Source organism: Metabacillus niabensis, assembly GCF_902829255.1.
Taxonomy (GTDB): domain Bacteria; phylum Bacillota; class Bacilli; order Bacillales; family Bacillaceae; genus Metabacillus; species Metabacillus niabensis.
The window spans coordinates 1-57,671 of sequence record NZ_CADEPK010000009.1 but is presented as its reverse complement, the minus strand read 5'-3'; the positions used below and the strand labels follow the sequence as shown (position 1 = coordinate 57,671).

General features: G+C 34.7%; 58 protein-coding genes, 2 pseudogenes and 1 other annotated feature (1 of these 61 running past the window's edge). Of the genes and pseudogenes, 51 read left to right on the top strand and 9 right to left on the bottom strand.

The window, feature by feature from the left end:
- Positions 1-245: the beginning of an alkyl hydroperoxide reductase subunit F gene (ahpF, locus tag HU235_RS01845; protein WP_174879209.1), read on the bottom strand. It extends 1,267 nt beyond the left edge of the window; 245 of the gene's 1,512 nt are visible here — the first part of the coding sequence; its start codon is at positions 243-245; its stop codon lies off the left edge, out of view.
- 12 nt (positions 246-257) lie between these two features.
- Complete coding sequence (ahpC, locus tag HU235_RS01840; protein ID WP_095298465.1) at positions 258-821, bottom strand: alkyl hydroperoxide reductase subunit C; 564 nt, start codon at positions 819-821, stop codon at positions 258-260.
- Between the two features lie 514 nt (positions 822-1,335).
- Here ahpC and HU235_RS01835 point away from each other — a divergent pair.
- Entirely contained in the window at positions 1,336-2,097 is a 762-nt protein-coding gene (locus HU235_RS01835) for a MurR/RpiR family transcriptional regulator (RefSeq protein ID WP_174879208.1), read from the top strand.
- Positions 2,098-2,447: 350 nt separating this feature from the next.
- Positions 2,448-3,902: a glycoside hydrolase family 1 protein gene (locus tag HU235_RS01830; RefSeq protein ID WP_174879206.1), complete on the top strand. Its 1,455-nt coding sequence runs from the start codon at positions 2,448-2,450 to the stop codon at positions 3,900-3,902.
- 108 nt (positions 3,903-4,010) lie between these two features.
- Here HU235_RS01830 and HU235_RS01825 read toward each other — a convergent pair whose 3' ends face one another.
- Positions 4,011-4,775, bottom strand: coding sequence for an MBL fold metallo-hydrolase (locus HU235_RS01825; RefSeq protein ID WP_174879205.1), 765 nt, complete (start codon positions 4,773-4,775; stop codon positions 4,011-4,013).
- 116 nt (positions 4,776-4,891) lie between these two features.
- Between HU235_RS01825 and HU235_RS01820 the strand changes: the two genes are divergently transcribed.
- On the top strand, positions 4,892-5,302 hold the full coding sequence (locus HU235_RS01820; protein ID WP_095298473.1) for an Lrp/AsnC family transcriptional regulator: 411 nt from the start codon (positions 4,892-4,894) through the stop codon (positions 5,300-5,302).
- A 43-nt stretch (positions 5,303-5,345) separates the two neighbouring features.
- Here HU235_RS01820 and HU235_RS01815 read toward each other — a convergent pair whose 3' ends face one another.
- Positions 5,346-5,486 (bottom strand): sporulation histidine kinase inhibitor Sda, encoded by a 141-nt coding sequence (locus tag HU235_RS01815; protein WP_095302576.1) that lies wholly within the window; start codon positions 5,484-5,486, stop codon positions 5,346-5,348.
- Between the two features lie 353 nt (positions 5,487-5,839).
- On the opposite strand from HU235_RS01815, the gene HU235_RS01810 reads away from it, so the two are divergent.
- The 8 genes from HU235_RS01810 to HU235_RS01775 are packed head-to-tail and all read left to right on the top strand — an operon-like array spanning position 5,840 to position 10,872.
- Positions 5,840-6,367, top strand: coding sequence for a YqeG family HAD IIIA-type phosphatase (locus HU235_RS01810; RefSeq protein ID WP_255452017.1), 528 nt, complete (start codon positions 5,840-5,842; stop codon positions 6,365-6,367).
- Between the two features lie 4 nt (positions 6,368-6,371).
- The gene (gene yqeH / locus HU235_RS01805) at positions 6,372-7,478 is read left to right on the top strand and encodes a ribosome biogenesis GTPase YqeH (protein WP_174879204.1); all 1,107 of its coding nucleotides are present in this window, start codon (positions 6,372-6,374) and stop codon (positions 7,476-7,478) included.
- A 14-nt stretch (positions 7,479-7,492) separates the two neighbouring features.
- Positions 7,493-8,335: a shikimate dehydrogenase gene (aroE, locus tag HU235_RS01800; protein WP_095302571.1), complete on the top strand. Its 843-nt coding sequence runs from the start codon at positions 7,493-7,495 to the stop codon at positions 8,333-8,335.
- Positions 8,329-8,619, top strand: a complete 291-nt coding sequence (gene yhbY, locus HU235_RS01795; protein WP_174879202.1) for a ribosome assembly RNA-binding protein YhbY — start codon at positions 8,329-8,331, stop codon at positions 8,617-8,619. The genes aroE and yhbY overlap by 7 nt, the downstream gene beginning before the upstream one ends.
- A 19-nt stretch (positions 8,620-8,638) precedes the next feature.
- Positions 8,639-9,211, top strand: a complete 573-nt coding sequence (locus HU235_RS01790) for a nicotinate-nucleotide adenylyltransferase (RefSeq protein ID WP_095302566.1) — start codon at positions 8,639-8,641, stop codon at positions 9,209-9,211.
- Positions 9,201-9,773 carry a bis(5'-nucleosyl)-tetraphosphatase (symmetrical) YqeK gene (gene yqeK / locus HU235_RS01785; protein ID WP_095302564.1) on the top strand — a complete coding sequence of 191 codons (573 nt, stop codon included), beginning with the start codon at positions 9,201-9,203 and terminating at the stop codon, positions 9,771-9,773. Before HU235_RS01790 ends, yqeK begins: the two co-directional genes overlap by 11 nt.
- Positions 9,773-10,129, top strand: a complete 357-nt coding sequence (gene rsfS / locus HU235_RS01780) for a ribosome silencing factor (RefSeq protein WP_095302562.1) — start codon at positions 9,773-9,775, stop codon at positions 10,127-10,129. The genes yqeK and rsfS overlap by 1 nt, the downstream gene beginning before the upstream one ends.
- Complete coding sequence (locus HU235_RS01775) at positions 10,126-10,872, top strand: class I SAM-dependent DNA methyltransferase (RefSeq protein ID WP_174879201.1); 747 nt, start codon at positions 10,126-10,128, stop codon at positions 10,870-10,872. The genes rsfS and HU235_RS01775 overlap by 4 nt, the downstream gene beginning before the upstream one ends.
- Before the next feature lie 227 nt (positions 10,873-11,099).
- Here the strand turns inward: HU235_RS01775 and comER are convergent, their stop codons facing one another.
- Positions 11,100-11,933: a late competence protein ComER gene (gene comER, locus HU235_RS01770; RefSeq protein ID WP_145584849.1), complete on the bottom strand. Its 834-nt coding sequence runs from the start codon at positions 11,931-11,933 to the stop codon at positions 11,100-11,102.
- 91 nt (positions 11,934-12,024) lie between these two features.
- On the opposite strand from comER, the gene HU235_RS01765 reads away from it, so the two are divergent.
- From HU235_RS01765 to HU235_RS01755, 3 genes are all read left to right on the top strand, one after another.
- Entirely contained in the window at positions 12,025-12,657 is a 633-nt protein-coding gene (locus HU235_RS01765; RefSeq protein WP_233452111.1) for a helix-hairpin-helix domain-containing protein, read from the top strand.
- Between the two features lie 135 nt (positions 12,658-12,792).
- Positions 12,793-13,350 carry a ComE operon protein 2 gene (locus tag HU235_RS01760; RefSeq protein ID WP_174879200.1) on the top strand — a complete coding sequence of 186 codons (558 nt, stop codon included), beginning with the start codon at positions 12,793-12,795 and terminating at the stop codon, positions 13,348-13,350.
- A 68-nt stretch (positions 13,351-13,418) separates the two neighbouring features.
- A complete protein-coding gene (locus HU235_RS01755; protein ID WP_174879198.1) occupies positions 13,419-15,758 on the top strand; it encodes a DNA internalization-related competence protein ComEC/Rec2 in 2,340 nt (779 codons plus the stop codon).
- Between the two features lie 26 nt (positions 15,759-15,784).
- Here HU235_RS01755 and HU235_RS01750 read toward each other — a convergent pair whose 3' ends face one another.
- On the bottom strand, positions 15,785-15,919 hold the full coding sequence (locus HU235_RS01750) for a YqzM family protein (RefSeq protein WP_095302552.1): 135 nt from the start codon (positions 15,917-15,919) through the stop codon (positions 15,785-15,787).
- A gap of 343 nt (positions 15,920-16,262) precedes the next feature.
- Here HU235_RS01750 and holA point away from each other — a divergent pair, with 343 nt between their 5' ends.
- Complete coding sequence (gene holA, locus HU235_RS01745) at positions 16,263-17,282, top strand: DNA polymerase III subunit delta (RefSeq protein WP_095302550.1); 1,020 nt, start codon at positions 16,263-16,265, stop codon at positions 17,280-17,282.
- Between the two features lie 112 nt (positions 17,283-17,394).
- On the opposite strand, the gene rpsT is transcribed toward holA, so the two are convergent.
- The gene (rpsT, locus tag HU235_RS01740; protein ID WP_095302548.1) at positions 17,395-17,652 is read right to left on the bottom strand and encodes a 30S ribosomal protein S20; all 258 of its coding nucleotides are present in this window, start codon (positions 17,650-17,652) and stop codon (positions 17,395-17,397) included.
- 246 nt (positions 17,653-17,898) lie between these two features.
- Here rpsT and gpr point away from each other — a divergent pair, with 246 nt between their 5' ends.
- From gpr to HU235_RS01585, 31 genes are all read left to right on the top strand, one after another.
- Positions 17,899-19,020: a GPR endopeptidase gene (gene gpr / locus HU235_RS01735; RefSeq protein ID WP_174879193.1), complete on the top strand. Its 1,122-nt coding sequence runs from the start codon at positions 17,899-17,901 to the stop codon at positions 19,018-19,020.
- Positions 19,021-19,356: 336 nt separating this feature from the next.
- The gene (gene spoIIP / locus HU235_RS01730; protein WP_095302545.1) at positions 19,357-20,553 is read left to right on the top strand and encodes a stage II sporulation protein P; all 1,197 of its coding nucleotides are present in this window, start codon (positions 19,357-19,359) and stop codon (positions 20,551-20,553) included.
- Between the two features lie 26 nt (positions 20,554-20,579).
- Positions 20,580-20,921 carry a YqxA family protein gene (locus tag HU235_RS01725; protein WP_174879191.1) on the top strand — a complete coding sequence of 114 codons (342 nt, stop codon included), beginning with the start codon at positions 20,580-20,582 and terminating at the stop codon, positions 20,919-20,921.
- A gap of 387 nt (positions 20,922-21,308) precedes the next feature.
- Positions 21,309-23,132, top strand: coding sequence for a translation elongation factor 4 (gene lepA / locus HU235_RS01720; RefSeq protein WP_145581467.1), 1,824 nt, complete (start codon positions 21,309-21,311; stop codon positions 23,130-23,132).
- Between the two features lie 98 nt (positions 23,133-23,230).
- Positions 23,231-24,367 carry a radical SAM family heme chaperone HemW gene (gene hemW, locus HU235_RS01715; protein WP_233452112.1) on the top strand — a complete coding sequence of 379 codons (1,137 nt, stop codon included), beginning with the start codon at positions 23,231-23,233 and terminating at the stop codon, positions 24,365-24,367.
- A gap of 209 nt (positions 24,368-24,576) precedes the next feature.
- On the top strand, positions 24,577-25,605 hold the full coding sequence (hrcA, locus tag HU235_RS01710) for a heat-inducible transcriptional repressor HrcA (protein WP_095302541.1): 1,029 nt from the start codon (positions 24,577-24,579) through the stop codon (positions 25,603-25,605).
- Between the two features lie 156 nt (positions 25,606-25,761).
- The gene (gene grpE, locus HU235_RS01705) at positions 25,762-26,352 is read left to right on the top strand and encodes a nucleotide exchange factor GrpE (protein ID WP_174879190.1); all 591 of its coding nucleotides are present in this window, start codon (positions 25,762-25,764) and stop codon (positions 26,350-26,352) included.
- A gap of 40 nt (positions 26,353-26,392) precedes the next feature.
- Positions 26,393-28,228 carry a molecular chaperone DnaK gene (dnaK, locus tag HU235_RS01700; RefSeq protein WP_095302539.1) on the top strand — a complete coding sequence of 612 codons (1,836 nt, stop codon included), beginning with the start codon at positions 26,393-26,395 and terminating at the stop codon, positions 28,226-28,228.
- 170 nt (positions 28,229-28,398) lie between these two features.
- On the top strand, positions 28,399-29,520 hold the full coding sequence (gene dnaJ, locus HU235_RS01695; RefSeq protein WP_095302538.1) for a molecular chaperone DnaJ: 1,122 nt from the start codon (positions 28,399-28,401) through the stop codon (positions 29,518-29,520).
- Between the two features lie 36 nt (positions 29,521-29,556).
- A complete protein-coding gene (prmA, locus tag HU235_RS01690) occupies positions 29,557-30,495 on the top strand; it encodes a 50S ribosomal protein L11 methyltransferase (RefSeq protein WP_095302537.1) in 939 nt (312 codons plus the stop codon).
- Between the two features lie 24 nt (positions 30,496-30,519).
- Entirely contained in the window at positions 30,520-31,275 is a 756-nt protein-coding gene (locus HU235_RS01685; protein WP_095302536.1) for a 16S rRNA (uracil(1498)-N(3))-methyltransferase, read from the top strand.
- A gap of 4 nt (positions 31,276-31,279) precedes the next feature.
- Positions 31,280-32,641, top strand: a complete 1,362-nt coding sequence (mtaB, locus tag HU235_RS01680; protein WP_095302535.1) for a tRNA (N(6)-L-threonylcarbamoyladenosine(37)-C(2))-methylthiotransferase MtaB — start codon at positions 31,280-31,282, stop codon at positions 32,639-32,641.
- A gap of 127 nt (positions 32,642-32,768) precedes the next feature.
- Positions 32,769-33,437, top strand: coding sequence for a deoxyribose-phosphate aldolase (gene deoC / locus HU235_RS01675; protein ID WP_145581470.1), 669 nt, complete (start codon positions 32,769-32,771; stop codon positions 33,435-33,437).
- Between the two features lie 214 nt (positions 33,438-33,651).
- The gene (rpsU, locus tag HU235_RS01670; RefSeq protein WP_015595024.1) at positions 33,652-33,825 is read left to right on the top strand and encodes a 30S ribosomal protein S21; all 174 of its coding nucleotides are present in this window, start codon (positions 33,652-33,654) and stop codon (positions 33,823-33,825) included.
- Positions 33,826-33,839: 14 nt separating this feature from the next.
- The gene (locus HU235_RS01665; RefSeq protein WP_095302533.1) at positions 33,840-34,286 is read left to right on the top strand and encodes a GatB/YqeY domain-containing protein; all 447 of its coding nucleotides are present in this window, start codon (positions 33,840-33,842) and stop codon (positions 34,284-34,286) included.
- Between the two features lie 153 nt (positions 34,287-34,439).
- A complete protein-coding gene (locus HU235_RS01660) occupies positions 34,440-35,756 on the top strand; it encodes an NfeD family protein (RefSeq protein ID WP_174879189.1) in 1,317 nt (438 codons plus the stop codon).
- Positions 35,757-35,793: 37 nt separating this feature from the next.
- Positions 35,794-36,786 (top strand): flotillin-like protein FloA, encoded by a 993-nt coding sequence (floA, locus tag HU235_RS01655; protein ID WP_095302494.1) that lies wholly within the window; start codon positions 35,794-35,796, stop codon positions 36,784-36,786.
- Positions 36,787-36,968: 182 nt separating this feature from the next.
- Positions 36,969-37,418 (top strand): hypothetical protein, encoded by a 450-nt coding sequence (locus tag HU235_RS01650; RefSeq protein ID WP_174879188.1) that lies wholly within the window; start codon positions 36,969-36,971, stop codon positions 37,416-37,418.
- Positions 37,419-37,489: 71 nt separating this feature from the next.
- A complete protein-coding gene (gene yqfC, locus HU235_RS01645) occupies positions 37,490-37,774 on the top strand; it encodes a sporulation protein YqfC (protein ID WP_095302492.1) in 285 nt (94 codons plus the stop codon).
- Positions 37,775-37,880: 106 nt separating this feature from the next.
- Positions 37,881-39,068, top strand: a complete 1,188-nt coding sequence (gene yqfD / locus HU235_RS01640; protein WP_174879187.1) for a sporulation protein YqfD — start codon at positions 37,881-37,883, stop codon at positions 39,066-39,068.
- 3 nt (positions 39,069-39,071) lie between these two features.
- Positions 39,072-40,040, top strand: a complete 969-nt coding sequence (locus tag HU235_RS01635) for a PhoH family protein (RefSeq protein WP_174879186.1) — start codon at positions 39,072-39,074, stop codon at positions 40,038-40,040.
- A gap of 291 nt (positions 40,041-40,331) precedes the next feature.
- Positions 40,332-42,416 carry an HD family phosphohydrolase gene (locus tag HU235_RS01630; protein WP_095302498.1) on the top strand — a complete coding sequence of 695 codons (2,085 nt, stop codon included), beginning with the start codon at positions 40,332-40,334 and terminating at the stop codon, positions 42,414-42,416.
- On the top strand, positions 42,413-42,895 hold the full coding sequence (gene ybeY / locus HU235_RS01625; protein ID WP_095302489.1) for an rRNA maturation RNase YbeY: 483 nt from the start codon (positions 42,413-42,415) through the stop codon (positions 42,893-42,895). Before HU235_RS01630 ends, ybeY begins: the two co-directional genes overlap by 4 nt.
- Positions 42,867-43,247 carry a diacylglycerol kinase family protein gene (locus HU235_RS01620; protein WP_095302488.1) on the top strand — a complete coding sequence of 127 codons (381 nt, stop codon included), beginning with the start codon at positions 42,867-42,869 and terminating at the stop codon, positions 43,245-43,247. The genes ybeY and HU235_RS01620 overlap by 29 nt, the downstream gene beginning before the upstream one ends.
- Before the next feature lie 140 nt (positions 43,248-43,387).
- Complete coding sequence (locus HU235_RS01615) at positions 43,388-43,786, top strand: cytidine deaminase (protein WP_095302487.1); 399 nt, start codon at positions 43,388-43,390, stop codon at positions 43,784-43,786.
- Positions 43,779-44,690 (top strand): GTPase Era, encoded by a 912-nt coding sequence (gene era / locus HU235_RS01610; RefSeq protein WP_145581474.1) that lies wholly within the window; start codon positions 43,779-43,781, stop codon positions 44,688-44,690. The genes HU235_RS01615 and era overlap by 8 nt, the downstream gene beginning before the upstream one ends.
- A 133-nt stretch (positions 44,691-44,823) precedes the next feature.
- Positions 44,824-44,967: a YqzL family protein gene (locus HU235_RS01605; protein WP_095302485.1), complete on the top strand. Its 144-nt coding sequence runs from the start codon at positions 44,824-44,826 to the stop codon at positions 44,965-44,967.
- A 31-nt stretch (positions 44,968-44,998) separates the two neighbouring features.
- Positions 44,999-45,751, top strand: coding sequence for a DNA repair protein RecO (gene recO / locus HU235_RS01600; RefSeq protein WP_095302484.1), 753 nt, complete (start codon positions 44,999-45,001; stop codon positions 45,749-45,751).
- 71 nt (positions 45,752-45,822) lie between these two features.
- Positions 45,823-46,000: a binding site (T-box leader), on the top strand.
- A gap of 85 nt (positions 46,001-46,085) precedes the next feature.
- Positions 46,086-46,976, top strand: a complete 891-nt coding sequence (gene glyQ / locus HU235_RS01595) for a glycine--tRNA ligase subunit alpha (protein ID WP_095302483.1) — start codon at positions 46,086-46,088, stop codon at positions 46,974-46,976.
- On the top strand, positions 46,969-49,032 hold the full coding sequence (gene glyS, locus HU235_RS01590; protein WP_174879185.1) for a glycine--tRNA ligase subunit beta: 2,064 nt from the start codon (positions 46,969-46,971) through the stop codon (positions 49,030-49,032). Before glyQ ends, glyS begins: the two co-directional genes overlap by 8 nt.
- A gap of 335 nt (positions 49,033-49,367) precedes the next feature.
- Positions 49,368-50,045 carry a MerR family transcriptional regulator gene (locus HU235_RS01585; RefSeq protein WP_174879184.1) on the top strand — a complete coding sequence of 226 codons (678 nt, stop codon included), beginning with the start codon at positions 49,368-49,370 and terminating at the stop codon, positions 50,043-50,045.
- A gap of 79 nt (positions 50,046-50,124) precedes the next feature.
- Here the strand turns inward: HU235_RS01585 and HU235_RS01580 are convergent, their stop codons facing one another.
- Positions 50,125-50,505 carry a rhodanese-like domain-containing protein gene (locus HU235_RS01580; RefSeq protein WP_141231505.1) on the bottom strand — a complete coding sequence of 127 codons (381 nt, stop codon included), beginning with the start codon at positions 50,503-50,505 and terminating at the stop codon, positions 50,125-50,127.
- Between the two features lie 198 nt (positions 50,506-50,703).
- On the opposite strand from HU235_RS01580, the gene HU235_RS01575 reads away from it, so the two are divergent.
- The 5 genes and pseudogenes from HU235_RS01575 to HU235_RS01555 all read left to right on the top strand — a co-directional run bounded on the left by HU235_RS01575 (position 50,704) and on the right by HU235_RS01555 (position 56,873).
- A complete protein-coding gene (locus tag HU235_RS01575; protein WP_095299861.1) occupies positions 50,704-51,540 on the top strand; it encodes a lipoate--protein ligase family protein in 837 nt (278 codons plus the stop codon).
- A 489-nt stretch (positions 51,541-52,029) separates the two neighbouring features.
- Positions 52,030-52,815, top strand: a pseudogene (locus tag HU235_RS01570) (ribonucleotide reductase N-terminal alpha domain-containing protein); the annotation flags it as partial.
- Positions 52,816-53,171: 356 nt separating this feature from the next.
- A pseudogene (locus HU235_RS01565) lies at positions 53,172-54,941 on the top strand (vitamin B12-dependent ribonucleotide reductase); the annotation flags it as partial.
- 253 nt (positions 54,942-55,194) lie between these two features.
- Positions 55,195-55,611, top strand: a complete 417-nt coding sequence (gene mntR, locus HU235_RS01560) for a transcriptional regulator MntR (RefSeq protein WP_095299864.1) — start codon at positions 55,195-55,197, stop codon at positions 55,609-55,611.
- Positions 55,612-55,979: 368 nt separating this feature from the next.
- A complete protein-coding gene (locus HU235_RS01555) occupies positions 55,980-56,873 on the top strand; it encodes a patatin-like phospholipase family protein (protein ID WP_174879183.1) in 894 nt (297 codons plus the stop codon).
- Here the strand turns inward: HU235_RS01555 and HU235_RS01550 are convergent.
- Positions 56,870-57,238, bottom strand: coding sequence for an SA1362 family protein (locus tag HU235_RS01550; RefSeq protein ID WP_174879182.1), 369 nt, complete (start codon positions 57,236-57,238; stop codon positions 56,870-56,872). The two genes, HU235_RS01555 and HU235_RS01550, sit on opposite strands and share 4 nt — an antisense overlap.
- Positions 57,239-57,671 lie beyond the last annotated feature (433 nt).

The window sequence follows — 57,671 nt, the reverse complement described above, 5'->3', positions numbered from 1 at the left end:
AGTGGAATACCTGCAAAAGTTACACCTGTATCTTCTCCGATACGGTTTACACTAAAGCTAGGTGTTTTCTGTAATTGTGCGTGTTCAACTTTAATTCTTTGTGACATAGTAGCTAATTCATCAACTAAAGCAAGCATGTCACGTGATACATTATCGTCTCCCGCGCTAACTTTAAGTAGCACATCGCCTTCCATCATTTGTAGATATTGGGCTAATTGTGCTTTTATATCTGCTTCTAAAATCATTGATTGCACTCCTTAAATTTTACCTACTAAATCAAGGCTTGGCTTAAGTGTTTCAGAACCTTCTTGCCATTTAGCTGGACAAACTTCACCTGGGTTGTTACGAACATATTGTGCTGCTTTAATTTTGTTTACAAGTGTACTTGCGTCACGGCCGATTCCACCTGCATTAATTTCAACAGTTTGAATGATACCATCTGGGTCGATGATGAAAGTACCGCGGTCTGCTAATCCTTCTTCTTCGTTAAGAACATCAAAGTTACGAGAAATTCTTTGAGAAGGGTCACCGATCATTATGTACTCGATTTTGCTAATTGCTTCTGAATGGTCATGCCATGCTTTATGCGTAAAGTGTGTATCAGTTGAAACTGAATATACTTCAACACCAAGTTCTTTCAAAGTTGCATATTCGTTTTGTAAATCTTCAAGTTCAGTAGGGCAAACGAATGTAAAGTCAGCTGGGTAGAAGCAAACAACGCTCCATTTACCTTTGAAGTTTTTCTCAGTTACCTCGATGAACTCACCGTTGTGAAATGCTTGTGCTGTGAATGGTAATACTTCTTTTCCAATTAAAGACATAATATCTTCCTCCTAATATGATAAATTTTAGTATTTGATAATAATAATTCTAATTCAATATTTATTATTATATGAACATTAATATTTTGTCAAGGATAATGCTCATATTTATTATGAGTTATTATCTTTAAATTAAACCTAGTAGTCACTTTCTAATTATGATAATTTTTATAGGTAGATAGTCAATGTAATCTAGAATTATCTTTTTTAGAGGAATTACCTTTTAATAAAGGCAATCTCAAAGAGTAGTGTGGGGGGAACCATGAGACTTCTGCTTAGAGAAGCTTGTGAAAGGGTACCTAAAAGGCATTCAGCTACAAGTGTCTTTCGGATCACCTGTGGATGACGATTTCCTTGTACTGAAATCAACAACAAAGTATAACAGGTTTTAAAAAAAGTTTTTTTCTACAATTTTTTATAAGATTTTATATATTTAATACAGTAATGGTAGTAAATAATAGTATAAATTTTGCTATTTAAGTGAATGATTAATTGTTCTTTAGAGGTGGGGAAATTGGATCAACTGATATATACACTTTTAGCATATTTAAATAATTCCCTAAATAAGGATATTAATTATGATTTAGCTAAGAGCTTTTTAAAACATATCGATAAGTTAGAGAGTTTTTCATTAGATAGCGTTGCTGAGGCATGTCATGTATCTCCATCTACGATTAACCGTTTTTGCAAGAGAATCGGGTTTAAAAATTTCTCCTCCTTGCGAAACAGCATTGCCTTCTCAAATGAAATGGCCAACCAAGAAAGTCACGACTCAGAGTTACATACACATACTTTTTTGAAACAATTAAATGAGAATATTGAGCTAATTGAGAAAATACCTTTGGAACAAATTGATCGGATTGTCAATCAACTAAAGCAATCGAGAAGAATCGTTATATTAGGCTTTGAAAAACATCAGGTTCAGGCGGTGGAGCTGCAAAAGAAGTTATTTCTTTTAGGAAAGCTTTGTGAATGTGGAACAAATTTATTTAAACAAATTGATACATTAGATAGTATTTCTGATGAAGATATGATTATTACTATTTCGATTCAAGGAAACCTCGTTTCGGAAAATTCCCCGATCGTGGAAAAAATCAAAAAAGCTAAAGGACATAAATTGCTAATTACTTTTTCACATAAAACTCAAGAATTGGGAATATTTGATGAAATATTACAATGTGGGAAAATTGAAAATAGCAGTGTTAGTAGCTATACGCTTTTACGGATATTTGATGTATTGACATATCGTTTTCAGCATGTACATAGTCCTAACTAGCCTTCAAACTGGTCTTAAAGAGACCAGTTTATTTTGTTTCCTAGTAGTATGATGAATTTATGTTAAAGCTTTTCCCTTAATTTAAGCAGATGTTGATTGGAGTTGGAGCAAAGAGACTCTTGTAAGGGAAACATTGTCAAAGATATCCCGAATGCTAAGAACGTCAGCGGAAAGCGAGTATCTGTTGAATATTCCTTTTTTGGGTGTGTCTTTATAGTGAGCGCAGTGAAGAATAAGAGGCTTAAAAACTCTTCCGCTTTCGCTCAGTAATTGAATGTATTCAACACTGTTTATGAGTGGGAAATTGAAAAAGTTAAAACAGCCAAACTTATTGACTAGGAGGTAATAAAATGAAAAATAGTCGTTTTCCTGAAGGGTTTTTATGGGGTGGAGCAACAGCTGCCAATCAATTAGAAGGTGCCTACAATGAAGGTGGTAAAGGATTATCGATTTTTGATATGGTCACATTTGTTCCTAAAGATAAGAGAGGAAATAACATCGAAATGGATGTTAAAAGTGAACAAGAATTAGAAGAGCTTTTAGCGGGCAAAGGTGGAGATAATTTCCCGAAACGCCGTGGGATTGACTTTTATCATCGCTATAAAGAAGATATTGCGTTATTTGCGGAAATGGGTTTTAAAACATTTCGGTTGTCTATTTCTTGGCCACGAATTTTTCCAAACGGTGATGACCATGAACCAAACGAAGAAGGCTTGGCGTTTTACGACAAAGTGTTCGATGAGTTATTAAAATATGATATTGAACCGTTAGTAACCTTATCTCATTATGAAATGCCACTTCATTTAGTGCAAAAGTATAATGGCTGGACTGATCGTCGTTTAGTTGATTTCTTTGTTCATTATGCGGAAACTGTTTTTAATCGTTATAAGAACAAGGTTAAATACTGGTTAACATTTAATGAAATTAACGTCTCAACATTTTCTCCGTATATCGGTAGCGGAATTCTTGTAGACCGTGTTGAGCATAAGGAACAGGCTATTTATCAAGCTCTTCATCATCAATTTGTGGCAAGTGCAAGAGCGGTAAAAGCATGTCATGAAATCATTCCAGATTCAAAAATCGGTTGTATGCTTGCTCGCATGGAAGTTTACCCGGAAACGTGCAGTCCTGATGATGTTTTAGCTGCATTAGAAGAAGATCAAAAGAATCTATTCTTTACAGATGTACAAGTTCGTGGCTACTATCCAAGCTATATGTTAAGTTATTTCGAGAAAAATAATATTCATATTCATATGCTACCAGGTGATGAAGAAATATTGTTGCAACATCCTGTAGACTTTTTATCATTCAGCTATTATATGTCAATGGTTGCAAGTGGATCACCTGATAAAGAGAAGGAAAAAGGGAATTTCTTCAGTGGAATTAAAAACCCTTATTTAGAAACATCTGATTGGGGATGGCAAATCGACCCTAAGGGCTTACGTATTACCTTAAAGAAAATGTATGATCGTTATCAAGTGCCATTATTCATTGTTGAAAATGGATTAGGTGCCTATGATAAAGTAGAAGAAGATGGCTCTATCAATGATGATTATCGCATTGAATACTTACGTGCCCATATTGATCAAATGGGAGAAGCTATCGTAGATGGAGTAGAAATTATGGGCTATACAAGCTGGGGATGTATTGATTTAATCAGTGCTGGAACTTCAGAAATGTCAAAGCGTTACGGCTTCATCTATGTCGACCAAGATGATTACGGTAATGGAACATTAGAAAGAAGAAAGAAAAAGTCGTTTGATTGGTATAAACAAGTAATTGCTACTAATGGTGCACAATTGTAAGTGAAAAGGGTAAAAAAATAGAAGTGCCACACTTATTTTGTGAGGCGCTTCTATTCAATAAAATATGAAGGCTAGGTAAGATAGGAAGCTAACTTTCTCTCGAATTCTTCATTCAAAAAGATAAGAGTCTCCGTCATCAGGTACTAACACATTTGACGAGATTCCTTTTTCTATTATAAAGCCTTTTAATTCATTTCTTGATAATGTCCAATGGTTAACAGCTTCCATATGAACAGAAATGATTTTTGCATGAGGTGCAGCTTTACACACTTCATAAATATCATCTTTGCCCATTACGAGTGAACCTCCTTCGAGGAATTGATTATCTCCACCATTAACAACAATTATATCTGGATGATATGTTTCGATTACATCTTGAACACCATCATACCAAACAGTATCTCCAGCAACGTATAGCGTTTTTTCGCTTTGATGACGAAAGACAATGCCACACACAAGACCAGCTAATTTTAAGATATCTCCTCTACCATGCTCACCCTTTGTTTTCGTTAAATGAATTCCTTCGAAAACAGTATTTTCTTCTAGAACCTCTACATTGTGAAAACCAGCATTTTGTATTTCTTTAGCATCATCATCATTTTGGACGAACATTTTGATTTCCTTTGGCAGCACCTCTTTGGCAACTTCATCCCAGTGATCTAAATGCAAATGAGTAACAATGACAGCATCTACCTGATCAATAATTTTGTTAGTGGGCATTGGTAACTGTACTAAAGGATTTCTCTGATCCTGTCTTAAAGAATTAGGAAACGCTGGATAGGCTCCCTTCTCAGCTAAAAATGGATCAATTAAAAATTTTTTATTTGCATATTGGACAACAAGTGTTGCATTTCGAATGAGTTGTATTTTCATTTTCATGTACTCCTTTTCTTTGAACTACGTATAGTTTATACTAGGACCAATTACGAGATACATAGATCAAATCAAGTCTTTTTTGCATTTAACTTGATTAATGAAAGGAGTTTATCATGTTAGATCACACTGATTTACGAATTATCGAAGAACTATCAAAGAACAGTCGTATTAAAATGAAAGAATTGGGTGAAAAAGTCCATTTAACAGGACAAGCGACTTCAGCTCGAGTAGCAAAATTAGAGGATAACGGAATCATTGAGGGGTATACAATTAAGGTCAATCACATAAAACTTGGACTGATTATTCATGCATTTATTCATATTTATACAAAAAGTGCAGTCCATGATCCATATCATACATATTTAAAAGAACATGAGAAGTATGTAATTAATAATTATAAAATTGGCGGAGATAGCTGTTACCTTCTCGAATGTAAATTTCCTTCAAATGAACAATTGGATGAATTTTTAAAAGGGCTAAATAAATATGTAAACTATAAACTGTCAATTGTCATTAGTAAATAGCTGCTTTGAAAACAAATTCTGTTGTACAGAAGCTCCTTACATGTTATGATGAAGCTTTTAAAAGATGCCCTAGTGAACGGCGTTTAATCTCATTCTTAATTAGTTCTATAAAATCATCATTAAGCTTCATTTCCGTTGCTTTATAATAAGACTCGATTAATAATTCGTCAGAAAGTTTACGCATGGTTGTTGGCCAACTATTTTGGCTCTCCACCTCCTAACTTTTTTCCGGTTAAATAATTCATCTGTTTTTCTCTTGTTGCTATTAATCTAACATGAATAACCATACAGAACAACCGTTCTCTTATCCACAGTGAATAGTGGATAAGTTGTGGGTAGGTTGTTTGTAAAGTCAAAAAAAACAGTTGTGACAAGGGGAATAATGTGTATAATATTATCCACAACTGTTGAAGAGGATCAGAATTTGTCGAAAAGTTTTTTTAATTATTCGTAGACAGTTTGCATACTATATAAGTTTCTTTTGAAAGTATGCGATAATTTAGTTATGATGTAAGTTGGCAAAATAAGAATGTTGAGGTGTTAAAACTCATGCTACGTTTATTTTTACCAGGTGAGTATGTTAAAAGTATTTTTCATATATCACCTAAGAAATTAAAAGAACAAGGAATTAAAGGAATTATTACAGATTTAGACAACACTTTAGTTGAGTGGGACCGACCGAATGCAACGCCACAATTAATTGAGTGGTTCAAAGAAGTAAAAGAAAACGGGATGGATATAACGATCGTATCTAATAATAACGAAAAACGAGTAAAAGATTTCTCTGATCCGTTAGATATTAAGTTTATATACAAGGCGAGAAAACCTATGGGAAAGGCCTTTTTAAAAGCAATTAAAGGGATGAACTTAAAAAAGGAAGAGGTTGTCGTCATTGGTGATCAACTTTTAACTGATGTACTAGGTGGGAATCGTAACGGCTTTCAAACAATCTTAGTTGTCCCAGTAGCATCAACCGATGGATTTTTCACGAGAATAAACCGAAAAATTGAACGTAGAATCATGCAAAGTCTAAAACGAAAAGGAATGATTCAGTGGGAGGAATAAAATCGTGTCAGAAGAAAAAATTTCATGCATTGGATGTGGAGTAACGATCCAAACCGAGGATCCGGAAAAGTTAGGATATGCTCCTGAAAGTGCTATAGAAAAAGAAGATATAATTTGTCAAAGATGTTTTCGTTTGAAAAATTATAACGAAATTCAAGATGTATCACTTACAGATGATGATTTTCTTAAAATATTACATGGAATTGGTGAATCTAAGGGTCTAATTGTTAAGATTGTTGATATTTTCGACTTTAGCGGTAGCTGGTTACAAGGAATTCAACGATTTGTCGGAGGAAATCCAATTCTTTTAGTCGGCAATAAAAGTGATATACTACCTAAATCAGTTAAGCATCAAAAGCTAATAAATTGGATGAAACGAGAGGCTAAGGAATTAGGTTTAATGCCTATTGATGTCTGTTTAGTTAGTTCAGCAAGAGGCCATGGGATTAGAGAGGCTGCTGAACTAATTGAAAAATATAGAAATGGACAAGATGTTTATGTAGTAGGCTGCACAAATGTTGGTAAATCAACCTTTATTAATCGGATGATAAAAGAAGTTGCAGATGTTCAGGACGTGATTACAACATCATATTATCCTGGAACTACTTTAGATCTGATTGAGATTCCTCTTGATAATGGTGCATCGCTTTATGATACACCAGGAATCATTAACCATCATCAGATGGCTCATTTTGTTGATAAGCGTGATTTAAAGCTCCTAAGTCCAAAAAAAGAGCTGAAGCCGAAAGTATTTCAATTAAATGAAAAACAAACGCTCTATTTAGGTGGGTTGGCAAGATTTGATTATGTAAAGGGTGGGAGAGAATCTTTTGTGTGCTACATTCCAAATGAGATTACGATCCACCGAACAAAAATGGAAAATGCCCAAGCTCTATATGAAAAACATATTGGAGAATTATTAACACCACCTAGGAAAGAGAATGTTGATACATTTCCAAAATTAATCCCACACGAATTTACAATTAGTGAGGGGAAAACAGATATTGTCTTTTCAGGGTTAGGATGGGTAACGGTCAATAATCCGGGGAAAACGATTATTGCCTATGCACCCCAAGGTGTAAATGTTACGTTGAGAAAATCGTTAATTTAAGTGGGGGGAACAGAATGGGGAATTTATATGGTGTAATTGGATGTCCAATTAGTCATTCTATGTCACCAGATATCCATAATCATGCTTTTCATGTTTTGAAAATAGATAGCCATTATCATGCTTTTCATATAGAAAAAGAGCAACTTAGTGATGCTGTTAATTCATTGAAATTGTTAGGGGTTAAGGGCTATAATGTTACAATTCCTCATAAAGTAGCAATTATTCCTTACTTAGACGAGTTGGATGAAACAGCGAGAATTGCCGGTGCAGTTAATACAGTTGTAAATGATGATGGTAAATTAATTGGATATAATACAGATGGAAATGGCTATATGCAATCGTTATTAGGGCTATTAGAAAGGCCAATTAATGAATATAACATGTTAATTATCGGTGCAGGTGGAGCGGCGAAGGGCATATATTATACGCTTGCATATAATGGGTGTATCAATTTAGATATAGCAAATCGGACGATAACGAAAGCAGAAGATTTAATTAACAACTGTCCTTTCGATAACAACAGCATGGCAATTACTTTAGAAGAAGCAGAGCTTAAGCTAGAAAAGTATGATATTATCATTCAGACAACCGCAGTCGGACTTCATCCGAATATTGATGAAAAACCACTTTCTTTGAAAAATGCAAAGAAATCTGCAATCGTAAGTGATATTGTTTATAACCCAATTAAAACGGCTTTATTAAAGGAAGCAGAACAATCTCAATTAACAATACATAATGGTGTCGGCATGTTTGTTCATCAAGCTGCAATTGCTTTTTCCTTATGGACAGGGCAAACTCCACCAATAAATGAAATGACTGATATCGTGTACAAAAAATTAGGAGGGAAATCATGTTAACTGGCAAGCAAAAACGATTTTTACGAGCAGAGGCTCATCATTTAAACCCAATCTTTCAAGTTGGAAAGGGTGGAGTAAATGAAAATATGATTAAGCAAATTTCTGATGCATTAGAAGCTCGTGAGTTATTTAAAATATCTATACTCCAAAATTGTGAGGAAGATAAGGATACTGTAGCTGAGCAACTAGTAAAGGGAACAGGTGCTGAAGTTGTTCAAATAATTGGAAATACGATTGTGTTATATAAAGAATCAAAAGAAAATAAGCAAATTCAACTACCATAATGATATATGGGAGGGCAATATGACAAAGAAAATAGGGATACTTGGCGGTACATTTGATCCGCCACATTTTGGTCATCTGCTAATTGCAAGTGAAGTATTAACTGAGCTTCAATTAGATGAAATTTGGTTCATGCCAAATCAAATCCCCCCTCATAAACAAGATAAAAAATTTACGACAAGTGAACATCGTTTTAATATGCTTAAGCTAGCAGTAAATTCGCATGAGCAATTTCATATTGAAACAATTGAATTACTACGCGAGGGACCATCCTATACATATGAAACATTAAAAATTTTGTGTGAAAAATTTCCAACGTATTCTTTTTATTTTATCATTGGAGCGGATATGATTGAATATTTACCTAAATGGTATCGAGTCGAAGAGGTTGTTAAGCTTGTAACATTTGTAGGAGTAAAACGTCCTGGCTATCTTATGGAAACGAAATACCCGATCATAGAAGTGGAAGTTCCACAGTTTGATATTTCATCTTCTTTATTAAGGGAAAAGCTGAGATTAAATAAAAATACAGCTTATCTTCTACCAGAAGAAGTAAAAAGATATATAGAGGAGAATCATTTATATGGAACGTGAAGTGGCGCTAAAAATTGTATCTGAACAACTGACAGAGCGTAGATACATTCACACATTAGGTGTAATGGAAACAGCTATAGAACTAGCTGATTTATATGGAGAAGATGTTAAGAAGGCAGAAATAGCTGCAATCTTTCATGATTATGCTAAATTTCGTCCAAAGGATGAAATGAAGAATATAATCAAAGAACAAAAAATGCCGAATATCCTTCTTGAGCATAACAGTGAACTTTGGCATGCACCAGTTGGAGCCTATTTAGTGGAAAAAGAAGTTGGAATTCATGATGAAGACATACTTTCGGCAATTAAATATCATACATCTGGGCGACCAAATATGGCGTTGTTAGAAAAAATAATTTATGTGGCAGACTATATAGAACCAGGTAGACAATTTCCTGGAGTTGAAGAAGTACGTGATATCGCAAAACATAATTTGGATCAGGCATTAGTTAAAGCTATTCAAAATACAATTGTTTTTTTATTGAAAAAGAATCAAACCATTTATCCAGATACAATTGAAACATATAATTTCTTAGTATTAAAAGGAGGAAGTGCAAGTTAATGAATGGAAGAGAAATATTAACAATCGTAGCTAAAGCAGCAGATAGTAAGCGAGCTGAAGACTTAATCGCACTAAATATGAAAGGAATATCACTAATCGCCGATTATTTTCTCATTTGTCATGGGAATTCTGATAAACAAGTGCAAGCGATAGCAAGAGAAGTGAAGGAACAAGCAGCTGAAAGAAATATACATGTAAATCGACTAGAAGGTTTTGATGAAGCTAGATGGGTATTAATTGACCTTGGTGATGTTGTAGCTCATATTTTTCATAAGGATGAGAGAAGTTACTATAACCTTGAACGTTTATGGGGAGATGCTCCAACTGAAGATTTAACAAGTGAGCTAAATCAATGATTTATCAAGGATTTGCTTATCTTTATGATCAGCTCATGAGTGATGCTCCTTATGATGAATGGGTTGATCTTATTAGTGCATCAATCAGTAACTATCTCCCTCATGCAAAGGAAATTTTAGATGTTGGTTGTGGGACTGGTGCGGTGACTATTCGTTTAGCAGCAAAACAATTTGATGTAACAGGTGTCGATTTAAGTGAGGATATGCTGACTGTCGCACAGGCAAAATGTAATGAAGCGAATGTACAGGTGCGTTTATTGCAGCAGGACATGAGAGAGCTTGCAGGCTTTACACAACCATTCGATGTTGTGACAATATGTTGTGACTCATTAAATTATTTGGAGAATGAAAAGGATGTTAAATCAACATTCCATGCGGTGAATCAACAATTAAAACCTGGTGGTCTCTTTATATTTGATGTTCATTCAATTTTTAAAATAAATGAAATTTTTGCTGGTGCGACATTTGCTGAGCAGGATGAAGATATCAGTTATATTTGGAAGTCATATAATGGTGATAAACCAAATACTGTTGAACATGATTTAACATTTTTTGTTTTACAAAATGGGTATTATGAACGCTACGATGAACTTCATAGACAACGTACCTTTTCCATAACAGATTATTCTAACTGGCTTAAAGAAGCCTCTTTTGATATTTTGACTATTTGTGCGGATTTTAATATAGATAATACTCCATCTGAAACATCTGAACGAATCTTTTTTGTTGCGCGAAAAAAGTGAATTTATTAAGTAAAAGGGTGACTCAAAACCAAAGGTTCAGACCCCTCAAGCACAATATATAGACTAATGATCAGGTTAGTTTGCTATATACCTGTGTTTGTTGGAGGGGTCTGAACCTTTTGAGTCACCCTCTATTTGTTTCAAAGGTAACAAGAGCTAATTTTTCGCATCAATTATTTTTAAAAAAATTTCAATTTAATTGCAGGAATAAAGACATTAACATTGAATTATTTGTTTGGGATACTTTCGAATTGAAGGTTGACCTCTTCGATATCTTCGTTGTATTTTTCATGTGTTACTTGGAAAATCCTTTTAAACATATCTCCAACCTCTTCTTCTAATACCTCTATACCTTTTCCGGTAACTCCACCCTTTACGCATACTTTATTTTGAAGAGTTGGAAGTGTGTACATATCTGATTCCAATAATTTTCCCATTCCAATAATCATTTCACTAGCTAGTAATACTGCTTGCTCCTTAGTAATCGCTGTTTCTTCCACAGCTCCATCAACAAATCTTTGCAGCAAATAACTAAAAAAGGCTGGCCCACAGCTAACAATATCCGATGATACCCTTGTTACATCATTCCGAATTTGAACAGGCTTTGAAATCTTTTTTAAAAGCTCATCAATTTTATTTTTGGTTTCCTCATAACATGATTTACCATAAGAAACTAATGAAACACCAGAAAATGCACGGTTGGTAATGCTTGGAATGACACGGGCGACTTGGCATTTGACTACTGATTCTAGCTGCTCAACTTGTATAGGACTTGTAATTGAAATTAAGCATTTATTCGGTAATAAAAGATAATCAAGTTCTTTTATAAGGGGGTGAATCTCTAATGGTTTTACACAGATAAAAACTAAGTCAGATTGCTTTACTACTTCCTCAGCAGTTTCACAAACATGCACATCTTGATATATCTCTTTAATTAAAAGTGCTTTTTCAATCGTTCGATTCGTCATATAAATGAATGAGGGTCTAATTGCTCCCGACTCAATAAACGACTCAATAAGTATTCTTCCCATATTTCCTGTTCCAATAAAACCTACATTCAAAGTATATCCCCTCCTTAGAATGCATATCTCTCATAAACAATATGAACATTCACTTATTTTTATGAATTAAATAATAAGGATGTGTAAAAAAGTGGGAAACTTATTAACAAATAAAAAAGTACTAATTTTTATTCCTTTAGGAGCCTTACTGATATATTTATTTGCAAAAAATTTAATGTTAAATCAAGAGCTAAATAGAGAAGGTGAGGAAGATTCGTTTGTTTTAGAGGAAATGGAACAGACATTAGAAGACGAGGAAGAAGTGAGCGGTGAAAGGACTACGACCTTAGTTATTGATGTAAAAGGAGCAGTTCAAACACCAGGTGTATATGAGATGGAGAGTGGCTCGAGAGTTCATGATGTGATTGATGAAGCGGGTGGACTTGTTAAGGAGGCTGATGAACTTGCGGTGAATTTAGCTGCACCACTTGAGGATGGAATGGTGATTTATATTCCAAGGAAAGGAGAAATTAAGGAAAATCCATATGTTCTTCCAACTGAGCAGAAAACTACCCAAGAAGGAACGAATGAAAAAATTAATATTAATCTAGCAACTCTAGAAGAATTGCAAACTTTACCTGGAATTGGGCCGAGTAAAGCAAGTTCGATCATTGCCTATCGTGAAGAAAATGGACCTTTTTCAAAAATTGAAGATTTATTAGAGGTTTCCGGCATCGGAGAAAAATCTCTTGATAAGATCAAGGAGGAGATTGTAGTGAAGTAGTAAAGGAAATTCGACTATTATAGTTGGAATTTTAAATTTATTGTCTAAAAAGAAAAAATAATAAATTGACGATTGTTCTATTTTCTCGATACACTACTAACTAGAGAGAAACATGTCATAGTTGGGGGTAGCGAAATGAATAGAATTTCTTGGGATCAATACTTTATGTCTCAAAGTCATTTACTTGCATTACGTAGTACATGTACAAGGTTAGCTGTAGGTGCAACAATTGTAAGAGATAAGCGAATTATTGCTGGGGGCTACAATGGATCGATTGCTGGTGGAGTTCACTGCTCTGATGAAGGGTGTTATGTGATTGATAATCACTGTGTAAGAACAATCCATGCAGAAATGAATGCATTGCTACAATGTGCTAAATTCGGTGTTCCGACGGAAGGTGCAGAAATATATGTTACACATTTTCCATGTCTACAATGCTGTAAAGCAATAATTCAAAGTGGAATAAAAACAGTTTATTATGCTGTTGATTATAAAAACCACCCATATGCAATTGAGCTTTTTGAACAAGCAAATGTTAAAGTAGAGCATGTGGAATTCGACAATATGCCAAACGAAGCGAAAGAACAGGAAAAACGAGCATTTGTAACAGATTTAATTGAGAAACTAGCTGATACGATGAATGAATCAGAGATAAAAAGGCTATATAACGAATCAGATAAATTATTTTCATAACCGTCTAAAAATCCTGAGGGTGAACTGCTATTTAAGTTTGCTCTCGGGAGATTAGGGGTGAACGTTGTTTGAAAGATAAGCTAATTTTTTTAGTAATTTCCGCAAGTCTAGGTATACTTTTGCCTCGATTTCAGTTTCATCCACTACTTTTCTTCTTAATAACATGCCTTCATATATTTTTATTCTTTAAAAAGAAAGCTTCACTTTTTTTGTTTTGTTTACTTACTAAATTAATCTTTATGAGCACTTATTTAATTGTTGATTATTATAATCAAACATCGTTAAAAGAAGGAGAATACAATGGGGAAGTTGTATTTTCATCGATCCCTGTCATAAATGGAGATCAGTTTAAAGGAGAAATTGTTAATTCTTTCAATGAAAAGTTGACTTTCTACTATAGGATTAAATCTCCTGAAGAAAAAATCTCTCTCGAAAAAATCAATCCAGGAATGAGCTGTCGATTTTCAGGGGAGCTAGAAATGCCGAAATTACCTACTGTGCCAAATGCTTTTAACTATAAGCAATATCTTTATGAGCATAAAATTCATTGGCAATATTGGGTTGATGAAATTAGTCAGTGTAAAAGCGAAGAAAACAACTGGTATGAAAAATTACTAATCATTCGAAAAAAAAGCTTAGAGTTTATTGAAGAGCATTTTCCTAAAGAGTCTGCTGGTATCGTTCAAGCATTATTATTTGGGGAAAGAAGCTTGTTACAGCAAGAGATAGAAATAGCATACCAGGAGCTTGGGATAGTTCATTTACTCGCGATCTCTGGCCTCCACGTAGCACTTCTTGTTAGTGCCTTTTATTATATGCTCGTTATTTGTGGTGTTACCCATGAAAAGGCAAGGTTGATCATGCTAATTATTTTACCGGTATATACAATTTTGACTGGTGCCACACCATCTGTTATTAGAGCTTCCTTTATGGTCATTGTATATTTACTTATTAAGCATTTTAAGATGAAATTTTCTTCGGTTGATGTTATTAGTTTTACATGCTTAGTTCTTCTTTTAATAAATCCATACTACTTATTCCAAGTTGGGTTTCAATTATCTTATGTAGTAAGCTATGGTTTATTGCTTTCATTTAAAATGGTCGAACAGTTTACTCATTCAATTGTAAAGCTCGGATTAATCTCACTTGTTGCTCAGTTATGTTCAATGCCCATAATCCTTTATAACTTTTATGAAATTTCGTTACTAAGCTTACCAATGAATATGCTTTTTGTTCCTCTATATTCATATGTAATTTTGCCTTTTGCTATTTTCTCTACTGTAATTACCGTTTTTTCAACTACTGTTGGAGAATCAATCATACACTTATTTAATCAATTCCTACAATTTACTCATCACATTGTACTCTTTAGTAAGAAAATCCCTTATACAACTGTAACAACTGGTAAACCGCCAATCCTGTTTATTATTGCACTTACTCTGTCCACGATATATTTTTTTTATCAGCTTGAGTGTACAAAAAAACAAGTTTACAAATCTGTTACCATATTATTTTTAGTTATAGCAATACAACTAGCAACTCCTTATATCAATCCTAATGGGAAGGTCGTTGTCCTTGATGTTGGACAAGGGGATGCGATTTTTATTCAAAGACCATTTAACAAAGGGAATTATTTAATTGATACTGGAGGAAAGGTAACGTTTCAGGAAGAGGAATGGCAAAAAACGAACAATCAATATTCAATAGCAAATAAAGTAATTATTCCATATATGAAGTCATTAGGTGTTACAAAGCTAGATGCACTGTTTTTAACTCATGGAGATATGGATCATATCGGTGAAGCAGTTCCATTAATGGAAGGAATGGCGGTTAATCAACTGATAATTCCAGAGGGCTTTATTAGAGGCGAATTAGAGGAAGCGGTTATACGAAAAGCACAAGAGAAGCAAATGAACATTTTAATAGCGAAAGCTGGAGATAAAATCAGCTTAAATCAATTTTTTATTCACGTTTTATCGCCAATTACGCTATCGGATAGTAAAAATGATGATTCGTTAGTTTTATTGATGGACATTGGGGGGCTTAGCTGGTTATTTACAGGAGATGCTGAATTAGAAGCGGAGAAGAGGATGATTAAACGATTTCCATCTTTAAAAGTAGATATTCTTAAGTTGGGCCATCATGGGAGTAAAGGTTCTTCATCAGAGCTATTTTTAGATAAATTAGAACCAGCATTAGCTCTCGTATCTGTAGGCTTAAATAATCGATATCAGCATCCGCATACCGAGGTGTTGGACAAGTTAAAGGAAAGAAATATCCCTCTATTACGAACAGATTTACAAGGTTCTATTTTATATCAATTTAAAGGGAATCGAGGAACCTTTTCTACACATCCACCATACGATAAAGTAAAAGTCGAAAAGGAAAAAGAGACCACTAAATCGTAGCCTCTATGTAGGACTGCAATATGACATTATGCTCCAATTAATTTAATTGCAGTAGCAATAATGAAGATTATCGCAAAAAAACCAAAGGATACAATAAAACCAACTCCAGAATCTACCGCGTCATTACGCTTGCTTTGGACACTTTTCTCAAATTCGTTCACAGTTACCCCTCCTATATCAGTTTTAGTATAAGTGATTCAAATAAAAAAATCTACAACTTCACTATGTTCTTAATGAATTTTAAAAACCCTTACATGATACCTAACATTTATAATGTAAAAAATACTGATAGAAAAGCTTTATTCATTATTTTAAGTAAACTACTTGCTTTCAATTCGTGGTATCGCTTCGAATTAGATAACCTAGGGTCTGAAACGAAGCGTTAACATAGATCAGAGGGGATTGATAGTCGTACTTTCACTATCAATTCCCTTTTTAGCTTGCCAAACCATCATTTTCATTTTACGATTAAGGAGTGAAAAGAACGATTGGAGAGCAACTTACATGATTTTTAATGTTTGGAAAGAGATTAAACAAAAGAAATTACAATCAATTTACCTGCTACTTGGAAAAGAAGCATTCTTAATGCAAGAAACAGTGCAATTAATTATAAATGCAGCGCTTAATGATGAAGAAAAAGACTTCAATTTGTCAATTTATGATATGGAAGAGACGAGTATTGATACTGCAATAGAAGATGCAGAAACACTTCCATTTATGGGCGAAAAAAGGGTTGTAATTATAAAAAATCCCTTCTTCTTAACAAGTGAAAAGAAAAAAGAAAAGGTTGAACATAAGCTTGATAAATTAGAACAATATTTAAATTCTCCAGCGCCATATACGATTCTTCTATTCGTGGCTCCATATGAAAAGCTTGATGAGCGGAAAAAAATAACAAAGCTATTGAAAAAACAATCAATTGTGCTCGAAATGACTTCTATATCTGAAAAAGACACAATTGAATGGATTACCGAAATGGCGGAACAAGAGGTAGTTTATTTCTCAAAAGAAGCGATAGATGAACTAATGGTATTAACAGCTGGTGATTTAATGATTTTGAATCAGGAGCTAAAAAAGATTAGTACGTATGTTGGTGAAGGAGGACAAGTATCCCCAGATATTATAAGGCTTCTTGTTCCCAGAACGTTAGAGCAAAATATATTTGAGTTAATTGACAATGTTATTCATCGGAGAAGTGGTGAAGCATTGAGAATCTTTTATGATTTACTAAAAAATAATGAAGAACCAATTAAAATTTTATCATTGCTTGTAAATCAATTTAGACTGATTTTACAAGTAAAGGAACTGTCAGGTACTGGTTATGGGCAACAGCAAATAGCCAATACAGTCAAGGTACATCCGTTTCGAGTGAAATTAGCCTTGCAGCAAGCAAAGTTATTTACTTCTGATGAGTTAGCTAATATACTGTTGGAATTAGCAGAGGCAGATTATCAAATGAAGACAGGGAAAAAGGACAAGCAATTAGTTTTGGAACTATTCTTGTTAAAACTTTTTGAACAATAAAAAAACGATCCTAATATGGGATCGTTTCTTTTTAATGATAAGAAAAGTTTCATTCTAGTATTGCTATCCTTTGATAAGCAAAAGAAATCAAGCTTCCTTCATTATATGCAGATTATCCGTTAACTTTTTTAGCTAAACGAGATTTGTAACGAGCAGCAGTGTTTTTATGAACTAAACCACTTTGTGCAGCTTTATCAATTCGTTTATTCGCCTCAACAAGTGCCGCTTTCGCATTCTCAACATCGTTAGATACAGCTAAAGCATCTACTTTTTTAATAGCAGAACGCATAGCAGATTTGATTGCAGAGTTATGAGCATTACGATCATTGCTAGTTTTTACGCGTTTAATTGCAGATTTAATATTTGGCATACTTTCACCTCCTAAGAAATAAATCGAGACTATTTATCCTCGACATTTCTTTACATGAACAAAAGATATTCTATCAAACGACCACTGATATTGCAATACTAATGTAAAGGAAAATCCATTGAAACCTTTTTTATTTGATTAATTTTGAAAAAAAATGAAGAAAATCAATTCATCTGCCCCTTCTAAGCATGATTCCTTCTAGAAATGGTAACCATACTTAACAGGAATAACATCGGAGGGATGAAAATGGGAAAATCTTTAGACTTAAGCAATTATTCGGTTCGTACAGATTTAGCAGTAGAAGCTAGGGCGATGGCTTTGGAAAATACGACACCAACAGTTACTCCTGATGACACTAGTAATATAGCGGGAGTCATAATGAAGGAATGGGAAGAAGAAGGAGTTAAGCTTTCATCAATGGAGATTGAAGATGAAGGTGCAAAGATTATTGGAAAAAAACCAGGAAAATACTTAACCCTTGAAGTTCAGGGGATTCGTCAAAAGGATAGTGAGCTTCAAGAAAAAGTAATAGAAATTTTTGCGAAGCAATTTAGTAAATTTTTAGATGAGCTAAATATAAAAAAAGATGCGAGCTGTTTAGTTGTAGGCTTAGGAAACTGGAATGTGACTCCGGATGCACTAGGACCTCTTGCAGTTGAAAATTTATTAATAACGAGACATTTATTTAAACTTCAACCTGAAAATGTTCAAGAAGGATTTCGTCCTGTTAGTGCAATTGCTCCAGGAGTTATGGGGCTAACAGGTATTGAAACAAGTGATATTATCTCAGGTGTAATCGAGCAATCAAAACCGGATTTTGTTATTGCAATTGATGCTCTAGCGTCACGATCAATTGAACGTGTAAATACGACAATTCAAATTTCTGATACTGGCATTCACCCTGGTTCGGGGGTTGGAAACAAAAGAAAGGCATTAAGTAAAGAAACTTTTGGTATTCCTGTAATAGCAATTGGTATTCCAACTGTTGTTGATGCTGTTTCGATAACAAGTGATACGATTGATTTCATTTTAAAGCATTTTGGCAGAGAACTAAGAGAAGGGGATAAGCCTTCCCGCTCGCTAACACCAGCAGGGATGACGTTTGGAGAAAAAAGAGTGCTAACAGACGAAGATATACCTAGTGATGAACATCGAAAACAATTTTTAGGAATTGTTGGAGGTCTTGAGGAAGATGAAAAGCGAAAACTTATTCACGAAGTTTTAGCACCATTAGGACATAATTTAATGGTGACACCTAAGGAAGTAGATATCTTTATTGATGACATGGCAAATGTAATTGCAAGTGGGCTGAATACTGCACTTCATCAACAAGTTGATCAAGGAAATGCAGGTTCATATACTCATTAAATTTTAAAGCTTCTACATGTTGGCTATATTAAAGAATTTGGTTGATTTATAAACACTTTGTTGTTGAACCGATACATGAGAATCCTGCTTAGAGTAGCGTGTCAAAGGGTGTCCCCACAAGTGGGTAAAAACAAGAAGGTTCTCGGACCGACGCTCGAAAGCGAATGGTTAAAATGTTTGAAAGAAACAACAAAACAGAGTCAAAAATGTTAAAAGTAGAAAGTCTATCAAATTTAAAATGATAGAGAAATTACAGAGAAAAAATAGTGATAGAGTTCTATCTCCTTATGTTTGTTCATAGAAATTAATAGACAAGCATAAGGAGGTTAACAGTGAATGAAGCGTTCGCGAACTAGACGGAATATGATTGTTGCAGTGGATGGGACAAGTATTAAAAAAGGAATTGTATTAAGCTTCATCACCCTGTTAGTGATCTTTTTACTTTCGGGCTTTTTAACATCCCTTAAACCTGAATATCGTTTGACCTCTTCTTCGATCAATGATTTAACAAAGACTATTGATAGTGAAGCATTTTTACAACTATTAGGAGCTGAGAACCGATATTTTGTATCTGCATTACCACCGGAAAAGACGGAGCCAATAAAGTTGTCTACAATCATGTTTAAAGTAGCCACTAGCATTAATCCTGACGATCCGCGCAGTCTATTAGGTAGGGAATTACCAGGATTTTCTTTATATGATAGTGAAATTGTTGTTGCTGGTGATGGGACAAACTATACGAATATGCCATATGAATCACCGCCACCAACTGAGGTATTAGAGCAAGAAAGAGAGGCGTCGATTGATAAAAATGAAGTAGTTAATGCAGAAGATGATGAGCCGAAAACACCTCCAAGTCTTACAACTGGAGATAAAAAAGTTGTCTATATATATAATACGCATAATACAGAATCATATTTACCTTTACTTGAGGGGGAAACAGATCCGGATCGGGCAATTCATTCGAAAGCGAATGTTACTATCGTAAGTGAGTTACTTGGTAAAGCGCTTGAAGAGAAAGGAATTGGAGCGCAAGTGGATTCGACGGATATTCAAGCGAATTTAAAGCAAAAAGGCTGGAATTATGCAAAATCGTATGCAGCATCACGACCAATTGTTGAAAGTGCAATGGCTAATAATCGTGAATTGAATTATTTAATTGATATTCATCGTGACGCTCAAAGAAAAGGCGTTACAACGATTTCAATAAATAATAAATCTTACGCAAAATTAGCATTTGTCGTTGGAAGGGATAATCCATCAGCGGAAAAAAATGAAAAGGTTGCAAATGAACTACATGAATTATTACAAAAAAAATATCCAGGACTAAGCCGAGGGATATTTAAGCAAGGTGGAAAAGGAAATAACGGAGTATATAACCAAGACCTTTCTGGGAATGCTATGCTTATTGAATTTGGTGGAGTAGATAATAATTTGGAAGAATTAAAAAATACAGTAGCTGCGGTGGCAGATGTTTTCAGTGAATACTATTGGCAGGCTGAAAAAGTAAATGGGACTGGAACTGCAGAATAATTGCAAAACAATGTGAGGGAAGAAAGATGATGAAATTTATGTTGAAATGCTTTGTTCTATGCACAATCCTCCTTTTTGGTGTATTAATAGGGATGCAACAAGCTAATCAAGGGATAATTAAAATGAAGGGTTACCAAGATCCTGACCTTCAAAGTGCTTTCCAAGTTGAAAATGAAACAGGAGATGTTCAAGCATCAATTCTTGGAAATAACGTTACTAGCCAAGATCTTCAGGAGAAACAAGAGCAATTAGAACAAATAGAGGCATTTAATTTCTTCTCTCAAATCGGAAAACAATTCGCAACACTTGTAAGCAATGGTGTATCATCACTTCTTGAATCAATAGCAACTTTACTTAATCGAAATTAACAATAGCAGAAGGGTAAGGTTCTTCTTTTTAAAAAAGAGTATCTTATTTCTTTCTGTTTTTTATTTTGGCAGCTTTTGTAAACAGTAGGCTGTACTGGAAGATTTATCTCCTCCTTCAGATACACACTTTTTAAGTACGAGCTGAGACTACATTCGCGTATACACGCTGCATAATTCTCGGTAACCCTCCTACGCTCCTCGGAAGTGGGAGTACACAATTAGTTTCAACTATAGCGACTACAATTAAAAGCAACAAATTTTACAAGAACAGCCTAAATAAACTAAATGGCTAGAGTTGAACACTTACTTTATTCATTGAATGTTGAAAAGGCAATTGATATAATGAAGAATAGTGTACTTGTAAGCTATGTAGGAGTGAAAATAGATATGAATAGAGAAGAAAAACTAAAAAGGCAATCGAAAATCCGAAATTTCTCGATTATTGCTCATATTGATCACGGTAAATCAACATTAGCTGATCGTATTTTAGAAAAGACATCAGCTTTAACACAACGAGAAATGAAAAATCAATTACTAGATTCAATGGATTTAGAGAGAGAACGAGGAATTACAATAAAGCTAAATGCAGTTCAATTAAAATATAGAGCAAAAGATGGCGAGGACTATACGTTTCACTTAATCGATACACCAGGACACGTCGATTTCACTTATGAAGTTTCACGAAGTCTTGCTGCATGTGAGGGGGCTGTCTTAGTTGTTGATGCTGCACAAGGGATTGAAGCACAAACGTTAGCAAACGTGTATTTAGCTCTTGATAACGATTTAGAAATTCTACCTGTCATTAACAAAATCGATTTGCCTAGTGCTGATCCGGAACGTGTTCGTAATGAAGTGGAAGAAGTAATTGGATTAGATGCTTCAGAAGCTGTGTTGGCGTCAGCGAAAGCAGGGATTGGTATTGAAGAAATACTAGAGCAAATAGTTGAAAAAGTACCAGCACCTGAAGGAGATCCAGAAGGGCCTTTAAAAGCGCTTATTTTTGACTCATTATATGATGCTTATCGAGGAGTCGTTGCATATATTCGAGTTATGGAAGGTTCTGTTAAAGTTGGTCAGAAAATAAAAATGATGGCCACTGGGAAAGAGTTTGAGGTAACTGAAGTAGGTGTATTTAATCCAAAACCGGTTCAATTAAAGGAACTTAATGTTGGAGATGTTGGATTTTTAACAGCGGCTATTAAAAATGTCGGTGATACTCGAGTCGGTGATACGATTACAGACGCAAAAAATGGCGCGACAGAACCACTTCCAGGCTACAGAAAGCTAAATCCAATGGTTTTCTGTGGATTATACCCAATCGATACAGCAAAATACAATGATTTACGAGAAGCATTAGAGAAGCTTGAATTAAATGATTCATCACTTCAATTTGAACCAGAAACATCGCAGGCGCTTGGCTTTGGTTTCAGATGTGGCTTTTTAGGTTTACTTCACATGGAAATAATACAAGAGCGAATTGAGCGTGAATTTAAAATTGACCTAATTACAACTGCTCCGAGTGTTATTTATGACGTTCACTTAACAGATGGGGAAACATTAAAGGTTGATAATCCTTCTAATATGCCTGATCCACAAAAGATAGACCATATTGAAGAACCTTACGTAAAGGCCTCAATTATGGTACCAAACGATTATGTTGGAGCAGTAATGGAGCTTTGTCAGAAAAAACGTGGTATTTTTATTGATATGCAATATTTAGATGAAACACGGGTAAGCATTAATTATGAAATCCCGCTTTCTGAAATTGTTTATGACTTCTTTGATCAATTAAAGTCAAATACAAAAGGCTATGCATCATTTGATTATGAACTTATTGGATACAAAGCTTCTTCATTAGTGAAAATGGATATATTATTAAATGGTGAAAAAATTGACGCACTATCGTTTATCGTTCACCGTGATTCTGCTTATGACCGAGGGAAGAATATCGTTGAGAAATTAAAGGAATTAATTCCGCGTCAACAATTCGAAGTCCCTATTCAAGCAGCAATCGGTCAAAAAATTGTTGCGAGATCGACAATAAAAGCAATGCGTAAAAACGTCCTTGCGAAATGTTATGGTGGAGATATATCTCGTAAACGTAAATTGTTAGAAAAACAAAAAGAAGGGAAAAAACGGATGAAGCAAGTTGGTTCGGTTGAAGTACCTCAAGAGGCGTTTATGGCCGTACTTCGAATGGACGAAAGCTAAAAAAGCTTGAAAGTTAGGCTTGTCCTAATTATTAATAGAATGGAACCAATGCCGCAGCTGATAACTGCGGCATCTTAATTAGAGGGTGAAAATAAATGATAGAATCAGCATACATCCATATCCCGTTTTGTCATCATATATGTCACTATTGTGACTTTAATAAAGTGTTTTTTAAACAACAACCAGTAGATGAATATATTGAAATGGTTATAAAAGAAATGCATGCTGCAAAGCATCATTCGAGAGAACCTTTAAAAACAATTTTTATCGGTGGTGGAACTCCTACTGCGTTAACAACAAAGCAATTGGATCGCTTATTAGAAGGGATTCATCAAGAATTAATTATGTCAAATCAACTGATTGAATTTGCGGTTGAAGCTAATCCAGGTGAATTGACCTTTGATAAACTAAAGGTTCTAAAAAATGCTGGAGTTAATCGGTTGAGTATCGGGGTTCAAAGCTTTAATGATGAGTTATTACAGCGAATTGGTCGGGTTCATCGTAAAGAAGATGTTTTTCGAACGATAGATGCTGCAGAAAAAATTGGCTTTGATAATATGAGTATTGACTTAATGTATGGCTTGCCAGGACAATCAATAGCTGACTTTAAGTCTTCACTAGAAACAGCCTTCACATTAAATATGAAGCATTTCTCGGCTTATTCATTAATAGTAGAACCAAAAACGGTGTTTTATAATTTAATGCAAAAGGGAAAATTATCATTACCACCACAAGAGCAAGAAGCGCAAATGTATGAAATTTCAATGGAAGAAATGGATAAGCACGGGTACAAGCAATATGAAATAAGCAATTACGCAAAACCAGGCTTTGAAAGCCATCATAATCTTACCTATTGGAATAATGAGCATTATTATGGCTTTGGTGCAGGAGCTCATGGATATATTGATGGAAATCGCACATCAAATATTGGTCCAATAAAAAAATATATTGAACAAATAAAGCAAAGCGGCCAAGCTTATCAAAGTATGCATAAGGTAACTTTAGAGGAAAAAATAGAAGAAGAAATGTTTCTTGGTCTAAGAAAAATTGCAGGTGTCGATAAAGCGATTTTTTATAAAAAGTATGGCACTAAAATAGAAGACATTTTTGGTGAACAAATGATGAAGTTGGAGAAACAAGGGTTAATCTCAAACAGCGAAAATGCAGTTAAGCTTACACATAATGGAAAGCTTTTAGGGAATGAGGTTTTTCAAGAATTTTTGTCACTATCTTAATGGCGTTTTTTATAAGCTTGTTAGACATAGTGAAATAATCTTGTTACGATGTTGATGTGGTATTTATGCTAAAAATTCTCGAAAAATATTCCAAATAACCTTTCTTAAGGATGAAACGATTTAATAATTGACAATTTATTTAGGTTTTGATAACTTTTTATATATATTTAGCACTCGCACACATAGAGTGCTAACAGAGGTGATGATAGTTGCTTACAGATCGCCAATTGTTGATTCTACAAGTAATTATTGATGATTTTATTCACTCAGCTCAGCCTGTTGGTTCGAGAACATTAGCGAAAAAAAATGAAATTACTTTTAGTTCGGCTACAATTAGAAACGATATGGCTGATTTAGAAGATTTGGGATTTATAGAGAAAACACATAGTTCTTCAGGGCGTGTCCCTTCGGAAAAGGGCTATCGTTATTATGTTGATCATCTGTTGTCACCGCAACGGCTGACAAAAACAGAAGTAAACCAAATAAAATCAATTTATGCCGAAAAAATATTTGAACTTGAAAAAGTTGTTCAGAAATCCGCTCAAATCCTATCGGAATTAACGAATTATACTTCGATCGTTCTTGGACCAAAAGTGAAAGAAAATCGTTTGAAGAGAATTCAAATTGTGCCAATTAATAACGACACAGCAGTAGCGATTATTGTAACAAATACAGGGCATGTAGAAAATCGGACTATTAGCTTTCCTGGAACGCTTGATCCTTCAGATATCGAAAAAATGGTCAATATTCTTAATGAACGGCTAACTGGGGTACCGTTAGTTGAACTACAAGACAAGATTTATAAAGAAGTTGTCTCTGTATTAAAGGATCACATTAAAAATTATGATATGATGCTAAAAATAATGGCTGGTACTCTAAAGGTCAATCCAAGTGAAAAAATTTACTTTGGCGGTAAAACGAATATGTTAAGCCAGCCAGAATTTTCAGATATCAATAGAATTCGTTCTTTGCTTACAATGATTGAGCAAGAGAAAGAACTATATGGCCTTTTACAATCGAATAAAGCAGGAATATCGATTAAAATTGGCAAGGAAAATGAAAATATAGCAATGGAAAATTGTAGTTTAATTACTGCAACTTATTCGCTTGGTGATAATCAATTAGGGACGATAGCTGTATTAGGACCAACAAGGATGGAATATTCACGAGTTATAAGCTTGTTAAATCACATGGCACATGATTTGTCGAAAACATTAACTGATTTGTATCATGGCTGATAACGTTGGTTATTATGGGAAAGATGGGATAGATAAATTCTATCCCAAACAAACGATATCTTTGTTTAATGAGAATAAAGACTCTTTTTCGTAGAACGTTGCAGTTTTTAGCAAGCAACACCAAATATAACAAATCCTTTAAGGAGGTGAACAATTGTGTCAAACGAAAAAAATATTGCAGAACAAGAAGAAGTAATTGAAGAACAAAATGCAGCAGAGGTTGAAGTGGAAGGTGAAACAGTTAATCCTGATACGACTACTGAAACTGAAGAAGCATCGGAATCTGGTAATGTTGCAGAACAAAGAATAGCTGAACTTGAAGCAAAATTAGAAGAGGCTGAAAACAAGGTATTACGTGCACAAGCTGATTTTGATAATTTTAGAAGACGTACTCGACTTGATCAAGAAGCAGCACAAAAATACCGAGCTCAAAGTTTAGTATCTGAGATTATTCCTGCTCTGGATAATTTTGAAAGAGCATTACAAATAGAAGCAGATAACGACCAAACAAAATCATTGCTACAAGGAATGAATATGGTTTATAACCAGCTAATTCAAGCATTGCAAAATGAGGGAGTGGAAGCAATCAAATCTGTTGGAGAACAATTTGATCCCCACATCCATCAAGCAGTAATGCAAGTAGAGGATGAAAATTTCGAATCCAATACAGTTATTGAAGAATTACAAAAGGGTTATAAGCTAAAAGACCGAGTGATTCGACCAGCAATGGTTAAGGTAAATCAATAATAAAATTATCACATTACATACTTTAGGAGGTTCATTTCTAATGAGTAAAATTATCGGTATCGACTTAGGTACAACAAACTCATGTGTCGCAGTTTTAGAAGGCGGAGAACCAAAAGTTATTCCAAACCCAGAAGGAAACCGTACAACGCCTTCAGTAGTTGCATTTAAAAATGGGGAACGTCAAGTTGGTGAAGTTGCGAAACGTCAAGCAATTACTAACCCTAATACAATCATTTCGATTAAACGTCATATGGGTACTGACTATAAAGTGGAAATTGAAGGGAAAAACTATACACCACAAGAAATTTCTGCAATTATTCTTCAACATTTAAAATCATATGCTGAGGAATATTTAGGAGAGCCTGTTACAAAAGCTGTTATTACAGTACCAGCATACTTTAATGATGCTGAACGTCAAGCAACAAAAGACGCTGGTAAAATTGCTGGTTTAGAAGTAGAGCGTATTATTAATGAACCAACAGCTGCAGCATTAGCATATGGTTTAGATAAAACAGATGAAGACCAAACAATTTTAGTTTATGACTTAGGTGGAGGTACATTTGACGTATCTGTACTTGAATTAGGTGACGGTGTATTTGAAGTTCGTTCGACAGCAGGTGATAATCGTCTTGGTGGAGATGACTTTGACCAAGTGATTATTGATTATTTAGTTTCAGAATTCAAAAAAGAGAATGGTATTGATCTTTCAAAAGATAAAATGGCTCTTCAACGTCTAAAAGATGCAGCAGAAAAGGCGAAAAAGGATTTATCAGGAGTTACATCAACACAAATTTCATTACCATTTATCACTGCTGGTGAGGCAGGTCCACTTCATTTAGAAGTTACATTGACTCGTGCAAAATTTGATGAGCTTTCTTCAGATCTTGTTGAAAGAACAATGGGACCTGTACGTCAAGCGTTAAGTGATGCTGATTTAACAGCAAGTGAAATTGATAAAGTTATTCTTGTAGGTGGTTCTACTCGTATTCCTGCTGTTCAGGAAGCAATTAAAAAAGCGCTTGGAAAAGAGCCACATAAAGGTGTTAACCCTGATGAAGTCGTTGCACTTGGTGCTTCTATCCAAGGTGGGGTTATCACTGGTGATGTTAAGGATGTTGTATTACTTGACGTAACACCACTTTCATTAGGTATTGAAACAATGGGTGGCGTGTTTACGAAATTAATTGACCGTAACACTACAATTCCAACAAGTAAATCACAAGTATTCTCAACTGCAGCTGATAACCAAACTGCTGTTGATATTCATGTATTACAAGGTGAGCGTCAAATGGCAGCAGACAACAAAACATTAGGTCGCTTCCAATTGACTGATATTCCACCAGCTCCACGTGGAGTACCACAAATTGAAGTATCATTTGATATTGATAAAAACGGTATCGTAAATGTCCGTGCAAAAGATTTAGGAACAAATAAAGAACAACAAATTACGATTAAATCATCTACTGGCTTATCAGATGAAGAAATCGAACGTATGGTAAGAGAAGCAGAAGAAAATGCAGATGCTGATAAAAAGCGAAAAGAAGAAGTTGAACTTCGTAACGAGGCAGATCAATTAGTGTTTACAACTGAAAAAACATTAAAAGACCTTGAAGGAAAAGTAGACGAAGCACAAGTAACAAAAGCTAACGAAGCGAAGGACGCTTTAAAAGCTGCGATTGAAAAAAATGATTTAGATGAAATCAAAGCTAAGAAGGAAGAACTCCAAACGATTGTACAAGAGCTTTCTGTTAAATTATATGAAGAAGCAGCAAAACAAGCACAAGCAGGACAAGGTGGAGAAGCTGCAGGCGGAAAAGCAAATGACGATGTAGTCGATGCTGAATTTGAAGAAGTAAAAGATGAGGATAATAAATAATTGTTCTTGTTAAGAAGTCAAAGTCAGGCTTGTCTTGGCTTTGACTTTTTTGGTGTGATTTTTTCAAGGGAATGATGAAGAAATAGAGGTCTCTAACAACAATTAGTTGCTAATAGACTAATGAGAGTGATACAATTTACCTTATGTGAGAAAATCGGGAGTGAGAAATTATGAGCAAGCGTGATTACTATGAGGTACTTGGGTTAAGTAAGAACGCGTCAAAAGATGAGATTAAAAAAGCTTATCGTAAATTATCAAAACAATACCATCCTGATATAAATAAAGAAGCAGATGCTGCTGATAAATTTAAGGAAATTAAAGAAGCTTATGAAACATTAAGTGATGACCAAAAGAAAGCCCACTATGATCAATTTGGTCATACAGATCCAAATCAAGGCTTTGGTGGCGGTGCTGGCTTTGGTGGAGATGGTTTTGGCTTTGAAGATATATTCAGCTCAATCTTTGGCGGTGGAACAAGACGACGTGACCCAAATGCACCACGACAAGGTGCAGATTTACAATATACGATGACTCTCAATTTTGAAGAGGCTGTATTTGGTAAAGAAACGACTATTGAAATACCAAAGGAAGAAACATGTGAGACATGTCATGGATCAGGTGCTCAAAAAGGCACAAAACCTGAAACCTGTTCACATTGTGGCGGAAGTGGTCAATTAAATGTTGAACAAAATACTCCTTTTGGACGAATCGTAAATCGACGAGTTTGTCATCACTGTGAAGGTACAGGCAAAATCATTAAGCATAAATGTGGAACATGTCGTGGAACCGGTAAAGTGAAAAAACGCAAAAAAATCCAAGTGAAAATACCTGCTGGTGTTGACGATGGACAACAATTGCGTGTATCTGGACAAGGTGAACCAGGTGTAAATGGTGGACCTCCAGGTGATTTATATGTCGTCTTCCATGTAAAAGAGCATGAGTTCTTTGAAAGAGATGGTGACGATATTTACTGTGAAATGCCATTAACGTTTGCACAGGCCGCATTAGGTGATGAAATTGAAGTTCCAACATTACATGGGAAAGTTAAATTAAAAGTGCCTGCTGGAACACAAACTGGAAAGAAATTCCGCTTATCAGGGAAAGGTGTTCCGAATGTTCGGGGATATGGACAGGGTGATCAATACGTCATTTTACGAGTATTAACACCTACAAACCTAACTGAGAAACAAAAGGATTTATTGCGTGAATTTGCTGAAATAAGCGGATCAAAGCCTGATGAACATGAAGAAAGCTTTTTCGATAAAGTAAAGCGAGCTTTTAAAGGTGAATAAGAATATTATTAGATAAAGATTGGAGAGTTGGTAGATATGAAGTGGTCAGAATTTAGTATCCATACAACACAAGAAGCGGTTGAACCCATTTCAAATATTTTACATGAGGCAGGAGCTAGTGGTGTCGTAATAGAGGATATTGCTGATTTATTCAAAGAGCGAAGTACAGAACTCGGTGAAATCTACCAACTAAATCCAACTGATTACCCAGAAGAAGGGGTAATTATCAAAGCTTACTTACCTGTAAACAGCTTCTTAGGAGAGACGGTTGAAGCGATTAAAGATTCCATCAATAACTTGTTAATATATGATATTGATTTAGGTCGAAATCATGTAACCATTAGCGAGGTAAATGAAGAGGAATGGGCAACTGCTTGGAAAAAATATTACCACCCAGTGAAGATATCAGAAAAATTCACAATCGTTCCGACGTGGGAGATCTATGAACCGGTTAGTTCAGACGAACTTATTATCGAGCTTGATCCAGGAATGGCATTTGGCACGGGGACACATCCGACAACAGTACTATGTATTCAAGCATTAGAGGATACAGTTAAAAAAGGTGATAAAGTCATTGATGTTGGAACAGGTTCTGGTGTACTAAGTATTGCAGCTGGATTACTTGGTGCTAAACAGGTAGTAGCACTTGATTTAGACCAGGTTGCTGTTGAAAGTGCACGTTTAAATTGTAAGTTAAACAAAGTACAAAATGTAGTAACTGTTTCACAAAATAATTTGTTAGATGGTATCGAGGGACCTGTTGATTTAATCGTTTCTAATATTCTTGCCGAAATTATTGTTAGGTTTATTGATAAAGCCTATGAAACACTAAAAGTAAACGGAACATTTATCACTTCTGGTATTATTCAAAATAAAAAGCAAGAAGTAAAAGATGCGTTGCTTAAAGCTGGTTTTATTATCGAGGAAACAATGGTCATGGAAGATTGGGTAGCGTTTATTGCAAAGAAAAAATAGATTTTTCTATTTAAGGTGAATGTCATGCAAAGATATTTTATAAATAATAATAAATCAGAATTAACCTCTAATATTCAAATAACTGGTGATGACGTACATCATATTTCACGTGTCCTTCGCATGACACAGGGGAATAAAATTGTATGTTGTACAAAAGATGGATATGAAGCTCTATGTGAAATTGCTGAAATTACCAGTGATCAAGTGAACTGTTTTATATTAGAATGGATGACAGTTAATCGTGAATTACCTGTTTCTATTTCCATTGCGAGCGGGTTGCCTAAAGGGGATAAGCTTGAATGGATTATACAAAAGGGTACCGAATTAGGTGCTTCTTCCTTTATCCCTTTTAATGCTGCCCGTTCTATTGTGAAAATTGAAGATAAAAAGGTTCAAAAAAAGCTTGAACGTTGGCAAAAGATAGCGAAGGAAGCGTCAGAACAATCATATCGCAATAAGGTGCCAGATGTTTCTGAACCTTTGCAATTTAATCGTTTATTAGAGATTTCTAACAACTACGATGTAAAAATCGTTGCATACGAAGAAACAGCTAAACAAGGTGAAAGTAAAAATCTTGCTAAATCACTTTCTGCTTTAGAAGAAGGTGGATCATTAATCGCTGTATTTGGTCCTGAAGGTGGATTAACGGAAAAGGAAGTAGCAAGTCTTGAAGAGATAGGTTTTGTAACCTGTAGCTTTGGACCTAGAATTTTAAGAACTGAAACAGCCCCTTTATATTTATTATCAGCTGTTTCTTATTATTTCGAACTATCGAGGTGAGAACATGCCTACTGTTGCATTTCATACTTTAGGTTGTAAAGTAAATCATTATGAAACAGAAGCTATATGGCAATTGTTTAAAGAAGCAGGCTATGAAAGAACTGATTTTGAACGAATTGCTGATGTATATGTAATTAATACTTGTACTGTTACGAATACAGGCGATAAGAAAAGTCGTCAAGTTATCCGTAGAGCGATCCGGAAAAACCCAGATGGTGTTATTTGTGTAACGGGTTGTTATGCTCAAACATCTCCTGCAGAAATTATGGCAATTCCAGGAGTTGACATAGTTGTTGGTACTCAAGACCGTGTGAAAATGTTGGAATATATTGAGCAATATAAACAGGAACGCCAACCAATTAATGGTGTGCGAAATATTATGAAAACAAGAGTATACGAAGAGCTTGATGTTCCGGCTTTCACAGACCGTACAAGAGCTTCGTTAAAAATCCAAGAGGGTTGTAACAATTTCTGTACGTTTTGCATAATCCCTTGGGCTCGTGGTTTAATGCGTTCAAGAGATCCGAAGGAAGTTGTATCACAAGCAAAACAATTAGTACAAGCCGGTTATAAAGAAATTGTATTGACAGGAATCCATACTGGTGGATATGGTGAGGATTTAAAGGATTATAACTTGGCAATGCTTTTACGTGACTTAGAGGAGCAAGTGGATGGCTTAAAACGGATACGTATTTCTTCAATTGAAGCTAGCCAAATTTCTGATGAGGTCATTGAAGTATTAAAGAATTCTAAAAAAGTAGTTAGACACCTTCATATTCCAATTCAATCAGGATCTGATACGGTATTAAAACGTATGCGCAGAAAATATACAATGGAATTTTTTGCAGAAAGAATTGAACGCCTAAAAGAGGCATTGCCTGGATTAGCAATTACTTCTGATGTTATTGTAGGCTTTCCTGGTGAGACTGAAGAGGAATTTATGGAAACGTACAATTTTATTCAAAAACATAAATTTTCTGAGCTACACGTTTTCCCATATTCAAAACGTACGGGTACTCCTGCAGCAAGAATGGATGATCAGGTCGACGAAGAAATAAAAAATGATCGTGTACATCGACTCATTCAATTATCAGACCAGCTAGCTAAAGAATATGCTTCAAAATTTGAAGATGAAGTGTTGGAAGTTATTCCAGAGGAACGTTTTAAAGAGGAAGAAAATGATGATTTATTTGTAGGGTATACAGATAATTATTTAAAAGTTGTTTTCCAAGCGACTGAGGAAATGATTGGGAAAATTGTGAAAGTGAAAATTTCAAAAGCTGGATATCCATATAATGAAGGACAATTTGTTAGAGTTGTAGAAGATTCATTTGATACATTATCTCAAGTTCGTTTATCTTCATAAGTGTAAATAAAGGATTGGTGATATTAATCATCAATCCTTTATTTATGTGGAGTATCTTGGATTTCGAATCCATTAATGATAAGATGTTAGAAGTCAGACATCTTATTTAATGAAAGGAGATATACATATGGTAAATATAGCAAATATGATTGATCACACTGCACTAAAAGCTGATACAACTGCCGCTACAATTAAGCAACTTTGTGAGGAAGCAAAAGAATATCAATTTGCATCTGTCTGTGTTAACCCAACTTGGGTAAAGAAAGCTGCTGAATTACTTCAAGGGAGTGACGTAAAGGTTTGTACGGTAATTGGTTTCCCATTAGGAGCATCTACTACTGAAACAAAGGCTTTTGAAACAAAGGATGCGATTGAAAAGGGTGCAACAGAAGTTGATATGGTTATTAATATCGGCGCTCTAAAGGATAAAAATGATGACTTAGTGGAACGTGATATTAAAGCTGTTGTTGATGCAGCAAGAGGAAAAGCATTAACAAAGGTAATTATCGAAACAAGCTTGTTATCAGAGGAAGAAAAAATACGTGCTTGTCAACTTGCAGTAAAGGCAGGCGCAGATTTTGTAAAAACATCTACAGGATTTTCTACCGGTGGTGCGACAACAGAAGATATTAGTCTTATGCGCAAAACCGTCGGAGAAGGAATTGGTGTAAAAGCTTCTGGAGGAGTTAGAGATACGGCTGGTGCCGAAGCAATGATTAAAGCAGGGGCTACTAGAATTGGTGCTAGTTCAGGGGTATCGATTGTAAAAGGTGAAACATCAAATTCAGATTATTAATAAGGTAAATAAAGCAAAAAAATATCGATACAAACAGTTGAATACGGGCAAAAGAATAAATTATATAAAATAAACAACATTTAACACGGATCTTTTTACTATATGAGTTGACCTTAATAATTCGTTATATTATAATTGCAAAGTACATGTTATCTTTTAAGACATGTTTTATTTAAAGATGTCGATTGGTTGTATTCGGAGGGAGGGAAAGAGAATGTCAAAAACGGTCGTTCGTAAAAACGAGTCGCTTGAAGATGCTCTTCGTCGTTTCAAACGTACTGTATCTAAAAGTGGTACAATACAAGAAGCAAGAAAGCGCGAATTCTATGAAAAGCCTAGCGTAAAGCGTAAGAAAAAGTCTGAAGCAGCTAGAAAGCGCAAATTCTAAAAGAGGGTGTACTTATGAGTCTTCTTGAGCAATTGAATCAAGATATGAAACAAGCGATGAAAAATAAAGAAAAAGACAAATTAATTGTCATTCGAATGGTCAAGGCTGCGTTGCAAAATGAAGCAATAAAACTTGGCAAAAATGAATTGTCGGAAGAAGATGAATTGACAGTTCTTTCTCGCGAATTAAAACAACGTAAAGACTCCCTCCAGGAATTTAAAAATGCTGATCGTTTGGACTTGGTTGAAAAAACACAAGCGGAAATCGATATTTTAGTCGATTATATGCCTGAACAGCTTTCTGAAGAAGAAGTATCGGAAATTGTTAAACAAACAATTGTAGAAGTAAATGCTACTTCTAAAGCAGATATGGGGAAAGTTATGGGAGCACTTATGCCCAAGGTGAAGGGAAAAGCAGACGGAAGTCTTGTTAATAAACTTGTGTTAAAACAGCTATCATAAAATAATAAAACACCTTGCTATGCAAGGTGTTTTTTATTTTGTAATTCAACGAAACTTCACAAAGTATTCTTTTAAAAAAAAACATGAAACTATCCTTATTTATAAACGTATTACATATTACATAAGTCAAAGGAGAAAGGAGGGAGAAACTACTTGAGAAAACCCTTTTATCAATTTTTATTTACTTTTGCAATTATTCTTGCTCTTTTCAATAGTTCACAATCTATCATAAAGGCTGATACTGAAAATGAAGTATTTGTCATTAAATTAGAGGGTACTGTAGAAAAAGGATTGTCACAGTATATTAAAAAAGCAATTTCTGAAGCAAAATCAAATAATGTAAGCCAGATTGTATTAGAAATAGATACATTAGGCGGAGAGGTTGAAGCAGCATTAGAAATAGCAGATTCACTCCGCGCTAGTGATATACCAATAACTGCATTTATTAATAAAAGGGCTATCTCAGCGGGGGCATATATTGCCTTAAATGCAGATGACATTTATATGGCTCCTGGAAGTAAGATCGGTTCTGCTGCGATTATTACTGGCGATGGAAATGCTGCAGATGATAAATCACAATCATTATGGTTAGCCGAGATGAAGGAAGCTGCGGAACATAATGGGAGAGACCCTAAGTTTGCATTAGCAATGGTAGATAAGGAAATTGATCTACCTGAATATGGTGCAGCAAAAGGGGATTTGCTTACACTAGAAACTAAACAAGCTAAAGATGTTGGTTATTCTGAAGGAACGGTCGAAAATATCCATGAACTTTTGGAGCAAAAAAAATTATTAACTGATGCAATTACTTATGCAGATGAGGGTTTAGCTGTTAAGATCGCTCGATTTTTAACTAACCCTGTAGTTGTACCGATATTATTATCGATCGGAAGCTTAGGGTTAGTTGCAGAACTATATTCTCCAGGGTTTGGATTACCAGGGCTCACAGGTTTAACTTCTTTGCTGTTATTTTTTTATGGTCATTATGTAGCAGGATTAGCTGGGATGGAGGCAATTGTCTTTTTTGTATTAGGGATTGCTTTTATCGTTGCAGAATTATTTGTTCCTGGTGGTATACTAGGTGTATTAGGATTTGCAAGTATTGTTGCAAGCCTTTATATTGCTTCTGGAAATGTTATGAATATGACTATCTCATTATTGATTGCATTTGTAATTGCAATCGTAGCATCTATTTTATTAGTAAAGGTGTTTGGAAAGCGTATGAAACTGTTTAATAAATTTATCTTGCGTGACTCTACAAATACTAAAAGTGGCTATGTCTCAAATAAGTCAAGAAATGATTTAATTGGTAAAGAAGGTACTGCATTGACGATATTAAGACCGTCTGGTACAGCTCTCATTATAGATGAACGAGTAGATGTTGTATCAGAAGGGACATATATTGAAAAAGGGCAAAAGATCAAGGTAGTGAAAGTTGAAGGCTCACGTATCGTTGTAAGAGAAATTTAACAATGGATGAAAACGAAAAACAAGTTGGAGGTTCAAAATGGAAGCATCGTTAATTTTACCAATAGGATTAATTATCCTCGGAATTATTGTATTAAGTGTATTTTTTACATTTGTACCAATTGCACTTTGGATTTCTGCATTAGCAGCTGGTGTGAAAATTAGTATTTTCACATTAATTGGAATGAGGCTTCGAAGAGTTATTCCAAGTAGGGTTGTAAATCCCCTTATCAAAGCACATAAAGCTGGCTTAAATGTAACGACAAATCAATTAGAGAGTCATTACTTAGCAGGGGGGAACGTTGATCGCGTCGTAAATGCGCTTATTGCTGCAGAACGTGCGAATATTGAGTTAACCTTTGAACGTTGTGCTGCAATCGATCTTGCTGGACGTGATGTATTAGAGGCTGTACAAATGAGTGTAAATCCAAAAGTAATTGAAACACCTTTTATCGCTGGTGTTGCAATGGATGGTATTGAAGTGAAGGCGAAAGCTAGAATTACTGTAAGAGCAAATATTGAACGCTTAGTCGGGGGAGCCGGAGAAGAAACAATTATTGCTCGTGTCGGTGAAGGGATTGTTTCAACGATAGGTTCGCAAACGGATCATAAAAAAGTTCTGGAAAATCCAGATATGATTTCGCAAACTGTTTTAGGTAAAGGGTTAGATTCAGGAACAGCCTTCGAAATTCTGTCCATTGATATTGCTGATGTAGACATCGGTAAAAACATTGGGGCTGAGCTTCAAACTGAGCAAGCTGAAGCGGATAAAAAGATTGCTCAAGCTAAAGCGGAAGAACGAAGAGCAATGGCTGTTGCACAAGAGCAAGAAATGTTAGCGCGAGTACAGGAAATGAAAGCAAAGGTAGTTGAAGCAGAAGCGAAAGTACCTTTAGCAATGGCTGAGGCGTTACGTTCAGGAAATATAGGTGTTATGGATTATATGAATTTTAAAAATATATCTGCTGACACTGATATGAGAGATTCTATCGGAAAAACTAATCAAGACCATAATGATAATAATGAGTATTAAAAAGTAAAGCTTAGTAATGTAACTAAATCTTAAGGTTGTTTACAGGTAAAGAAAAACTGGCTGTTAATTGCTAGTAAACACTTATAGACCGAAAAAAACGTGTTAAATGATGATGGAAGTACCGAATGACATGGACAATGTATTTTCGGCTCAAAATCCTTCATAAAAAGGAGGGATCTCGTATGGATTTGTTTGAGATTTTTACAAATCCTTTAGTTTGGGCAATAATAGTAGGTTTGATTACGAAGCTATTTTTTTCAAAAGATGAAGATTCTAACAAGAAAAAGGAACAGACGAACAATAAACCGAAGCAAAAACTACCAAAGCCAGTTATGACAACCGTTGAACGCCATAAAGAAAAAAGAGAAAAACACAAAACGAGACAAACTGTACAGCAGGCATATGAGAAAATGCAAAAAGCAGAAGTTGGGAACTATCAAAAAAACATAGATGCTAAGCAAAAAATTCGGGGAAAATCATATAAGCAAGTGAAGCAAAATCCCTCCCCAGTTAGAGATAATCGATTAATAGTAGACCGCAGGAATGCAATACAAGGTGTAATCTGGAGTGAAATATTAGGGCCACCAAGGTCAAAAAACCCACATTATACAAGAAATAAACGACATTCTTAACTTCTCATCATAAATCATGTTATAAGACTCTACTTTCTCTCATACATATGAGATGAAAGGGGGTCTTTTTTTTGGCGAAAAAATGGCGACAACAGCTAACAAAATGGATAACAAATACAATTGACCTTCCTCCCGACGTCATGATGGATCTTCCTAGAATTACGATGGTAGGACAGCTTCATATATACATAGAAAATCATCGCGGACTCCTTGCTTTTACCGATACAGAGCTTCGACTTTTATTAAAACAAGGACAATTATTAATTAAAGGTGAGGCTTTTGTCATAAAAACAATTTTACCGGAAGAAATTCTTCTAGAAGGAAAAATAAGTCAAGTGCAATTTTTAAATGAATAAAGATATATCGTCAGAAATAAAAATGCACAGATTCGTCTGCTGTGTTTCCCAAAAAATGCACAGCAGATCTATTTACATATAAAACAGTTAAGATAGGGGGAGAAGGATGAGAAATCAATGGACGAGTTATTTATACGGTATAATTAAAGTTAGTATTAGTGGGAGGGGAACAGAGCGGTTCTTAAATGAATGTGTACGGGAAAAAATTGTTGTTTGGAAAGTGAAAAGAACGAGCAAGGAAACAATGAGCTTTTTTGTTAGCCTTAAAGATGTACATGCCTTAAGAAAGGTTGTAAGAAATCATGACTGTTCATGTAAATTTGAGCGGCGAATCGGAATGCCATTTTTTGTAAAAAGGACATATCGTAATAGTGGCTTTGTAATAGGATTACTTGCTTTTTTACTTGTTATTTTCGCTTTATCAAATATGATTTGGGGGATAAAAATTGAAGGCGCAACTCCTGAGACGGAACATTTAATCAAAAAAGAACTTTCTCGAATTGGAGTAAAAACTGGTAAATTTCAATTTTTCGTTGATAATCCAGATGAAATTCAAAAATCCTTAACAGATAATATTAATCAAATTACATGGGTTGGGGTAGAACTTACTGGAACCACATACCATTTAAAGGTTGTAGAAAAGAATCAACCAGAAGAAACAGAAAAGGTAAGTCCGAGACATATAATTGCTGAAAAGGAAGCAACTATTGCTAAAATGTTTGTTGAACAAGGACAGCCAATGACAACTTTACATGAGCATGTGAAAAAAGGGCAAATATTAGTATCTGGATTGATAGGGAAAGAGGATGAACAGCAGCAAGTTGCTGCTAAAGCAGAAATTTTCGGGGAAACCTGGTACAAATCAACAATTACAATTCCATTAAAGACATCGTTTCAAGTTTTTACTGGTGAAAATAAAGTTAAACATCGTATTAAGGTGGGGTCACTCAACATCCCTGTTTGGGGTTTTGGTAAACCGGAATATGGAGAGTATGAAGTTGAAGATGATGTTAGATATTTAAAGTTTTTAAATTTTACTTTGCCAATAGCTTATTCAAAAGATATTTATCGCGAAAAGGAAGAAGTATCTAGAGATTATTCTGTAGAACAAGCTAAAGAGGCTGCATTAGATCGCGGCAAAAAGGATATTGAAAAAAATTTAGATGAAAAAGAACAAGTAATTGGAGAAAAAATTTTGCACGAGACTACAGAGAATGGTAAAGTTAAATTAACCGTTCTTTACCAAGTGTTAGAAAATATCGTAAAAACTACACCAATTGTTCAGGGAGATTAAAGAATGCCAGAAGAATTAGTGACATTAAACCAGCAGTTAGAAAATCCAAATGAAGCAGTTGCTCTATTTGGTAATCATGATGTTCATCTTAAACGAATTGAAAATGAACTAAATGTCTCCATCGTTACGCGTGGTGAAGCAGTATTTGTTTCCGGAGAGTCGGAAAATGTTAATTTGGTCGATGAATTACTAAAATCGCTACTGCTTATTATTCGTAGAGGAATAAATATTAGTGAGAGAGATGTTCTTTACGCAATCACTATGGCGAAAGAACAGCAGTTAGAACAGTTTGAACAATTATATGTACAGGAAATTTCAAAAACTGCTAAAGGGAAATCAATAAGAGTTAAAACTCTAGGACAGCGCCATTATATTGCTGCAATTCAGAAAAACGATTTAGTTTTTGGAATTGGTCCAGCTGGAACTGGTAAGACTTATTTAGCAGTTGTAATGGCTGTTAATGCATTAAAAAATGGGAGTATTAAAAGAATTATTTTAACTCGTCCTGCTGTAGAAGCAGGGGAGAGTCTTGGTTTCTTACCAGGGGATTTAAAGGAAAAGGTAGATCCTTATTTAAGACCCCTCTATGACGCCTTGCATGATGTTTTAGGTATGGAACATACTCAAAGGTTAATCGAGCGGGGAACAATTGAAATTGCCCCCTTAGCTTATATGCGTGGGAGAACATTGGACGATGCATTTGTCATTCTAGATGAAGCGCAAAATACAACACCAGCTCAAATGAAAATGTTTTTAACAAGATTAGGATTTGGATCTAAAATGGTGATAACAGGCGATATTACTCAAGTAGATTTACCAAAGGGAGTAAATTCTGGCTTAGCAGTAGCAGAAAATACCCTTTCAAATGTTCAAGGAATATCGTTTATAACTTTAGAGCAATCAGATGTAGTTCGACACCCACTCGTTGCAAAAATAATTGCTGCATATGAAAATTCAAATGAAAGCAAGTGACCCGAACCGATAATTCGGGTCACTTTTCTGTTATTCTTTTAAAACACGAGATAATGTCACCCATAAAAAAGGGGTTAAAAAGTCATGATTTTAATTGTAAAATGATTTTAAGAGTTGAACAATGACTGATAAAAGAAAATAATGGACAAGAAACGACTATTGAATGATGATAATATGGAGCTTTATTTGTAGATAAGGTGGTGTCTTTCCTTGAAAAAAGAGAAGAAAAAGAAAAATAATAAAAAACCAAATGTATTAGAGAAGTTTAAAAATCATAAATTTTTACATGCTATGATATATGTCGTACTTGCAATTATCATTTATGCTGCATTGTTTAGCAATGTAAAACCTGAAACTCTTGATATTGAACCTTTTACACCTTCAAAAGAAACAATTTATGCACCAACGACTGTTGTTGATAAAGAAGAAACAGAAAGGAAAAAGAAGGAGGCATATGACTCTGTTGAGGATCAATATGTTCTAGATAAGAATATTTCTGAAGATCAAGTAAATCTTATCTCATCGATTTTTGATGCAATAATCGAGGTAAGAAAAGAAGGCGCCAACACTGAAACCTCTGATAAAGAGGAAACCATTCTTACTCCAGAAGAAAAAGTTAACCGCCTAGTAAACGAAAAATTAACGGATACCATAAATGAAAAAATTCCTAAAGAAACGTTCTTGCCATTGATGAGTGCGTCAGATGAGGATGTAACACTAGCTAAGAATGCTGTTGTTACTGCAGTAAATAATGCTATGAGCAAGGAAATACCTATCGTCCAGTTAACTGAAGCAAAGAATCAGGTGGAGGAGGAATTAAAGTCCTACTCTTTAAAAAAGGATGTCCTCCAATCTTCAATAACCCTTGCAAGATTTGCTATAGCCCAGAATTACTTCCTAGATTTGGATGCTACTAATCAGAAAAGGCAACAGGCATCAGAAGAAGTTAAGGAAGTACAAATTAAACAAGGTCAAATCATTGTAGATGAGGGTGAACTTATTAGTCGGGAAGTATACCGTAAATTAGGCTTGGTTGGCTTACTAGATGACCAGATATCTTACAAACCTTTCATAGGATTAGGTATTCTCGTTTTACTAATAATAACGGGTATCATTTACTTTTTTGAAAAAAAGGATAATAAAATTAAAAATAATTCCTTACTTCTATATTGTTTTATTTTTACAATTACCCTTTTATTAATGAAAATTTTAAGCTTATTTCAGAAAATCGATTATAACCATATCGGTTATATAGTACCTGTTGCAATGGGCGCTATGCTTGTAAAGCTACTGCTTAATGAGAGAATAGCCTTTTTAACCTCAATGATTTTTGCAATTTGTGGCAGTATCATTTTTAATGAAGGAGTTACAGGGAGCTTTAATTTTTCAGTAGGTGTTTATTACTTATTTGCTTGCCTAGTAGGTATATTATTTTTAGGTGACCACAATCTCCGTTCAAAAATCTTACAAGCTGGTTTATTTGTTTCAATTATGAATTGTTTAGTTCTTCTTGCGATATTGCTAATCCGTAATGGAAGCTATACAAATGTTGAAATTGGAACTTACTTTATTATGGCATGTGTTTCTGGGTTAGTGGCATCTGTGTTAACAATAGGCTTTATGCCATTTTTCGAAACCGGATTTGGTATATTATCAACAATGAAATTAATTGAGCTGTCGAATCCGAATCATCCATTATTAAGGAAGATTTTAACGGAAACACCTGGAACGTATCACCATAGTGTAATGGTTGCAAATTTAAGTGAATCTGCTTGTGAAGCAATAGGGGCAGATGGGTTATTAGCGAGAGTTGGTGCTTATTATCACGATATCGGTAAGACAAAGCGGCCACAGTATTTTATTGAAAACCAAATGAATATTGAAAATCCACATAATAAGCTGTCACCACAGTTAAGTAAAAATATTATTATTGCACATGTAACAGATGGTGTGGACATGCTAAAAAAACATAAAATGCCTAAGGAATTTATTGATATTGCAGAACAGCATCACGGTACTTCCCTGTTAAAATATTTTTATCATCAGGCAAAACAAACAAATGATTCAATCTATGAGGAAGAATTTCGATATCCAGGTCCAAAACCACAAACGAAGGAAATCGCCATCATCTCAATTGCTGATAGTGTTGAAGCAGCTGTTCGATCAATGTCAAATCCAACTCCGGATAAAATTGAAAAATTAGTCCGTTCGATTATTGCCGATCGACTACAGGATCATCAGCTGGATGAATGTGATTTAACGTTAAAAGAATTAGATATTATTGCGAAGTCATTTTGTGAATCACTTAAAGGGATATTTCATTCAAGAATTGAATACCCCGAATTAACGAAAAAGCAGAAGGTGAAACAATCATGAGATTAATCATCGATTTAATTGATGAAACAAACGAATTAGTCGAAGAACAACTTAAAACAATAGAGGATTTATTACAATATGCTGCTGACATGGAAGAGGTTGCCCAAGATGCTGAAATTTCAGTCACGTTTGTAACGAATGAGCGTATACAAGAAGTAAACCGTGAATATCGAGATAAGGATCAGCCTACCGATGTTATTTCATTTGCTCTTGAAGAAATGGGAGAGGGAGAAATTGAAATCATTGGTATAGAGCAACCACCAGTATTGGGGGATATTATTATTTCTATCCAACGAGCAAAAGAACAGGCTGAAGAATATGGACATACCTTTTTAAGAGAACTTGGCTTCCTAGCAGTTCATGGATTTTTACATTTATTAGGTTATGATCATATGACAGAGGAAGACGAGAAAGTAATGTTTACTAAACAAAAGGAAATTTTAAATAGTTATGGACTTAAAAGAACCTCGGAACTCTGAATGGAAGCGTTTTTACAAAAGCTTTTGGTTTGCTTCGACCGGTATCGTGCAGACATTTAAAACAGAGCGCAATTTTCAAATACATGTTGTTGTATCAATTTTGATGCTTATTATCGGTTTACTGCTGTCATTTACAAAACTTGAGTGGGTTATTTTACTATTTTTAATCGGTGGGATGCTCTCACTTGAGTTAATCAATACAGCTTTAGAGCATGTCGTGGATTTGGTTACAAAAGAAAAAAGACCCCTTGCAAAGGCTGCAAAGGATGCAGCAGCTGGTGCGGTTTTGGTGTATGCAATACTTTCGGTTATAATAGGATTAATTATTGTTTATGGACATTTACCTATTTGAATGAAATCCAGTTTTATTGTGGTGGATTTCGAAAATTCTTACAATTAAATAACAAATTAGAAGAAAACGTGAAATTACTGATTGGTTTAGGTAAAATAATAGTAAGAAATGGATAGTTAATTTAGAAAGGAAGAAATGTTGTGAATATTGAACATCTCATCAGTGAAGCGAAAGAAGCACGTAATATGGCTTATACTCCCTATTCTAAATTTAATGTTGGTGCGGCTTTGTTAACAAAGGATGGAAAAGTCTATAAAGGTTGTAATATAGAAAATGCATCATATAGCATGACAAATTGTGCTGAGCGCACAGCATTGTTTAAAGCCATTTCTGAAGGAGACAAAGACTTTGTTGCATTAGCAGTTATTGCTGATACGAAAAGACCTGTTTCCCCTTGTGGAGCTTGTCGTCAAGTTATTTCAGAGCTTTGTCCCAAAGATATGAAGGTAATACTAACCAATTTACAAGGTGATATACAGGAAATAAATGTAGAAGATTTACTACCAGGAGCGTTTTCAGCGGAGGACTTAGATGAGTAATAATCAAGGATTTAAATCAGGATTTGTATCAATTATTGGAAGACCAAATGTAGGGAAATCTACATTTATAAATAGAGTTATTGGTCAAAAGATAGCTATTATGAGTGATAAACCACAAACAACACGTAATAAAATTCAAGGTGTTTATACTACTGAAAATTCACAGACGATATTTATCGATACACCAGGGATTCATAAACCAAAGCATAAGCTTGGAGATTTTATGATGAAGGTAGCCCAAAATACATTAAAAGAGGTTGACCTTATACTTTTTATGATTAATGCGGAAGAAGGATATGGCAGAGGGGATGAATTTATTATTGAACGGTTGAAGCAGACGAATACGCCTGTTTTTCTAATCATCAATAAAATTGACCAAATTCACCCAGATGAGCTTTTACCAATTATCGAAGAATATAAAAATTTATATCCTTTTAAAGAAATCATTCCGATATCTGCTTTACAAGGTAATAATGTTGATACTTTATTAAAACAAATTGAATCATTATTACCAGAAGGACCACAGTATTACCCAGATGACCAAGTAACAGACCATCCAGAAAGATTTATCATAACAGAATTAATTCGCGAAAAAGTACTTCATTTGACTAGAGAAGAGATACCGCATTCTGTTGCTGTTGTAATGGATTCACTTGAACGAAGGGAAAATAATAAGGCTATATATGTTGCAGCTACAATTATTGTAGAGCGAGATTCACAAAAAGGAATTATTATTGGAAAACAAGGAAGTATGCTAAAAGAAGTAGGGAAACGCGCACGCGTCGATATCGAAGCTCTTCTAGGTTCAAAAGTATTTTTAGAGCTCTGGGTAAAAGTTCAAAAAGATTGGCGTAATAAGGCATCACAGTTGCGAGACTATGGATTTAGAGAAGATGAATATTGAGGATAAAAAAATTATTCATAAATGTTGTTAGCAAAAAATGTTTGACATGAAATGATGAAATGCAGGTCAAGATAATGGTAATGAAATTGGATTTATTGTTTGCTAGTCTTAACAACTGAAAGGTGGGGTTTTTATGTTGGATTTTACCTGGAAAGTTTTTTCTCAGACAGGTAGCATTGATACGTATCTTCTTTTTAAAGAATTAGAAAAGGAGAATGAAGAAGGACCCGATTCTCAAGAGGATGAACTAGCTGAAATGGATTTTCCAATTTCCTGATCTTGCCTAAACCTTTGGAAGGTGAGGGAATTTGCTTCAAAAATGTGAAGGTATCGTCATTCGATCGACGGACTATGGTGAAACAAATAAAATTGTAACAATATATACGAGAGAACTTGGAAAAGTTGGGGTTATGGCGAGAGGCGCTAAAAAACCAAATAGTCGCCTTACGTCTATTACCCAACTTTTTACTTATGGAACGTTTTTGTTTCAAAAATCAACTGGTTTAGGAAGTTTGCAGCAAGGTGAAACAATTTTTTCGCATCGGTTTATACGTGAGGATATTTTTTTAACAGCTTATGCCTCTTACATATCAGAATTACTTGATAAAAGTACTGAGAACTTTGAAAGCAATCCTTTTTTATTTGAATTATATAAGCTGACCCTTGATTATTTGAATGAAGAAGTTGACCCGGATATTTTAATGAGCATATTTGAAATAAAAATATTACCTTTGCTAGGATTGAAGCCACAATTAGATTGCTGCACTAATTGTGGAAATAAAGAAGGAACATTTCACTTTTCAATTAGAGAAGCAGGATTCATTTGTCATCGTTGCTTTGAAATTGATCCGTATAGAATCCCTATTTCCCAAACAACCGCTAAATTACTTAGATTATTTTATTATTTTGACTTAAATCGATTAGGGAAGATTTCCTTGAAACCAGAGACAAAAAAAGAGATCAAACATGTCATAGAAGCGTATTATCAAGAGTATTCTGGTCTGACTCTTAAATCAAAGCGTTTCTTAAACCAATTAGATTCCTTAAAGGGGAAGCTATGATACCTATGTACAAAAATATACAGTATATTGACATCGGAGAATTTTTAGATTAATATGCAATTAGAATTTAACAGTTTGCGTTGAAGGAAAGAAGTAGTTACGAATAACCATTAATAGCGACCTTAGGACGGTGAAAGCTAAGGATTGGCTCGTAATGAAAGGCGTTCTGGAGCAGCAATTGAAAGTGGCTTGCCTTTATAATTAGGTGAGCAAATAGGGTGGAACCGCGGGTAAGCTCTCGTCCCTATGTCGATTTTTGGCATAAGGATGGGAGCTTTTTGTTTTCTTCACTAATTATTTATAATATGGAAAACTTTATGGAGGTGTATCAATAATGAATATACAAGAAATGATTCTTACACTACAAAAGCATTGGTCTGATCAAGGGTGTATTTTAATGCAGGCATATGATACTGAAAAAGGTGCTGGAACAATGAGTCCATATACATTTTTACGAAGTATCGGGCCAGAACCATGGAATGTTGCATATGTGGAACCGTCAAGACGACCTGCAGATGGTCGTTATGGCGAAAATCCAAACCGTCTCTATCAGCATCACCAATTTCAAGTTATTATGAAACCATCACCAGACAACATTCAAGAGCTTTATTTAGATTCCTTACGTGCTTTAGGAATAGACCCATTAGAGCATGATATTCGTTTTGTAGAGGACAACTGGGAAAACCCTTCTTTAGGCTGTGCTGGATTGGGATGGGAAGTATGGTTGGATGGAATGGAAATTACTCAGTTTACATATTTCCAACAAGTAGGTGGAATAGAATGTAAACCCGTTTCTGCCGAAATTACCTATGGGATTGAGAGATTAGCTTCATATATACAGGATAAAGAAAATGTATTTGATCTTGAATGGACTGAAGGATTTACTGTTCGCGACATCTTTTTGATGCCGGAATATGAACATTCTAAATATACGTTTGAAACATCGGATACAGAGATGTTGTTCCAATTGTTTTCAACTTATGAAAAGGAAGCAATTCGTCAAATGGATGAAGGCTTAGTCCATCCAGCTTATGATTATGTTTTAAAATGCTCCCATACATTTAATTTATTAGATGCTAAAGGAGCCATTTCCGTCACTGAACGCACAGGCTATATTGCTAGAGTGCGGAACTTAGCTCGTAAAGTTGCAAAAACATTTTATGAGGAACGAGAAAAACTAGGTTTTCCAATGTTAGTGAAGGAAGGAGGAGAAGCAAATGAGTAAACAGGATTTACTTATTGAGATCGGGTTAGAGGAAGTACCTGCACATTATGTGACAGATGCGTCTAATCAATTTACTACTAAAGTTTCTGAGTGGCTAAATGATAAAAAGCTTTCTTATGGAGAGGTCAAATCTTATTCTACTCCTCGTAGATTAGCTGTCTTAGTAAAAGAGGTTGATGAAAAACAACCTGATATTGAAGAGGAAGCAAAAGGCCCTGCAAGGAAAATTGCTGTTGATGAGAATGGGAATTGGACAAAGGCTGCAATTGGTTTTTCAAAGGGTCAAGGTGCAAATGTAGAAGATATTTATTTTAAAGAAATAAATGGTGTCGAATATGTCCATGTGCAAAAATCGATTAAAGGACAGGAAACAAAAACATTATTAACAGAATTACGTCAAATTATCATAGGACTAACATTTCCTAAAAATATGCGTTGGGGTAACCAAGACATGCGTTACATTCGTCCAATTAAGTGGATTGTTGCCTTGTTTGGCAAAGAAATCATCCCATTTGAAATAGCTGGAGTAACAACTAATTCATATACTTTTGGCCATCGCTTTTTAGGAAGTCAGGTTGAAATAGCTGCACCTTCTTTATATGAAGCGCTATTGTTAGAGCAATTTGTATTAGCAGATCCTATCAAAAGAAAAGAAGCAATTGTTAATCAGCTTTCTGAGATGGAAGCAGAGCAAAATTGGGTTATTCCAATTGATGCTGAATTATTGGAAGAAGTAAATAATCTAGTTGAGTATCCAACTGCGTTGTTTGGAAAATTCGAAGCGGATTATTTATCTTTACCTGATGAAGTATTAGTTACGACTATGAAAGAGCACCAACGATATTTTCCTGTAAGAAATCAGAGCGGAGAATTACAACCATTTTTTGTCACAGTTCGAAATGGTGACCACAATCATCTTGAAAATGTAGCAAGAGGAAATGAAAAAGTTTTACGTGCAAGATTATCAGATGCAAATTTCTTTTATAAAGAAGACCAAAAGCTAAAAATTGAAGATGCTGTTTTGAAATTAGATAAAATTGTCTTCCATGAGGAATTAGGAACACTTGGAGAAAAGGTAAAACGAATTGTTAAAATTGCAGAAATATTATCAGATAAATTAAAGGTATCTGAAGAAGAAAAGAAAGATGTTGCCCGTGCTGCATCAATTTGTAAATTTGACCTCGTTACACATATGGTTTATGAATTCCCTGAATTACAAGGAAAAATAGGTGAAAAATACGCAAGAATTAGTGGGGAAAAAGAGGCAGTTGCATTAGCTGTAAACGAACATTATATGCCAAGACATGCTGATGATGAGATCCCGAATTCAAATGTCGGTGGAATAGTTGCCCTTGCAGACAAACTTGATACAATTGTTGGTTTTTTCGCAATTAATAAAATTCCTTCTGGTTCACAGGATCCTTATGCATTAAGAAGGCAGGCTAGTGGAATTGTCCAAATATTGCTAGCTAAAAACTGGAAACTTGCATTGCCTGAATTATTCGATTTGACATTGGACTTCTATAAGGAAAAAGCAAAGTCTGATACGAAGCAAGAGCTTTTATCTTTCTTTAAATTACGTCTAAAACACGTATTTGCAGAAGAGAAAATTAGACATGATATCGTTGATGCAGTATTAGAATCGACAAATATTGAAGTAACCTCATTAGTGAATCGCGCAAAAGTTCTTAACGAAATCTCTAAGACTGAGCGATTTAAAGAGGAAGTAGAATCGTTGTCTCGTGTAATGAATATTGCTAAAAAAGGTATTGAAAAGGAAATTAACCCACAATTATTTGAAAATGAATACGAAGAAACATTATATAAAGAATATTTACGTATATCGACAGATGTATCTACTCTTTTGACAAATGGTCAAGAGAAGGAAGGTTATCAGCTATTAGCTAGTCTTAAAGAGGTAATTAATGCTTACTTTGACCATACGATGGTCATGGCTGAAAACGAAATTGTAAAAGAAAATCGTTTAGCACAAATGGTTAAATTATCAAAATTAATTCAATCTTTTGCGCAAATGAATAATATTATAGTTAAGTAACAGGTAATTAGCAGTACGGATGAGGATTTTAATTTAACCTGAGAGCTGACCAATTGTCAGCTCTTTTTCTAAAGAGTAAATGTTTAGAACATATTTCTTTTCAAAAATGAAGGAATGTATTATGTGTAGTTTAGACTTTCCGAATATCTAAGAAATCATGTATTGCTGAAATACCATTTCAAATAAAAAAGAATATTTAGCTATTCTTGCCGAATTCCCCAATTTCTTTAAAGAATATGACTAGTTTTTAGAAGCTTTGTCGTCTTGAAGGAATTTGCTAGTTACTACGAAGAATTAAGTAAATAAAGTAAATAGATAAAGGGTTGGTGGAGAGAATGACAACAAAGTATGTAACAATTTCTAAAGCTGCTTCATTGATAGGGGAAAAAGTATTTATCTTAAAAAGCTGGGAGAATGAATTTTCAGAGTTTTTAACAATAGAAAGGGATAGTAACAATTCAAGATTAGTGTCTGCAGAAAACATTGAAATGTTTAGGAAGATAAAATCATTTAAAGATAACCATCTTGATACGATGACAATCAAGCAATTACTGAAGAAGCAAACGGCTATGCATCATGTCGAAAGTCAATCTACCGAAGATAACGATGAATTAAAAAATTCTCTTAATAGGATTTCTGACTTTATAGAATCAGCAGAAGTCAAGGAGTTACTCAATATAAATGATCGACTATCTAAACTAGAAGCAACTATCATTGAGGCTGTTCAACAGAAGATTGTCGACACGGCGAAATTACAAACAGAAGTTGCTAGAATTGAGTTTTCAGATGTACAGGAAATGATTACGAGTTTATCTATTACTTCAAAGGAAGAACGTGAACTATATAAAGAGGCAATTCGCCAAGAACGGGAAATTATTTTGAAGAAAACAGATGAACGTGAGGAAAGATTTTTAGCGTTTTTAAAACAATATCAAGATAGACAAGTTCGCAATAAGCAAGAGCAGAAATCAGGTATAGCTATGTTAAAGCAGCTTATTGGCTTTGCTAAATAATTCGGTTTAACTATCCTTGAATTAAGCAAAAAAAAGCAAACTCTATATCATCAAATGATGAATAAGTTTGCTTTTTTCATTAGTTTTTCTTTTTAATCTTGCCTGTCCAACCTTTAAAGCCGCTTTTCAGACAGTTAAGATCAGTATAGCCCTTTTTTCTCAGCATTTGAGCTGCTCGACCACTACGTACTGTATTTTGACAATATAAGTATACAGGCTGGTCTTGTCTTATTTCTTTGTAACGCTGACGAAGCTGGGAAAGAGGGATGTTTCTTGCTCCTAAAATATGGCCAGCTTCAAATTCATTAGGTTCCCGAACATCAATTAATTGTGCTTTACGATATCCAGCACGAAATTCCTCTTCTGTTAACTGTTTCATTATTTTTCTTTGATAGAAAAAGGTAAACACAGCATAACCAATTAGCGCTACTGCTAAAATGATAAGAATCCAAGTTGAAATTGACAATTTTTTCGCTCCCTTTATGTTGTAATCTCATTTTCAATATTAAAAAATAAGTTCTTAGGAACTTTTATAGACTTTTATTATTATATAAGAGCTTCACTAAAATGTCATTAGCTAATCATGCAATATTATTTTCTTCTTATTGAAGTTCTGCTAGACTAAAATAGAAAATTTTTTGTGAAGAAGGGTTACAATATGGCAAAAGAAGTATGGCGATTTATTGATTCGGGTAACTGCTCTCCAACCTTTAATATGGCATTAGACGAAGCGTTGCTTGATTGGCATAGTGAAGGGAAAATTCCTCCAACAATCCGGTTTTATGGATGGGATCCTGCAACATTATCTATTGGTTATTTTCAAAAAGTTGAGAAGGAAATTAATTTAGAAGCAGTTAAAAAATATGGATTAGGCTTTGTAAGACGCCCAACAGGTGGAAGAGGGGTTCTCCACGATAAAGAGCTTACATATAGTGTCATCGTATCTGAGGAACATCCAGATATGCCAAAAACAGTTACTGAGGCATATCGAGTTATCTCAGAAGGTATATTAGAAGGGTTTAAAAATCTCGGATTAGATGCATATTTTTCTATTCCTCGGACAGATGAGGAAAAACAAGGGTTGAAATCACCTCGTTCAGCAGTATGTTTTGATGCACCTTCATGGTATGAGCTTGTTGTTGAGGGAAGAAAGGTAGCTGGGAGTGCGCAAACGCGACAAAAAGGTGTTATCTTACAACACGGCTCAATTCTCCTTGATTTAGATGAAGATATGCTTTTCGATTTATTTAAATATCCAAATGATCGTGTAAGAGAAAGAATGCAGCGTGCTTTTAAAGATAAGGCGGTTGCGGCAAATTCCTTACGAGAAAAGCCGGTAACCATTACAGAAGCAAAAGAAGCGTTTAAAAAAGGTTTTGAAGAAGGTTTAAATATTGAGTTAGAACCTTATGAGCTTACAAAGGAAGAAATTATAGTAGTAGAGAAAATTGCTAAAGAAAAATATGAGACGGATGAATGGAATTATAAAAGATAAGCAATAATGCGCAATCCGAATGGTTGCGCATTTCTCTTGCGAACATTTGTTCCGTTTGTTATACTATTAGCAAATGTTTAGTTGAAACTAAAAATTTATCAAATCTAGAATCGATTGCAAACAATATAAACAAGGAAATACAACCATCCATATTTAAAGGATATAGTCCAACAGCATACTAAATCAGATAAAAATTATTCGACAAACACGAAAGAAAACCTATAAAGGAGTAGTGTTTTAGATATTTTAGTTTGTGCAAGAGACAAAATCCTTCAAAAAATGCATTTTTCGACATGTAATCTAATAATAACTCATTATTTCTTATGTTTTTAATGAGTTAGTAATTTGACAAATTACTAGTTTGTTGAACTGAAAACTACATATAGTATTATGTTTAAAAAAACAGATACTATATATTGAATTGTTTGGTGCGATGTGATAAATTTAATCAGAAGATTTAATAGAGAGATAGAACAAGGAGTTGTTACAATGACTGTTGTTACAGAGCAAAAGATGGAACTAAATGTAGAAAAGTTAAATAAAGATATTTCTGCATTTCCACAAGTCCATCCTATAACAGATGATATGAAGTTGACCCATAAAGGTGTATCAAGGCTGGTTATGCTTGATCGTTATACGTTTAAGGATACAGAGAAGATTACATTATCAGAAGGGGATTTTGTTGTTTTAACAATAAAAGAGGATCCTAAGTTTCCTGCACGTGGACTTGGATATGTTAGAGAAATTGATTGGCAAACGAAAACGGCAAGTGTGCTAGTTGAAGAAGAGTATCGCCACTCACTAGATAATCCTGAGGAAGTTGAAACAGGAATTGTGAAACGCTCTTTAGACGTCATTGAAAAACCACTTGAAATCTATTACGAACAAATTGCAAAACGTAACGCGACAGGATTGGCATCGGTAGAAAAAACGGAAGCAAAGCGTAAAGAATGGTTTGAAAAGTTTTATCAAGAGCTAGTGAATTTGAATTTTATCCCAGCAGGACGTGTCTTATATGGAGCTGGGGCAGGCACTGATGTAACGTATTTTAACTGTTATGTTATGCCATTTGTAAAAGACTCCCGTGAAGGAATTTCTGAGCATCGGAAACAAGTAATGGAGATTATGAGTCGTGGTGGTGGAGTTGGAACAAATGGTTCAACATTGCGTCCTCGAAATACACTTGCACGTGGTGTAAATGGTAAATCATCTGGTTCGGTATCTTGGTTAGATGATATCGCTAAATTAACACATCTTGTTGAGCAAGGTGGTTCCCGTTAAATCTTAAATCCACACGGCGGGAATAAAATCTCGTGAATTGCTGGAACACCCTAAAGATTCATCAACCACAACGTGACTGGCAACAGTGACCGTGAAGGTTTGAAAATGATGAATATAAATAATGGGCAATCAGCAGCGAAGCATCTTAGGAAACTAAGATGAACGTTCAGAGACTATCGAAAGTACCTACGTTTTTACAATAAGGTATAAGTAGATCAAAAGAAGAACTTCTTTTGAGGTACGAGACAGGGAATGAATATTCCTTGATGATATAGTCCGAACTCATGTGAAAGCATGAGAGTTAGGCAGAAATGACCTAGCCCCTCTAACAAATGAGGAGTAACAAATTGCGTGGTGCACAGATGATTATGCTTGCAGATTGGCATCCTGATATCATCGAATTTATAATATCTAAAATGCAAAACCCTAGAATTTTGCGCTATTTAATTGAAAATACAAAAGATGAAGCAATTAAGAAATATGCACAAGATAAACTAAAATTCACACCGTTAACTCAACAAGAAATCGATATGTATCAGGGGATTGTTAATTACAAACAAATACCTGGAACTGGTGGATTCAGTGAAAAAATCATTAAAGAAGCGGAATTAAAGCTTCGTACGGGTGGAACATATAGTGTTCATAATCCAGAGTTTTTAACGGGTGCTAATATTTCAGTTACTTTAACAAAAGATTTTATGGATGCTGTTGAAAAGGATGCTGAGTATGAACTACGTTTCCCAGACGTAGAAAGCTACGATGAAGAGAATATGAAAGCCTACAATGAAAATTGGCATAAAGTCGGAGATGTTCGTGAATGGGAAAAGCAAGGATATAAAGTTCGTACGTATCGTAAAATTAGAGCAAGAGACTTGTGGAATCTAATCAACATATGTGCAACGTATTCTGCTGAGCCAGGAATTTTCTTTATTGATAATGCGAATGATATGACAAATGCAAAAGCATATGGTCAACAGGTTGTAGCAACGAATCCATGTGGTGAACAACCACTTGCTCCATACTCTGTTTGTAATTTAGCGGCGGTAAATTTAGCTGAAATGGCGAATAAGGAAACAAAGACTGTTGATTTTGAAAAATTAAGAAAAACAGTTGAAATCGGAGTTCGCATGCAAGATAACGTCATTGATGCAACACCTTATTTTCTGCCTGAAAACAAACACCAAGCCCTTGGTGAACGTCGTGTAGGTTTAGGTGTAATGGGGTTACATGACCTACTTATTTACTGTGAAACAGAATATGGTTCTGAAAAAGGTAATGAGTTAGTTGATAAAGTGTTTGAAACAATCGCGACAACTGCTTATCGTGCTTCTATAGAATTAGCGAAAGAAAAAGGTAGTTTTCCTTTCTTAGTCGGTGAAGAAGAAGGGGAGACAACACGTCTTCGTGAAGCATTTACACAAACTGGATTTATGAGTAAAATGCCTGAAGATATTCGTGAAGGTGTTAAACAATATGGTATTCGTAACTCTCATTTGTTAACAGTTGCTCCAACAGGTTCTACAGGAACTATGGTTGGCGTGTCAACAGGATTAGAGCCATATTTTTCATTCTCATATTTCAGAAGCGGTAGATTAGGGAAATTTATTGAAGTAAAAGCAGATATCGTACAAGAATATTTAGATCGCCATCCAGAAGCGGATCCAAATAACTTACCATCATTTTTCGTATCTGCGATGGAATTAGCTCCTGAAGCGCATGCCGATGTACAATGTGTAATTCAGCGTTGGATTGATAGCTCGATTAGCAAGACAGTAAATGCTCCTAAAGGATATACTGTTGACCAAGTTGAAAAAGTATATGAGAGATTATACAAAGGTGGAGCTAAAGGTGGTACCGTTTATGTTGACGGTAGCCGAGATACACAAGTATTAACATTAAAGGCAGAAGAAAATACATTTGACGATGTCGAAGATGTTGACAATAAGGAAAAAGGGAAGGTTGTATTAGTAGATACAATCAATGACCTGCGTTCCACTGATGTTACTATTGGTAATGAGGTTGGGAATACATGTCCGGTTTGTCGAGAAGGTACAGTCGAGGATTTAGGCGGATGTAATACTTGTACTAGTTGTGGTGCCCAATTAAAGTGTGGCTTATAAATCTTGATTTTAGGGAGTCTGACATATCGTCAGACTCTTTTTTCAGAATGAAAAGAAATATCAAATTCTTTGTGTTCACATTTAGAGATCGTGTAAGCGGCTTTTAAAAAGATTAAATGACAAGGGCGGCTGCAATTTTTGTGCCTCCTAATTAACTAAAGGCTATTAAGCTTTTCTTCCTTGTCATGCACTCATTTCTCATGTAAAATTAATTTGATTTCGTTTAAAGACGGCGCAATTTGGAGGGAACTTTATGCCAACACCAAGTATGGAAGATTATATAGAACAAATTTATTTATTAATAGAAGATAAAGGATATGCACGTGTTTCAGATATTGCTGAGGCTTTGGCAGTTCACCCCTCCTCTGTTACAAAAATGGTTCAAAAATTAGATAAAGATGATTATTTAATTTATGAAAAATACCGTGGACTTGTATTAACAAACAAAGGTAAAAAGACAGGAAAAAGACTCGTTTATCGTCATGACCTTCTCGAACAATTTTTAAGAATCATAGGGGTAGATGAGGATAAAATATATAATGATGTAGAGGGAATAGAGCATCACTTAAGCTGGAATGCAATTGATCGTATTGGAGATCTAGTCCAATTTTTCGAAGAAGATGAGCAAAGAGTTGCGACATTGAGGAATATACAAAAAAGTGATGATTAGGATATGGGAAGAGAGGATATGTTAATGAACTTATCCTCTCTTTTTATTTTACTCTTTCCAAAATAGTGTTGTTTTAATAAACGTTGTAAAGGTTGATTTGAGCGTAAGTGTAAGACTCCTGTAGAATGCATGGATAGGTTCATGTTGAGCTAAATATCCATCCCGCGGAAAGCAATCGCTGCACGAGGAAAGCAACCAAAACGACTACTTCTAAGCCACAAGTTGAAAGTAATACTTGAAGTAGGAATAGGTAGGTTTATACAAAGACAGTAGTTTAAATAGTTTAAGGTTTTCTTATTTTCAACAGGTCTAAATTGCTTTCTCTGTTCTTACACTATTATAGGAAGATGTGTGGGAGGGGAGAGAAAATGTACATAGACGGTGTGTTTTCTGGAGGAGGAATTAAAGGTTTTGCTCTTATTGGAGCATTCAAAGCAATTGAAATGAAAGGATTTAAATTCAAACGATTGGCTGGAACTAGTGCAGGGTCAATTATTTCTGCATTTGTAATAGCTGGATATACTGCTGATGAAATATTAGAGATGATGGAAGAAATTGATTTGAAAATGTTTCTAGATGAAAGGAAATCGTTAATTCCTTTTTCGCTTACGAAATGGCTCTCATTATATTGGAATTTAGGCTTATATAAAGGGAATAAGCTTGAGGAATGGCTTGTTATGAAATTAAAGGATAAAGGGATTGTTACATTTGCAGATATACCAAAAGGTTCATTTAGGGTGATAGCCTCAGATTTAACGAACGGTAGATTAATAGTTCTCCCAGATGACCTCCATAAATATGGTATCCACCCGGAATCATTTTCAGTCGCAAGAGCAGTAAGGATGAGTTGTAGCTTACCTTATTTTTTTGAACCAGTTCGATTAGCTTCATCTACAGGAACAAATATTATAGTCGATGGAGGAGTATTAAGTAATTTTCCGATTTGGCTTTTTCAACATGATAAAAAGACAAATAAAACGAAATCGAGGCCAGTACTTGGAATTAAATTAAGCATGAAAGAAACTGAACGCCCAAAACGAAAAATAAATAATGCTATCGAATTGTTTAGTGCACTTTTTGAAACAATGAAAGATGCTCATGATAGTCGTCATATTTCAAGTAGGCATGAAAAAGATATTATCTTTATTCCGGTGGATGATATTGTGACGACAGAATTTTCATTAGATGAAGAAAAAAAACTAGCTCTAATTGAGCTAGGTGAAAAACGAACAATCGAATTTTTAAAAACATGGACGTATTAAAGATGTGCTCTATTTTTCTTTTTACCCTTTTTTCCTTCGATAACAGTTAGGTGTGTTGACTGTTTTTTCTTTTTTATTGCAGAGGCTTTTGTCTGTTTTTTTGCCTGAGAAAAACTACGAATATTTGATTGGCGATTTCCCTTGTCATTGAATCGTTTTTTAGATTGTTTTGCAGCTTTCAGATATGAAGCATATTCCTTACTCATTCTTTTCCTCATAAAAAGACGGTAAACGAGATAAATGATTATCGCAAGGATTGCCATAAATGCGATTTGTCTAAATAACCAAAAAGGGTTGGAAATGATTCCAATGACTCCTAAAATAAGAATTGCTACAATGATACCTTTCATGATATTTTGATTCATTTTACCACCTCCTATAAGTTGCCAATCCACAATAAACCTTACGAAACAAAAATAAAGGAGTAGCTTGTTACAGTGTTTCATCCTTTTTAAGAAAAAGGGATTCCACTTTTTGTTAAGAAGGTATTTTCTTTTTATTATCTAATTTTCATCAACCCTTATAGCATAAAACCATGTGGGAAACTGCATATTATTACAGGATCCTAACAAAAACTTCTAAAGCATATCCTTTTGCAAATGGACTTATTCTAGGATTGTAATAAGCATCCATTTTACAAAAAATTGTAACTGAATACTTTATATATATGCTATTAGGTGTGATGGTTTGAAAGCGTATTCTATATGAAATCTCTTTTTATTGAAGTGAAGATTTCTTATATGTTGCAAAAATACTTAATGGATAGCTTGAAAAATGCTTATTATTATAATTATATCC

Excerpts from the sequence above, each read along its gene's own strand:
- HU235_RS01550 (WP_174879182.1), bottom strand. The coding sequence starts at position 57,238 with ATGAATCAAAATATCATGAAAGGTATCATTGTAGCAATTCTTATTTTA.
- rsfS (WP_095302562.1), top strand. The coding sequence starts at position 9,773 with ATGAATGGAAGAGAAATATTAACAATCGTAGCTAAAGCAGCAGATAGT.
- rpsU (WP_015595024.1), top strand. The coding sequence starts at position 33,652 with ATGTCAAAAACGGTCGTTCGTAAAAACGAGTCGCTTGAAGATGCTCTT.
- HU235_RS01725 (WP_174879191.1), top strand. The coding sequence starts at position 20,580 with ATGATGAAATTTATGTTGAAATGCTTTGTTCTATGCACAATCCTCCTT.
- HU235_RS01790 (WP_095302566.1), top strand. The coding sequence starts at position 8,639 with ATGACAAAGAAAATAGGGATACTTGGCGGTACATTTGATCCGCCACAT.
- HU235_RS01605 (WP_095302485.1), top strand. The coding sequence starts at position 44,824 with ATGTTGGATTTTACCTGGAAAGTTTTTTCTCAGACAGGTAGCATTGAT.
- HU235_RS01820 (WP_095298473.1), top strand. The coding sequence starts at position 4,892 with ATGTTAGATCACACTGATTTACGAATTATCGAAGAACTATCAAAGAAC.
- HU235_RS01650 (WP_174879188.1), top strand. The coding sequence starts at position 36,969 with ATGGATTTGTTTGAGATTTTTACAAATCCTTTAGTTTGGGCAATAATA.
- dnaJ (WP_095302538.1), top strand. The coding sequence starts at position 28,399 with ATGAGCAAGCGTGATTACTATGAGGTACTTGGGTTAAGTAAGAACGCG.
- mtaB (WP_095302535.1), top strand. The coding sequence starts at position 31,280 with ATGCCTACTGTTGCATTTCATACTTTAGGTTGTAAAGTAAATCATTAT.
- yqeK (WP_095302564.1), top strand. The coding sequence starts at position 9,201 with ATGGAACGTGAAGTGGCGCTAAAAATTGTATCTGAACAACTGACAGAG.
- HU235_RS01825 (WP_174879205.1), bottom strand. The coding sequence starts at position 4,775 with ATGAAAATACAACTCATTCGAAATGCAACACTTGTTGTCCAATATGCA.
- spoIIP (WP_095302545.1), top strand. The coding sequence starts at position 19,357 with ATGAAGCGTTCGCGAACTAGACGGAATATGATTGTTGCAGTGGATGGG.
- HU235_RS01665 (WP_095302533.1), top strand. The coding sequence starts at position 33,840 with ATGAGTCTTCTTGAGCAATTGAATCAAGATATGAAACAAGCGATGAAA.
- HU235_RS01635 (WP_174879186.1), top strand. The coding sequence starts at position 39,072 with ATGCCAGAAGAATTAGTGACATTAAACCAGCAGTTAGAAAATCCAAAT.
- ahpC (WP_095298465.1), bottom strand. The coding sequence starts at position 821 with ATGTCTTTAATTGGAAAAGAAGTATTACCATTCACAGCACAAGCATTT.
- yqfD (WP_174879187.1), top strand. The coding sequence starts at position 37,881 with ATGAGAAATCAATGGACGAGTTATTTATACGGTATAATTAAAGTTAGT.
- floA (WP_095302494.1), top strand. The coding sequence starts at position 35,794 with ATGGAAGCATCGTTAATTTTACCAATAGGATTAATTATCCTCGGAATT.
- aroE (WP_095302571.1), top strand. The coding sequence starts at position 7,493 with ATGGGGAATTTATATGGTGTAATTGGATGTCCAATTAGTCATTCTATG.
- dnaK (WP_095302539.1), top strand. The coding sequence starts at position 26,393 with ATGAGTAAAATTATCGGTATCGACTTAGGTACAACAAACTCATGTGTC.
- glyS (WP_174879185.1), top strand. The coding sequence starts at position 46,969 with ATGAGTAAACAGGATTTACTTATTGAGATCGGGTTAGAGGAAGTACCT.
- prmA (WP_095302537.1), top strand. The coding sequence starts at position 29,557 with ATGAAGTGGTCAGAATTTAGTATCCATACAACACAAGAAGCGGTTGAA.
- mntR (WP_095299864.1), top strand. The coding sequence starts at position 55,195 with ATGCCAACACCAAGTATGGAAGATTATATAGAACAAATTTATTTATTA.
- HU235_RS01555 (WP_174879183.1), top strand. The coding sequence starts at position 55,980 with ATGTACATAGACGGTGTGTTTTCTGGAGGAGGAATTAAAGGTTTTGCT.
- rpsT (WP_095302548.1), bottom strand. The coding sequence starts at position 17,652 with ATGCCAAATATTAAATCTGCAATTAAACGCGTAAAAACTAGCAATGAT.
- lepA (WP_145581467.1), top strand. The coding sequence starts at position 21,309 with ATGAATAGAGAAGAAAAACTAAAAAGGCAATCGAAAATCCGAAATTTC.
- HU235_RS01575 (WP_095299861.1), top strand. The coding sequence starts at position 50,704 with ATGGCAAAAGAAGTATGGCGATTTATTGATTCGGGTAACTGCTCTCCA.
- HU235_RS01815 (WP_095302576.1), bottom strand. The coding sequence starts at position 5,486 with ATGCGTAAACTTTCTGACGAATTATTAATCGAGTCTTATTATAAAGCA.
- HU235_RS01760 (WP_174879200.1), top strand. The coding sequence starts at position 12,793 with ATGAATAGAATTTCTTGGGATCAATACTTTATGTCTCAAAGTCATTTA.
- glyQ (WP_095302483.1), top strand. The coding sequence starts at position 46,086 with ATGAATATACAAGAAATGATTCTTACACTACAAAAGCATTGGTCTGAT.
- yhbY (WP_174879202.1), top strand. The coding sequence starts at position 8,329 with ATGTTAACTGGCAAGCAAAAACGATTTTTACGAGCAGAGGCTCATCAT.
- deoC (WP_145581470.1), top strand. The coding sequence starts at position 32,769 with ATGGTAAATATAGCAAATATGATTGATCACACTGCACTAAAAGCTGAT.
- gpr (WP_174879193.1), top strand. The coding sequence starts at position 17,899 with ATGGGAAAATCTTTAGACTTAAGCAATTATTCGGTTCGTACAGATTTA.
- era (WP_145581474.1), top strand. The coding sequence starts at position 43,779 with ATGAGTAATAATCAAGGATTTAAATCAGGATTTGTATCAATTATTGGA.
- holA (WP_095302550.1), top strand. The coding sequence starts at position 16,263 with ATGATTTTTAATGTTTGGAAAGAGATTAAACAAAAGAAATTACAATCA.
- HU235_RS01585 (WP_174879184.1), top strand. The coding sequence starts at position 49,368 with ATGACAACAAAGTATGTAACAATTTCTAAAGCTGCTTCATTGATAGGG.
- HU235_RS01830 (WP_174879206.1), top strand. The coding sequence starts at position 2,448 with ATGAAAAATAGTCGTTTTCCTGAAGGGTTTTTATGGGGTGGAGCAACA.
- HU235_RS01775 (WP_174879201.1), top strand. The coding sequence starts at position 10,126 with ATGATTTATCAAGGATTTGCTTATCTTTATGATCAGCTCATGAGTGAT.
- HU235_RS01620 (WP_095302488.1), top strand. The coding sequence starts at position 42,867 with ATGGACTTAAAAGAACCTCGGAACTCTGAATGGAAGCGTTTTTACAAA.
- HU235_RS01630 (WP_095302498.1), top strand. The coding sequence starts at position 40,332 with ATGATATATGTCGTACTTGCAATTATCATTTATGCTGCATTGTTTAGC.
- ybeY (WP_095302489.1), top strand. The coding sequence starts at position 42,413 with ATGAGATTAATCATCGATTTAATTGATGAAACAAACGAATTAGTCGAA.
- HU235_RS01685 (WP_095302536.1), top strand. The coding sequence starts at position 30,520 with ATGCAAAGATATTTTATAAATAATAATAAATCAGAATTAACCTCTAAT.